The sequence below is a fragment of the Chloroflexota bacterium genome, assembly GCA_020850535.1.
Classification (GTDB): Bacteria; Chloroflexota; UBA6077; order UBA6077; family JACCZL01; genus JADZEM01.
The window spans coordinates 173015-218587 of record JADZEM010000187.1; the positions used below are offsets into that span (position 1 = coordinate 173015).

43 protein-coding genes and 1 pseudogene (1 of these 44 running past the window's edge) are annotated in these 45573 nt (G+C 68.8%); 16 read left to right on the plus strand and 28 right to left on the minus strand.

The genetic code is table 11. The features are described from left to right. The 6 genes in view from trpD to IT306_26995 are tightly spaced (at most 49 nt apart) and all read left to right on the plus strand, a layout consistent with a single transcriptional unit that may run on beyond the window. Positions 1 to 721 carry the 3' portion of an anthranilate phosphoribosyltransferase gene (gene trpD / locus IT306_26970; protein MCC7372088.1) on the plus strand. Its footprint begins 311 nt before the window's first position, so only the last 721 of its 1032 coding nucleotides appear in the window; its start codon lies beyond the left edge, outside the window; its stop codon occupies positions 719 to 721. Then, on the plus strand, positions 721 to 1524 hold the full coding sequence (gene trpC / locus IT306_26975) for an indole-3-glycerol phosphate synthase TrpC (protein ID MCC7372089.1): 804 nt from the start codon (positions 721 to 723) through the stop codon (positions 1522 to 1524). The genes trpD and trpC overlap by 1 nt, the downstream gene beginning before the upstream one ends. Beyond that, entirely contained in the window at positions 1521 to 2183 is a 663-nt protein-coding gene (locus IT306_26980; GenBank protein ID MCC7372090.1) for a phosphoribosylanthranilate isomerase, read from the plus strand. Before trpC ends, IT306_26980 begins: the two co-directional genes overlap by 4 nt. Beyond that, positions 2149 to 3381, plus strand: coding sequence for a tryptophan synthase subunit beta (gene trpB, locus IT306_26985; protein ID MCC7372091.1), 1233 nt, complete (start codon positions 2149 to 2151; stop codon positions 3379 to 3381). The genes IT306_26980 and trpB overlap by 35 nt, the downstream gene beginning before the upstream one ends. After that, positions 3378 to 4199, plus strand: a complete 822-nt coding sequence (locus IT306_26990; protein MCC7372092.1) for a tryptophan synthase subunit alpha — start codon at positions 3378 to 3380, stop codon at positions 4197 to 4199. The genes trpB and IT306_26990 overlap by 4 nt, the downstream gene beginning before the upstream one ends. 49 nt (positions 4200 to 4248) lie before the next feature. Next, the gene (locus IT306_26995) at positions 4249 to 5040 is read left to right on the plus strand and encodes a segregation/condensation protein A (GenBank protein ID MCC7372093.1); all 792 of its coding nucleotides are present in this window, start codon (positions 4249 to 4251) and stop codon (positions 5038 to 5040) included. Here the strand turns inward: IT306_26995 and IT306_27000 are convergent. The 16 genes and pseudogenes from IT306_27000 to IT306_27075 form a co-directional block, all read right to left on the minus strand. Continuing rightward, entirely contained in the window at positions 4939 to 5859 is a 921-nt protein-coding gene (locus IT306_27000; GenBank protein MCC7372094.1) for a site-specific integrase, read from the minus strand. The two genes, IT306_26995 and IT306_27000, sit on opposite strands and share 102 nt — an antisense overlap. Positions 5860 to 6191: 332 nt before the next feature. Continuing rightward, on the minus strand, positions 6192 to 7607 hold the full coding sequence (locus IT306_27005; protein MCC7372095.1) for a DUF512 domain-containing protein: 1416 nt from the start codon (positions 7605 to 7607) through the stop codon (positions 6192 to 6194). Next, the gene (locus tag IT306_27010; protein ID MCC7372096.1) at positions 7604 to 8299 is read right to left on the minus strand and encodes a (d)CMP kinase; all 696 of its coding nucleotides are present in this window, start codon (positions 8297 to 8299) and stop codon (positions 7604 to 7606) included. Before IT306_27010 ends, IT306_27005 begins: the two co-directional genes overlap by 4 nt. An 8-nt stretch (positions 8300 to 8307) precedes the next feature. Then, on the minus strand, positions 8308 to 9030 hold the full coding sequence (locus IT306_27015) for an rRNA pseudouridine synthase (protein MCC7372097.1): 723 nt from the start codon (positions 9028 to 9030) through the stop codon (positions 8308 to 8310). 19 nt (positions 9031 to 9049) lie between these two features. Then, positions 9050 to 10006 (minus strand): D-alanyl-D-alanine carboxypeptidase, encoded by a 957-nt coding sequence (locus IT306_27020; GenBank protein ID MCC7372098.1) that lies wholly within the window; start codon positions 10004 to 10006, stop codon positions 9050 to 9052. Between the two features lie 56 nt (positions 10007 to 10062). Continuing rightward, positions 10063 to 10425: a YraN family protein gene (locus tag IT306_27025; protein ID MCC7372099.1), complete on the minus strand. Its 363-nt coding sequence runs from the start codon at positions 10423 to 10425 to the stop codon at positions 10063 to 10065. 15 nt (positions 10426 to 10440) lie between these two features. Then, positions 10441 to 11106, minus strand: a complete 666-nt coding sequence (locus tag IT306_27030) for a ribonuclease HII (GenBank protein MCC7372100.1) — start codon at positions 11104 to 11106, stop codon at positions 10441 to 10443. A gap of 13 nt (positions 11107 to 11119) precedes the next feature. Then, positions 11120 to 11491 (minus strand): 50S ribosomal protein L19, encoded by a 372-nt coding sequence (gene rplS, locus IT306_27035; protein ID MCC7372101.1) that lies wholly within the window; start codon positions 11489 to 11491, stop codon positions 11120 to 11122. A 66-nt stretch (positions 11492 to 11557) separates the two neighbouring features. Beyond that, complete coding sequence (locus IT306_27040; GenBank protein MCC7372102.1) at positions 11558 to 13474, minus strand: helicase-associated domain-containing protein; 1917 nt, start codon at positions 13472 to 13474, stop codon at positions 11558 to 11560. A gap of 67 nt (positions 13475 to 13541) precedes the next feature. Then, positions 13542 to 15776: an amylo-alpha-1,6-glucosidase gene (locus IT306_27045; GenBank protein ID MCC7372103.1), complete on the minus strand. Its 2235-nt coding sequence runs from the start codon at positions 15774 to 15776 to the stop codon at positions 13542 to 13544. A gap of 72 nt (positions 15777 to 15848) precedes the next feature. Beyond that, complete coding sequence (locus IT306_27050) at positions 15849 to 17132, minus strand: adenylosuccinate synthase (GenBank protein MCC7372104.1); 1284 nt, start codon at positions 17130 to 17132, stop codon at positions 15849 to 15851. Between the two features lie 136 nt (positions 17133 to 17268). Beyond that, the gene (gene rfbB, locus IT306_27055; GenBank protein MCC7372105.1) at positions 17269 to 18282 is read right to left on the minus strand and encodes a dTDP-glucose 4,6-dehydratase; all 1014 of its coding nucleotides are present in this window, start codon (positions 18280 to 18282) and stop codon (positions 17269 to 17271) included. Next, positions 18279 to 19046 (minus strand): NTP transferase domain-containing protein, encoded by a 768-nt coding sequence (locus IT306_27060; GenBank protein MCC7372106.1) that lies wholly within the window; start codon positions 19044 to 19046, stop codon positions 18279 to 18281. Before IT306_27060 ends, rfbB begins: the two co-directional genes overlap by 4 nt. A gap of 38 nt (positions 19047 to 19084) precedes the next feature. Then, the gene (locus IT306_27065; protein ID MCC7372107.1) at positions 19085 to 19774 is read right to left on the minus strand and encodes a CpsD/CapB family tyrosine-protein kinase; all 690 of its coding nucleotides are present in this window, start codon (positions 19772 to 19774) and stop codon (positions 19085 to 19087) included. Between the two features lie 551 nt (positions 19775 to 20325). Then, positions 20326 to 20484, minus strand: a pseudogene (locus IT306_27070) (lipopolysaccharide biosynthesis protein). 98 nt (positions 20485 to 20582) lie between these two features. Next, positions 20583 to 22409: a S9 family peptidase gene (locus tag IT306_27075; GenBank protein MCC7372108.1), complete on the minus strand. Its 1827-nt coding sequence runs from the start codon at positions 22407 to 22409 to the stop codon at positions 20583 to 20585. Between the two features lie 250 nt (positions 22410 to 22659). Between IT306_27075 and IT306_27080 the strand changes: the two genes are divergently transcribed. Both IT306_27080 and IT306_27085 read left to right on the plus strand, forming a co-directional pair. Next, positions 22660 to 22908: a CsbD family protein gene (locus IT306_27080; protein MCC7372109.1), complete on the plus strand. Its 249-nt coding sequence runs from the start codon at positions 22660 to 22662 to the stop codon at positions 22906 to 22908. Between the two features lie 124 nt (positions 22909 to 23032). Next, on the plus strand, positions 23033 to 23443 hold the full coding sequence (locus IT306_27085; GenBank protein MCC7372110.1) for a hypothetical protein: 411 nt from the start codon (positions 23033 to 23035) through the stop codon (positions 23441 to 23443). Positions 23444 to 23505: 62 nt separating this feature from the next. Here IT306_27085 and IT306_27090 read toward each other — a convergent pair whose 3' ends face one another. The 4 genes from IT306_27090 to IT306_27105 all read right to left on the minus strand — a co-directional run bounded on the left by IT306_27090 (position 23506) and on the right by IT306_27105 (position 27252). Further along, positions 23506 to 23865, minus strand: coding sequence for a diacylglycerol kinase family protein (locus IT306_27090; protein ID MCC7372111.1), 360 nt, complete (start codon positions 23863 to 23865; stop codon positions 23506 to 23508). A gap of 77 nt (positions 23866 to 23942) precedes the next feature. After that, a complete protein-coding gene (gene ybeY, locus IT306_27095) occupies positions 23943 to 24455 on the minus strand; it encodes an rRNA maturation RNase YbeY (GenBank protein MCC7372112.1) in 513 nt (170 codons plus the stop codon). Between the two features lie 13 nt (positions 24456 to 24468). Then, a complete protein-coding gene (locus tag IT306_27100; GenBank protein MCC7372113.1) occupies positions 24469 to 26640 on the minus strand; it encodes an HDIG domain-containing protein in 2172 nt (723 codons plus the stop codon). A 60-nt stretch (positions 26641 to 26700) separates the two neighbouring features. Beyond that, positions 26701 to 27252: a GatB/YqeY domain-containing protein gene (locus IT306_27105; protein MCC7372114.1), complete on the minus strand. Its 552-nt coding sequence runs from the start codon at positions 27250 to 27252 to the stop codon at positions 26701 to 26703. A gap of 246 nt (positions 27253 to 27498) precedes the next feature. On the opposite strand from IT306_27105, the gene IT306_27110 reads away from it, so the two are divergent. The 4 genes from IT306_27110 (at position 27499) to IT306_27125 (ending at position 31257) form a co-directional block, all read left to right on the plus strand. After that, complete coding sequence (locus IT306_27110) at positions 27499 to 27969, plus strand: hypothetical protein (protein ID MCC7372115.1); 471 nt, start codon at positions 27499 to 27501, stop codon at positions 27967 to 27969. A 126-nt stretch (positions 27970 to 28095) separates the two neighbouring features. Then, positions 28096 to 29166 carry an FHA domain-containing protein gene (locus IT306_27115; GenBank protein MCC7372116.1) on the plus strand — a complete coding sequence of 357 codons (1071 nt, stop codon included), beginning with the start codon at positions 28096 to 28098 and terminating at the stop codon, positions 29164 to 29166. Positions 29167 to 29170: 4 nt separating this feature from the next. After that, a complete protein-coding gene (locus IT306_27120; protein ID MCC7372117.1) occupies positions 29171 to 30229 on the plus strand; it encodes an FHA domain-containing protein in 1059 nt (352 codons plus the stop codon). A 68-nt stretch (positions 30230 to 30297) separates the two neighbouring features. Continuing rightward, entirely contained in the window at positions 30298 to 31257 is a 960-nt protein-coding gene (locus IT306_27125; GenBank protein ID MCC7372118.1) for a diguanylate cyclase, read from the plus strand. A gap of 56 nt (positions 31258 to 31313) precedes the next feature. On the opposite strand, the gene IT306_27130 is transcribed toward IT306_27125, so the two are convergent. The 3 genes from IT306_27130 to IT306_27140 all read right to left on the minus strand — a co-directional run bounded on the left by IT306_27130 (position 31314) and on the right by IT306_27140 (position 34350). Next, positions 31314 to 32522, minus strand: coding sequence for a mandelate racemase/muconate lactonizing enzyme family protein (locus IT306_27130; protein MCC7372119.1), 1209 nt, complete (start codon positions 32520 to 32522; stop codon positions 31314 to 31316). A gap of 77 nt (positions 32523 to 32599) precedes the next feature. Further along, entirely contained in the window at positions 32600 to 33478 is an 879-nt protein-coding gene (locus IT306_27135) for an amidohydrolase (GenBank protein ID MCC7372120.1), read from the minus strand. 101 nt (positions 33479 to 33579) lie between these two features. Continuing rightward, positions 33580 to 34350 carry an SDR family oxidoreductase gene (locus IT306_27140; protein MCC7372121.1) on the minus strand — a complete coding sequence of 257 codons (771 nt, stop codon included), beginning with the start codon at positions 34348 to 34350 and terminating at the stop codon, positions 33580 to 33582. A 155-nt stretch (positions 34351 to 34505) separates the two neighbouring features. Here IT306_27140 and IT306_27145 point away from each other — a divergent pair, with 155 nt between their 5' ends. The 3 genes from IT306_27145 to IT306_27155 all read left to right on the plus strand — a co-directional run bounded on the left by IT306_27145 (position 34506) and on the right by IT306_27155 (position 38397). Further along, positions 34506 to 34742 (plus strand): NAD(P)-dependent oxidoreductase, encoded by a 237-nt coding sequence (locus IT306_27145; protein ID MCC7372122.1) that lies wholly within the window; start codon positions 34506 to 34508, stop codon positions 34740 to 34742. A 181-nt stretch (positions 34743 to 34923) separates the two neighbouring features. Then, on the plus strand, positions 34924 to 35811 hold the full coding sequence (locus IT306_27150; GenBank protein ID MCC7372123.1) for an NAD(P)-dependent oxidoreductase: 888 nt from the start codon (positions 34924 to 34926) through the stop codon (positions 35809 to 35811). 384 nt (positions 35812 to 36195) lie between these two features. Next, positions 36196 to 38397, plus strand: a complete 2202-nt coding sequence (locus IT306_27155; GenBank protein ID MCC7372124.1) for a glycosyltransferase family 39 protein — start codon at positions 36196 to 36198, stop codon at positions 38395 to 38397. Positions 38398 to 38475: 78 nt separating this feature from the next. Here the strand turns inward: IT306_27155 and IT306_27160 are convergent, their stop codons facing one another. The 5 genes from IT306_27160 to IT306_27180 all read right to left on the minus strand — a co-directional run bounded on the left by IT306_27160 (position 38476) and on the right by IT306_27180 (position 43300). Beyond that, positions 38476 to 38904 carry a HEPN domain-containing protein gene (locus IT306_27160; GenBank protein MCC7372125.1) on the minus strand — a complete coding sequence of 143 codons (429 nt, stop codon included), beginning with the start codon at positions 38902 to 38904 and terminating at the stop codon, positions 38476 to 38478. Beyond that, positions 38897 to 39235 (minus strand): hypothetical protein, encoded by a 339-nt coding sequence (locus IT306_27165; GenBank protein MCC7372126.1) that lies wholly within the window; start codon positions 39233 to 39235, stop codon positions 38897 to 38899. The genes IT306_27160 and IT306_27165 overlap by 8 nt, the downstream gene beginning before the upstream one ends. A gap of 329 nt (positions 39236 to 39564) precedes the next feature. After that, a complete protein-coding gene (locus IT306_27170; GenBank protein MCC7372127.1) occupies positions 39565 to 40617 on the minus strand; it encodes an NHL repeat-containing protein in 1053 nt (350 codons plus the stop codon). Positions 40618 to 40630: 13 nt separating this feature from the next. Then, positions 40631 to 41803 (minus strand): DUF1501 domain-containing protein, encoded by a 1173-nt coding sequence (locus IT306_27175; GenBank protein ID MCC7372128.1) that lies wholly within the window; start codon positions 41801 to 41803, stop codon positions 40631 to 40633. Between the two features lie 90 nt (positions 41804 to 41893). Further along, positions 41894 to 43300 carry a DUF1800 domain-containing protein gene (locus IT306_27180; protein ID MCC7372129.1) on the minus strand — a complete coding sequence of 469 codons (1407 nt, stop codon included), beginning with the start codon at positions 43298 to 43300 and terminating at the stop codon, positions 41894 to 41896. 556 nt (positions 43301 to 43856) lie between these two features. Here IT306_27180 and IT306_27185 point away from each other — a divergent pair. Next, on the plus strand, positions 43857 to 45573 hold a 1717-nt coding region (locus IT306_27185; GenBank protein MCC7372130.1), incomplete at its 3' end, for an ABC transporter substrate-binding protein.

Sequence of the window (45573 nt, forward strand, 5' to 3'; positions counted from 1 at the left end):
GAAGGTCGCCAAGCACGGCAACCGTGGCATCACCAGCAAGTGCGGCGCGGCGGACATCCTCGAAGCGCTCGGGGTGGCGTTCGATCTGCCGCCAGACGGCGTCGCCGAGTGCGTGCGCCGGACCGGCTTCGGCTTCATGTTCGCGCCGCTGTACCATCCGGCCATGCGTCACGCCGTGGTGCCGCGCCGCGAGATCGGCGTGCGGACGGCGTTCAACCTGCTCGGCCCGATCACCAACCCGGCCGGCGTCACGTCCCAGGTGACGGGCGTGGCCGTTGGCCCGGTCGCGCCGATCATCGCCGAGGTGCTGCGGCTGCTCGGGTCGCGGCGGGCGCTGGTCGTCCACGGCAGCGACGGCCTGGACGAGCTGTCGATCTCGGCGCCGACGAAGGTCTACGACGTGGCCGATGGCGTCGTCAGCGACTACGAGATCACCCCCGAGCGGATCGGGTTGCAGTCGCACCCGAGCGAGGCGATCCGGGGCGGCACCGTCGAGGCGAACCTGCGCTACGCCCAGTCGATCCTGGCCGGCGAGCGCGGGGCGGCCCGCGACGCCGTCCTGCTGAACGCCGCCGCCGGCATGGTGGTGGCCGGCCTCTCGGAGGACATGCGGCGCGGGGCGCTGCGAGCGGCCGAGGCCATCGACAGCGGCGCGGCCAGGGCCAAGCTCGACGAGGTGCGCGAGGTCTCGCAGTCGCTGAAGGGGGCGGTGCCAGCCTGATGATCCTCGACGACATCCTCGCCAACAAACGCAACGAGGTTGCCGAGCGGCTGGCCCGCGTCCCGCAGGCGGAGCAGGCCGCCCGGGCGGCCGCCGCCGCGCCGGCCCGCGACTTCCTGGGGGCGCTGCGCCGGCCCGGCGTCTCGATCATCTCGGAGATCAAGCGGCAGTCGCCGGCCAAGGGCGCGCTGCGGCTCGACATGGACGCCCCGACGATGGCCCGGACCTACGCGGCGGCCGGCACATCCTGCATCTCGGTCCTCACCGACGAGAAGTACTTCAAAGGCTCGGACGCCGACCTCACCGCCGTGCGCGAGCGGGTCACCGTCCCGGTCCTGCGCAAGGACTTTGTCGTCTCGCCGTACCAGGTCTACGAGGCGCGGGCCATCGGCGCAGACTGCGTGCTCTTGATCGTCCTGGCGCTCACCCCCGACGAGATCGTCAGCACGAGCGCGCTGGCAACGTCGCTCGGGATGGCCGCGCTGGTGGAGGTCCACACCGAGGACGAGTTGCGGATCGCCCTGGACTGCGGCTCGGAGCTGATCGGCATCAACAACCGCGATCTGACCCGCATGGTCACCGACGTAGCGACCACCGCGAAGCTGCGACCGCTGGTCCCGGCCGGCGTCACCCTCGTCAGCGAGAGTGGCATCCGGACCGCCGAGGACATCGCCATGCTGCGCGATCTCGGCGTTGATGCCGCCCTGATCGGCGAGTCGCTGGTCACGGCCCCGGACGCTGGCGACCTGCTGCGGAGCTTTCTGGCAGCCGGCGCACCGCTTCCCACCCGGACGCCCGCATGAGCCGGACCCGCGTCAAGATCTGCGGCATCAAGACGGTCGAGCAGGCCGCCATGGCGCTGGAGGCTGGAGCCGACTTCCTCGGCTTCATTTTCTACCCGCCGAGCCATCGGTACGTCGCGCCGCGGACGGTGGGGGAGATCGTGGCGGCGGCGCGGTCGCGCTTCGGCGGGCCAGACCGCTGGCAGGCGGTCGGCGTCTTCGTCGACGAGCCGCTGGAGGTCGTCCAGTCAACCGTGCGAACGGCCGGGCTGGACTTCGCGCAGTTGTGCGGAGCAGAAGTTGCCGCCTACGCGGCTGCCGTCGGCTCACCGGTGATCCGCGTGGTGCACGTCGATGGCAGCGGCCAGCCGCAAGCCTCGACCGTCGCCGCCGACCACGGGGCTGCCCGCCTGCTGCTCGACGCCAAGGCCGACGGCCAGTACGGCGGCACCGGCACGACCTATCCCTGGCCGGCCGTACGAGCCGCCGCCGCCGAGGCGTTCCTGGCCGGCGGCCTGACGCCCGGCAACGTGGCCGAGGCGATCGAGGCGACGCGCCCCTGGGCCGTGGACGTCAGCAGCGGCGTGGAGTCGTGCCGGGTGAAAGACCCGGACCTGATTCGCGCGTTCATCTCGGAGGTCAGACGTGTCGATCTCGCAATCGACAGCCATCGCCGCTGAACAGGTCGCGGAGGCCCAGCCGCAACGGCCGGGCTACTTCGGACCGTACGGCGGCCAGTTCGTCCCAGAAGTCTTGATGCCGGCCCTGCGCGAGCTGGAAGTCGCGTACGCCGAGGCCCGCGACGATCCCGAGTTCCAGGCCGCATTGGCGCGCCAGTTGCGCGACTACGTCGGTCGCCAGACACCGCTCTACCACGCCCCACGTCTGAGCGAGGCGGTCGGGTGCCGGGTCTACCTCAAGCGCGAGGATCTGGCCCACACCGGCGCCCACAAGATCAACAACGCCCTCGGGCAGGCGCTACTGGCGAAGAAGATGGGCAAACAGCGGATCATCGCCGAGACCGGCGCCGGCCAGCACGGCGTCGCCACGGCCACGGTCTGCGCCAAGCTCGGGCTTGCGTGTGTCGTGTACATGGGCGTCGAGGACGTGCGGCGGCAGTCGGTCAACGTCTTCCGCATGCAACTGCTCGGCGCAGAAGTCCGTCCGGTCGAGAGCGGCACCAAGACGCTCAAGGACGCCATCAACGAGGCGATCCGCGACTGGGTCACCAACGTCCGTTCGACGTTCTACATCATCGGCTCGGCCATCGGGCCGCACCCCTACCCGACGATGGTCCGCGACTTTCAGTCGGTCATCGGACGGGAGTCGCGCGAGCAGGTGCTGGAGCAGGCAGAACGGCTGCCGGACGCCGTCGTCGCCTGTGTGGGCGGCGGCAGCAACTCCATCGGCATGTTTGCCGGCTTCGTGGACGATCCCGGCGTCCGGCTGATCGGCGTCGAGCCGGGCGGCGTCGGGATGGGGCCGAACGAGAACGCGGCCACCCTGGTCTCGGGCAAGATCGGCGTGCTGCACGGCACGCGCACCCTGATCCTCCAAGACGACGACGGCCAGATCCTCGGGACGCACTCGGTCTCGGCGGGCCTGGACTACCCGGGCGTCGGGCCGGAGCACAGCTATCTCCAGTCCATCGGCCGCGCATCGTACGTTGCTATCTCCGACCAGGACGCACTGGACGGCTTCCGGCTGCTCTGCCGCACGGAGGGGATCATCCCGGCCTTGGAACCGGCCCACGCCATCGCCTACCTGCGCGACCTTGGCCGCGAGCTGGGGCCAGATGGCACGGTCGTGGTGTGCCTGTCGGGTCGCGGTGACAAGGACATCGACAGCTTCCGCGAGGCGACCGGAGGACTGGCATGAGCGCCCAGAATCGGATCGACCGGGCCTTTGCCGGCCTCAAGCAGGAGGGGCGCATCGGGCTGTTCCCCTACCTGACGGCCGGCTACCCGGACCGGGCCGCCTGCGTGCGGCTGCTGCGGGTCATGGCCGACGCCGGCGCGGACGCGTTCGAGCTTGGCATCCCGTTCTCGGACCCGCTGGCCGACGGCGTCACGATGCAGATCACCAGCGCGAAGTCGCTGGCGCAGGGGACCACCCTGGCGGACGCCTTCGACATCGTGGCCGAGTTCCGGCAGACGCACGACACGCCCATTGTGATGATGAGTTACGTCAATCCATTGATGGCCTACGGCTTCGAACGGCTCTGTGCGGACGCCGCGCGCATCGGCGTGGACGGATTCATCGTCCCCGATATGCCGCTGGAGGAGGCCGCCGAGCTGGCCGACGCCGCCCGGCAGCACGGCCTGCACTACGTCTACTTCCTGGCCCCGACCAGCGACGCCGGCCGGATCGAGGCGGTCGGCGGGCAGTCGAGCGGCTTCATCTACTGCGTGGCGCTCGTCGGCACCACCGGCGCTCGCTCGGAGCTGTCGGCGGAGCTGCCCGACTTCCTGGCTCGCGCCCGCGCCGCGACTGCGACGCCGCTGGTGGTCGGCTTCGGCATCTCGACGCCGGCCCACGTCGCGCGGCTGGTCGGGATGGCGGACGGGGCCATCGTGTCGAGCGCCATCGCCAACCTGATCGAAGCCACGCCACCCGAGCAGGTTGAGGCTGCCGTCGACGAATTCGTGCGCCAGCTGCGGGCCGCCACGGCCGGCACGACGGCGGCCACACGTTGACTCGCACCTGCGAGGAGGCCCTCACGCCCAGGCCGGCGAGTGCAAGACGGTGACCGTCAGCCGCCGACCGGCCCCGCCCGTCCTCCAGCTCGGCGAGTTCTCCGGGCCGCTCGACCTGCTGCTGACGCTGGTCGAGCGGCGGCGGCTGCCCATCGCCGAGCTGAGCCTGGTGGCCGTCGCGGATCAGTATCTCGCGCAGGTGCGCTCGCTCAACGAGGTCGACCCGGACCTGCTCTCGGAGTTCCTGGCGATTGCCGCCCGCCTGCTCCTGCTAAAGTCGCGGTCGCTGCTGCCGGCCATCGAGCCGCCGGCCCCGCCCGAGCTGGCCGAGGAGACAGACGGCGCGGAGCTGGTGCGTCGGCTGGAGGCATACCGCTCGTTCAGGGCGCTGGCCGAGGCGCTCGGACGGCTCGACGCAGCCGGCCTCTCGTCGTACGGGCACGGCGCACACAAGCTTGATCTGCCGCCGGAGTCAGTCGCACTCCAGGCGATTGCCCCAGAGATTCTCCGCTCGCTCTACCTCGCCATCGAGAAGCGGCGCAATCCCGGCACGGCTGACGAGGAGACCATCCGCCCGCGTATCAGCGTGGCCGAGCGGCTGTTCCTGCTGCGCGGCCTGCTCACCACCGAGAAGCGCATCAACTGGCAGGCCGTCTGCGGCGAGACGGTTGACGAGATCGTGGCGACGCTGCTGGCGGTGCTGGAGCTGGTCCGGCGCGGCGAGATAGTGATCGTACAGTCAGCCCTGTTCGGGCCGATCACGCTCGAAGCCGGCGACCAGCCGTCGATACCGGTCGGGGACGACGCTCTCCCCAGCGAGTCCGAGCTCGCGGGTCAGTAGGGTGTCATGCTCCTGGCGTAGGGCGCGAACGGCGCTCGGGCGCGCGCCATCGATGGCCGCCTGCCGTTCCCGCGCGAGAAACGTGCGGATGCGGTCGCATCCATACGCATCGCGGAGCATCTTCGGCGTCACCTTGCCGCTCGGTCGCACGCTCGCCTTTCGACCGCACGTCTCCACGATGAAGTCAACGCCGCGCGCACTCACGCCGAAGACGGCCTCACGACCGGCCACGCTGGCGTCGGCAAGCTGCTCGCGAAGGGCGGCGGCCAGCCGCACGGTCAGGGCCAGCGTCCGCTGCCGCACGCGCCCGGTTTGCCGCCGATGCCGGATATGCAGCCGTCCTGGGGACTCCACACCGTCCACAAACTCGACATCCTCGCAGCGGAGGGCCACGGCCTCGTCGCGCTTGAGGCCGGCGTCGATCAGGCACAGTACCAGCGCCTGCCAACTCGCCGTGTGGGCCGCCGCCACCACCTGCTCGACCTCCGCGGGCGTCAGCACCGACAGCTCGGGCGCGACGAAGCTCGGATACAGCAGCTCGGCTGACGGGTCGTGCTCCAGGTCGCCGGCGGCGTGCAACTGCCGAAAGAAGCCCTTGACGGTCGCCGTCTTCCGCCGCAAGGACGACGTGCTGTTCCCCTGCTGCCGCCCGAGCCACGCGAAGAAGCCGCGCAGATCGTCGGCGGTCACGCTGCCCAGCGTCAGCCGCCCGAGATACCGCGCCAGCTGCTGGAGATCGAGGCGGGTGCTGGCGACGGTATGCGCCGTCTTGCCGGCCTCGGTCAGGCTGTCAAGATAGGTTGTCAGAGCGTCGTGCAACGTCCACCGCGCAAGAGCGTACCTGGGAACAGCGCCTGCATCCCTTGCGTCCCTCCCATCATTCCGAGCGGAGTGGGCCTGCGAACGCAGTCGAGGGATCTTCCCCTTCGATTCGCTCATCTTTGTCTGAGGAAGATCCCTCCACGTCGCTCGTGCCTCGCTTCGGTCGGGATGACAATGGCAGGCGCTCGTGCCTCGCTTCGGTCGGGATGACAACGGCACGCACTCGTGCCTCGCCGCGGTCGGGATGACAACGGCACGCACTCGTGCCTCGCTTCGGTCGGGATGACGCACCAGGGATCGTACGCGCGCCCCAGGCAGCGCCACAACCGCTACGCTGTGCTGCCCAGGCTCAGGCTGGCGAGGTCGGACGCCGTCCGACCCAGCGCGATCCGCACGCCCGTCTGCTCCTCGATCCCCTCCACGCTCCACTCGTCCAGCGTGCGGTTCCCCTCGAAGCCGAAGGCGTTGCGCGGCAGAATCGCCAGATCGGCCGGCGACTCCCGCAGCACCCGCACGATGTCCACGCCGCTCATCAGGCCTGACACGGTGATCGACGCGCCGAACAGGGTGTTTTCGACCACGCACACCCGGACGGACAGCCCATCGACGGCGCTCATCTCCTCGCCGATCTGGCGCAACGCCGGCGCTGCCGCCCGACCGCACAACCACGCCACCGTCCGCGCCGGCTCGACGCTGGCCGGCAGGCGGCGACGGGATCGACGCCAGTCCGCCAGCATCACGCGAGTCAGCCCGACGCCATTCTGAATCTGCGGGAAATCCTCGTAGTAGGCCGCCCCCGGCAGCTTGCGCCCGGCCAGCAGGAACAGCTCATCGCTCGGGAAGATCAGGCCGCTGCCGTGTTCGCGCTTGAAGCGCCGACGCAGCCGCGCGATCCGGTCCAGCGTGTCGGCGGCGTCGGCTGGGGTGACAGGCCGCAGCGTGCGGACCCGCAGATGATCGCTGATGCCGACCGGTACGACGGCCATGGACGCCACCACGCCGTCGAGGGCGGCAAGCTCCGTGGCCGTCTGCTCCAGCACCTCACCATCGTTCAGGCCCGGGCAGAGCACGATCTGGACGTGGACCTGGATGCCGGCCCTCCCAAGCCACTGCAATTGGGGAAGGATCGGGGCAGCCCCGGGATGCTCCAACAGCCGGGCGCGCAGGTCCGGGTCCGTGGCATGGACCGACACGCGCAACGGCGTCAATCGCTGGAACGCGATCCGGTGCCAATCCTCCTCGGCGAGGTTGGTCAGCGTGACGAAGCTGCCGAACAGAAACGAGTAGCGGTAGTCGTCGTCGCGGACGTACAGCGAGCGCCGCAGCCCCTTCGGCAGGCCCCGAATGAAGCAGAACTCGCAGTTGTTGATGCACTGCCGCAGGCCGTCGAAGGTCGGCTGCTCGAAGTCCACGCCCAGGTCGAGGTCGTCCTCGTCCAGACGGACCCGCTTGACCAGCGGCACGCCATCCCGCTCCAGGTCGAGCACCACCCGCGCACTGTCCTGCACGGCGATCCGCACGTCGGTCAGGTCGCGCGGCACGACGCCGTCGATGGCGATCAGACGATCCCCCGCCTGCACGCCAGCGCGGCCAGCCGGGCCGTCCGGCCGCACACTGACGATGACCGCGCCCACGGCGTTGACCGGCCGGCGCTGGTCGCGGTCGATGATGACGCCGAACGCCAGGCGCGACGGCGACGCCGCCGCGCCGTCGCCCTCCCCGAGCAGCGGGATCGGCAGGCTCACCGCCCGGCCTCAGCCGCCCGCGGCGTCGCGACGCGCTCGGTCAGCAGCTCGCGGATCAGCCTCACCACCTGCTCGATGCTCTTGCCGTCCGAGTCGATCTCCACGGCATCGTCGGCCTTGACCATCGGCGCGATGGCCCGCGAGGCGTCCTTGCGGTCGCGCTCGACGATGGCAGCCTCCATCTCGCCCAGTCGATCGGGCGCACCGCCGACCTGGACCAGCCGCCGGTGGGCGCGCTCGGCCGGGCTGGCCGTCAGGTAGATCTTGAGATCGGCATCGGGGCAGACCACGGTGCCGATGTCGCGGCCGGCCAGGATTGTGCCGACGCCCTGCACCTGTCGTCGCTGAAGATCGATCAGCCCGGCCCGCACGGCTGGCGAGGCCGCCACCCGCGACACGACGGCATCGACCTCCGGAGTCCGAATGGCGTGGCTGATGTCCCGCCCGTGCAGCAGCACGTCGATCTGGCGTCCGTCCTCGACGCTGGCTGGCCGCACCTGGATGTCGATCTCGCCCACCAGCTGCCCCAGCCGCGTCTCGTCAGAGAGATCGACGCCCTCCTCCAGGCACCGCACGGACACGGCCCGGTACAGCGCGCCGGTGTCGAAGTAGAAGTAGCCAAGCTCGTTCGCCAGCAACTCGGCCACGGTGCTCTTGCCGGCCCCAGCCGGGCCGTCGATGGCCAGCACGATTGGTCTGTTCAAACGCCGTTCCTCTGGAGCGCCGCCACTTCGGCTGGGCGCAAGTCTCGCCAGGCGCCGGTTGGCAGGTCGCCCAGCAAGAGTGTGCCGATTCTGACACGGATCAGGCGAATCACGTCCAGGCCGACCTCGGCCGCCATCCGCCGGATCTGCCGGTTCCGCCCCTCGTGCAGCACGACCCGCAGCCACGTTCCAGCCTCGCGACGCTCCTCAACGGTGAATCGTGCCGGGGCCGTACGCCGGCCGTCCAGCTCCACCCCGCGCGCCAACTGCCCGAGCAGCCGGTCTGGCACGTCGCCGCGCACGAACGCCCGGTACTCCTTCTCGACGTCGTGGCGCGGGTGGGTCAGCATCATGGCAAGATCGCCGTCGTCGGTCAGGATCAGCAGCCCTTCGGAATCGTAGTCGAGGCGGCCGACCGGGTAGAGCCGGCGGTCGAGGTCCGAGACGAGGTCGATCACCGTCCGGCGACCCTGCGGATCGCTGGCCGTCGAGACGACGCCGGTCGGCTTGTTCAGCGCCAGGTAGGTGTGGGCGGTCGGCGGCATCACTCGCCGGCCGTCCACTTCGACCCGGTCCTGGTCAGGATCGACCGACGTCCCCAGCTCCGAGACGACGACCCCGTTCACCCAGACGCGGCCCGCGACGATGATCGCCTCGCTGGCCCGCCGCGAGGCCACGCCGCAGCGGGCAAGGTACTTCTGAAGCCGCTCGCGGCTCACGGGGACGCCTGCCTGCCATTCACGGGGATGTCCGTTGCGCCGTGGCCGTCAGCGCCAGCCGCCCCGCCTGTCCGAGCGAGGCGGGCGCACCGTCGACGCCGAGGTCGGCGCGCAGCATCGAGATGCGCGCCGCAGACGGGGACTGTGCCCTCTGGCGGACTGCAGGCCCGTCAGCCGCTCCGCCACGCCGACCCCACCGCTCATCCGCGAAGGCGTAGTCCAGCAATGCCGCGGCCTCGTCGCCGTAGGCCGGGCTGTTCATCACCACCGCGATGGCCCGTCGGCCGTCGCGCTCGGCCGTCGCCACGAGGCAGCGCCCGGCGTTGTCGTCGAAGCCGGTCTTGATGCCGTCCACTCCCTCGTAGGTGCCAAGCAGCGGGTTGGTGCTGCGGAACACCCAGCGAGGCGGCCCTTCGACCACGTACCGTCCATGCCCGACGACCTCTCGGAGGGCCGGCTGCCGCATCAGGGTCCGCCCGATGATCGCCATGTCGTACGCGGACGACAGGTGCCCGTCCTGATCGAGTCCGTGCGGGTTCTTGAACGTCGTGTGCTCGAGACCCAGCCGCCGGGCGAGGTCGTTCATCCAGCCGACGAAGCGCTCGGTCGAGCCGTCGCCGGCCGTCTCGGCGATGGCGAGGGCGGCGTCGTTGCCGGAGTTGAGCAGCAGCCCGTAGAGGGCGTCGCCCAGCGCCAGCGAGTCGCCCGGCTCCAGCCCGATGACGACGGGCGTGACGTTGTAGGCGTGGCTCGGCCGCACCGGCCTGTCGAGCGGCGCGCGCTCGACGGCCACCAGGGCGGTCGCCATCTTGGTCAAACTGGCGGGCGCGAGGGGCGTCCGGGCGTCCCGCTCGTAGAGCACCGCCCCGGTCTCGGCGTCCACCACGATGGCCGCTCGCGCCCGGGACGCCGGGGCCGGCCGCTCCTGGGCAGCGGCCGGCAGCACGGAGGCGCACGCCAGCATCAGAGTAACCACGGCGGCAAGCACTGCCCGGAGGCTCTCACCCCCCGCCCCCCTCCGCTGCGCGGCCATCACAGGTACGCCCCGCGCACGTGCGCCAGCCGCACGATCTGCCCGCTGCGCGCCAGCACAATCGCCACCACGTCCACCCGCCAGGGCTGTTCCGGCTGTCCGACGCTGTCGGCGTACTGCTGCGCGAGGCGATCCAGGCGGCTCAGCTTGGCCGGCGTCACGGCCTCATCGGGAGTGGTCTCGTCGTCGCCGACGCGGGTCTTGACCTCGACCACCACCACCTCGCCGCCGTCCCGCGCAACGATGTCGATCTCGCCGGCCGGCAGCCGCACGTTCCGCGCGACGATCTCCAGCCCCGCCGCCGCAAGGTGCCGGGCCGCCAGCTCCTCACCGCGCATGCCGACGCCCCGTCGCTCATTCATGGCTCCGATTATGGCTTACGGACGGCCCATCAGTGTGCGAAGCGGCGCGTACGAAAGCCGGTGAATCGGGCAGGGGCCGACGCGATCCAGGGCCTCCTGGTGGATCGCCACGCCGTACCCGACGTGCTGGTTGAAGCCGTACTCCGGGTACTCGTCGGCGTAGCGGGCCATCCAGCGGTCCCGGGTCACCTTGGCGACAATCGACGCGGCGGCGATGGACAGGCTCCTGGCATCGCCCTCGATCAACGCGCGCTGCGGGAGCAGAACCGACCTCAGCACGAACGCATCGACCAGCAGCGCCTGGGGCTGAACCGGGAGCGCCCGCACGGCCCTGGCCATCGCCAGCTCGTTGGCGGCGGTCAACCCGAGCAGGTCGATCTCAGCGGGGGCCACCGAGCCAACGCCGACGGCCAGCGCTGACGCCTGGATCAGCTCGAAGGCGGCAGCGCGCTGCTCGGGTGAGAGCAGCTTCGAGTCGCGCACGCCGGCCCAGCGGCCCGCCAGATCGTCGGGATCGATCTGGCCGACGATGACGGCGCCGGCCACCAGCGGTCCGGCCCAGGCACCCCGGCCGGCCTCGTCGACGCCGGCGACAAGAGAAAAGCCGCCCTGCTGGAGGGCGGCTTCCTCATCGAGGTGGGGTCGTCTGCCGGGGCCAGCGCCCCGCTGAGACGCCGTCACGCCAGGATGCGCCTCAGGCGCGGTTCTTCGTTGACACGGGCCGCCGCTCCTTGATGCGGGCAGCCTTCCCGGTCAGCTCGCGGAGGTAGTACAGCTTGGCGCGGCGAACGATACCGCGACGCGCAACCTCGACCTTGTCCACGCGCGGCGAGTTGTACATGAACGTACGCTCGACCCCGACGCTGTGGCTGGCGATGCGCCGCACCGTGAAGGTGCCTTCTGGTGACTTCGGCCGGTGCGTGGCGATCACGACGCCCTCGAAGACCTGAAGCCGCTCGCGGCTGCCTTCGACGACGCGGACGGATACGCGGACAGTGTCTCCCTCGGAGAAATCGGGCAGCGACTCCGCTCGCGGAGTCGCCATAAGCTGGGCTACATCGGGCATGCTCATCCACCTGGCGTGTTAGCTCTCGATCCGAACAACGGAGCAGTATACCCAGAATGCGCGCAGTCAGACCACGCGACGGCGCGTTCTGGCCTTCTTGCGGTCCGCCGCCGTCGCCAGAATCGAAGTGACGCGTCGTCCGAGCGCCTCCAGACGGGCGACGCTGAGGACCGCTTCGAGTTGTAGCCGCGTGGCCGTCAGATCGCGCTGCCCGTCCACGACCTCGGGAGCGACTCGCCGCGCGATCTCCAGGCCCATCCAGGCTGCCTCGGCGGCACTCCCAGAGAGCGCCGCTGCTCGCCCAGGCTGAGCCGGCTCGGCGCGAATGCCCGGATCGATGTCCACCGGCAGGCCAGCCGCCGCCAGCTCGGCCAGGAGCGACGGCAGCGCCGCACCAGCAACTCGCGCCTGAGTGGGTGAGAGCAGCTCAGCCACGCCATCGGCGGCGGCGGGCACACCCAGCGCCTCGGCCAGAAGCGCCGGGTCGCCGGCCGACAGGATCAGCCCGGCCGTCAAGCGCAACCGCCCCTCGTCGCGCGTCCAGCGGTCGATGCTCACTCCCCAGGAGGTGGGGACGGCGTCCCCCGTGAGATTCGCCAGCAATTGGAGCAGAACCTCGCTGCTGCCGCCAGCCCGCTCGGCGCGCTCCAATGACGGCGGCGTCAAACGGTAGCGTCGCCCGCCCTCGTCTGCTCCGACATAGTGCAGGTACGGCTCGACGCGGTACAGCGCCGCGAGATCAGCGCCCGGCGGGGCGGTCAGCGCCAGGTCATCGGTCGCCAGACAGGGGCGGGGCGCAATGGGTGTCTCGCCCTCCGGCCGACCGGACACCAGCCCGCGCAGCTCCGGAGTCGGCTGCACGAGCGTCCACGGCTCTGCGGTGCGTCCCCAGGTCACCAGCCCCAGCCAGAACCAGCGGCCGGCCAGCCATCGCGCGACCGTCCGTCTGACCTGATCTGGTCGGAGCGGACGCGCGCCGCCAGCGTCCGGACGGTCTGCAAGCTGCGCGGCCAGCCAGTCTGCCAGCGAGGCGGCCTCGACCCAGGCGTCGGCCGGCTGCTCGCTCAGCAGTTGGAGGGCATCGGCCTGGAGTCGGCGCGAACGATGTGCAGCGTCAGCCGGGGCCGATGCCCCTCCCTCTGGACGCGCCGGGCCAGCCGACAGCGCGCGGGCGGGGAGAACGGCAGCGTCGCGCAACAGCCGGTCCACAAGGTCGTCGTGTGGGCGGGGAAACGCGTCCCGGCTGATCCAGCCGGCCCGCTGGGCCAGCCAGAGCAGGAATCGCCACCGCTGTACGGGCTGGCCGGGACCGGCTCCTGATCGCGCTCGCAGCCGCCCCAGGATCTGCCCGACGCTGCGTGGCGGCTGCCCGGCCAGCACGCGCGACGGTGCGTTCCAGACCTCGCGGCGCAGCGCGCTCGCCAGCACGAAGAGATCGTCCGCCACCCGGCAGCGGGCGACGGCTGCTGGTTGCGCCGCGCCTGACTCGACGCCGGCCACACGGGGATCGTCGGCCAGCACCTGGGCGCCCGCGCGCAGCTCCTCCGGCAGCACGAGGTACACGCCCTGGCGCTGCTCATCCGCCTCGAACTGGCGGTACAGCAGGCCTCCCTCCACGAGCGTCGTGACGGTCGCGTGAAAGGCCCGCATCGCCGCATCGTAGGCGTCGCCGGCCGGCCGGGTGATCAGCCGGCGCGCCAGCAGGTCAAGCTCGTGGCGACCACCCGCGCGCACCAGTGCGCCCAGGATCCTGCGCTCGCCCGGCGGACGGGACTGCCAGAACAACGGCTCGGAGACTGCCGCCTCCAGGCGCGCCGCGATCAGCTCGACCAGCTCGCGCCGAAGCGTCCCGGCCTCGATCTCCAGGCTCCAGGCCGCGGCGATCCGCGCCAATTGACCGCTGGAACACCCCTGGAGCACCTGACGCAGCCGCATGCCGTGAGCGTACCAGAGCGCCGCCCCGAGAAATCGACAATCCGCCATTCTGTCAAAATGTCGATGCTGTCAGCGGGGGTATCCCGCCCGCGCCGCACTCGGCGGCCGTTCCCGCCTACTCGAAGCGGGCCTCCAGGCTCGGCGGCTCGACCACGACCGCCACCGGGGCGGCCTGGGTCACGTCCACGCGCACCTCGTTGCCCTCGCGGTGAACGTCGAGGTCGATCTGGTGCGAGCCGACCGTCAACCGCCGCATCGACAGATGGGTGACGGCCTTCGGCAACGTCGGCCGGAGCGTCACGCGCCCGGCCGCCGCGTCCACCCGCAGGCCCAGCAGCGACTGCACGATCAGGAACACGCTGCCGGCCGCCCACGCCTGCGGACTGCACGAGACCGGATACTGCGCCGGCATCGAGTAGTAGCGGCGGTCCCGGGCGAAGCCGCAGTACAGCTCCGGCAGCCGATACAGCGGGAAGCGAACGGCGGCATCCAGCATCTCCTGCGAGACCCGGACGGCGCGCTCGTCCATGCCGTACCGCTTCAGGCCAGCCACCAGGATCGAGTTGTCGTGCGGCCAGACCGAGCCGTTGTGGTAGCTCATCGGGTTGAACGAGCGTTCCTTGCTGCTCAGGGTCCGCACGCCCCAGCCGCAGAGCATGTCGTCCTGCACCAGGCGATCCGAGACCGCCCAGGCCGGCCCCTGATCCAGCAGGCCGGTCCACAGGCAGTGACCGACGTTTGAAGTGACGGTCAGCAGCGGGCGCTTGCTGGAGTCGAGCGCCGCCGCGAAGTACTGGTCCGACGCCGACCACCAGCGCTCCTGGAACCGGGCGCGCAGATCGTCCGCTCGGGCCTGGCAGTGGGCCGCCCGTTCGTCGTCGCCGAGCGCACGATACAGCACGCCGGCATCGATCAGGGCCGCGTAGACGTACCCTTGCACCTCGACCAGCGCGATGGGCGGCTCGGCCTGCGAACCGTCGCGGTGGCGGGTCGAGTCTGCCGAGTCCTTCCAGCCCTGGTTCCGGATGCCGCGCGTCGAGCGGCAGAGGTACTCGACAAAGCCATCGCCGTCGAGATCCCCGAACTGCTCGATCCACCCCAGCGCGGCGTCGAGGTTCGGGCGCAGTTGTTGGAGCAGCGCCAGGTCGTTCGTCCAGCGCCAATACGCGCCCAGTGTCATGATCCAGAGGGGCGTCGCATCCACGCTGCCGTAGTACGGCGTGTGCGGCACCTGCCCGAGCGCCGCCAGCTCCCCCAGGCGGATCTCGTGGAGGATCTTGCCGGGCTGCTCGTCGCGGAAGTCGTTGACCTGCTTGCCCTGGTGCTCGGCCAGGAAGATCAGCGAGGCCCGCGCGATGTCCGGCTGCAAGCTGAGTGTCTGGAGGGCGGTAATCAGGCTGTCCCGCCCGAACGGCACGCTGAACCAGGGGATGCCCGCCGAGGGCAGGTATCCGTCGTCCACGCGGTCGCTGAGCAGCCGCAGGTCATGCAGCGACCGTTTGAGGACGGCGTTCAGCACCTCGTCGTCGGTCACGATCTCGGTGCAGGTCGACTCCCACTCGTCGTAGGAGCCGCGCATCTGGGTGAACGCCGTGTCGAGCGCGGCCGGCCCACCGTTCTGCGGCAACAGATCGCCCTGACTCACGCGGACCTCAGAGGTCAGGCTGACGAACTGCCCGGACGGCACGTCCAGCTCGAAAACGGCGGCAGCGGTCGGCGGGCGGATCGGGGCCTCGGCGCGCGGGTCGCCGGCCCCACTGATGCCAGGGATCAGCTCCAGAGCGCCAGCCGGCAGCGGGTCTGGCTCTTGCACCTCGACGCGCACAGGCGGCCGGTCGAAGCGGACCCTCGTCTCGCGCCGCAACTGATCCAGCCCCACGTACCCGAGGACGACCTCGTTGCCCTCGACGCGCGGCTGGTCGATGTCCCCGTGCTTGGAGCGACGTGCATACCCCCGGATGTCGAACATGTCGCGGAAGTCCGAGCCAAAGCGCAGCGTCAGGGTCAAGGTGACGGGGAAGGCGTTGTAGTTGAAGATCCCGATGCGCTCGTGCAGGGCCGCGTGCAGAAAGCGGTTCCGCCGAATGCTGAGCGAGCGGGCCGGCACGTCCAGGCCGTCCGCCGTCTGAAACGCCTGATTGGCGAACTGCAGCGTCATCATGAAGTTGTGCTCGCCTGATGACGACAGCAGCTGCGGCGACCCGGTGTTCAGCTCCAGGTCGAAGACGCTCAGGAAGCGTGTATCGTGCCAGTACAGGCCGCTGCCGTCCTGGTTGTGCGCGGCGATGTTGCCATTGCCGTCGCACACCAGGAACATCTGGTGCTCTTTCAGCACGATTCGGTCGAGCACGAGCCGCGCCTCCCGCCAAACGGTGTGTGGACAGCATAGCGCGTGCCGGCTCGCAGCGGGTGAGGTCGCTCCCTACGGCAGCGCCCCCGTGAAGATCGTCTTCTCGCGTTCCTGACCGACGCCGATCAGCCCGGCCGGCGCCCCCACACAATCCTCGATCAGCTTCACGTACGCCTGTGCCTGCCCCGGCAGATCTTTCCAGGTCTGCGCGTCGCCGGTCGGCGTGCCCCACCCGGAGACGCCCTCGTAGACCGGTGTACAGTACGCCAGATCCTCGATCTGACTCGGGATGTGCTCGACGCGCTGGCCGTTCATCTCGTACGCCACACAGACCCGCAGCTCGTCCAGCTCGTCCAGGATGTCGATGCGCGTCAGCGCGATAGTGTGGAACCCGTTCACGTTCATCGAGTGGCGCGCGGCGACGGCATCGAACCAGCCCACTCGACGCGGCCGGCCGGTCGTCGTGCCGTACTCGTGACCGCGCTCGCGAATGTAGTCCCCGGTCGCATCGGCCAGCTCGGACGGCATCGCACCGGCCCCGACGCGGGACTGGTACGCCTTGAACACCCCGATGGCGTTGGTCAGGTGCTTCGGGCCGATGCCGGCCCCGTTGAGCAGCCCGCCCACCGTGCACGACGTGGTCGTGACGTACGGATACGTCCCATGATCGAGGTCGAGCAGCGTCCCGTGCCCGCCCTCCAGCAGGATGGTCCGGCCGTCCTTGATCGCCTGTTCGAGGATCGGCTCGGACTCGGCGATGTACTTCCCGAGACGTTCGGCGTGCCCGCGATACCGCTCGATGATGGCATCGGCGTCAACCGGGTCCGCGCCGTAGATCTTCTCGAGCAGCACGTTCTTGCGGGAGACGTTCGTCCGGACCTTCTGGGCCAGCCGATCCAGGTGCAGCAGATCGCCCGCCACGATCCCGCCGCGCGCCACCTTGTCAGCGTAGGTCGGCCCGATGCCCTTGCCGGTCGTCCCGATAGCGCCCTGACCACGGGCCTGCTCTTCGAGTCGGTCGAACAGCGGGTGATACGGCATCACGAGGTGCGCGCGGGCGCTGATGACGAGGTTGTCTGTCACCACGCCCCGGCGCGCCAGCTCGTCCATCTCGGAGAGGAGCGTTTCGGGATTCAGCGCGACGCCCGGGCCGATCAGGCAGCGGGTCTGCTCGTTGAAGATCCCGGCGGGCACGAGGTGCAGGGCGAACTTGCCGCGCGGGTTGACGACGGTATGGCCGGCGTTGTCGCCGCCCTGGGCCCTGACGACGACGTGGGCACGTCCCGCCAGCAGATCGATGATCTTCCCCTTGCCCTCGTCACCCCACTGGCCACCAACAACGGCGAGAACCGGCATCGCTCGGCTCCTTACGGTGATGCGCCGCCGGCGAATCCGGCCGCGCTCGCGCGTAGAGTCGCGCCGTTGCGTGAGTATAGCAGGGAGCGCGAAGCCGTCAGTGGTCAGCCAATGGCAAGCGACGCCTGACCGCTCGCTAGATCAGCGCGGCCCGGTTGCCGTAGTTCTTCTTGTAGTACTCGAGGTACTCGCCCGACTTCAGCGGTCGCCACCATGCCTCGTTGTCGACGTACCAGTCCACCGTGGCATTCAGTGAGGTCTCGAACGTGTAGTCCGGCTCCCAGCCCAACGCCTTCAGCTTCGAGCAGTCGACGCTGTAGCGGCGGTCGTGGCCCGGCCGGTCTGGCACGAAGGTCATCAAGCTCTCGGACTTGCCCAGCCGCGCGAGGATCGCCTTCGCCAGCACGATGGTGTTGATCTCGTTGCCGCCGCCCACGTTGTAGATCTCGCCGGGCGTGCCCTTCCGCAGGACCGTGTCGATGCCGGCGCAGTGGTCGGTCACGAAGATGTAGTCGCGCAGCGCGCCGCCGTCGCCGTAGATCGGCAGGGCAATGTCGTCGATGGCGTTCGTCACGAAGACGGGTACCACCTTCTCGGGGAACTGGTACGGCCCGACGTTGTTCGAGCCCCGCGTGATCAGGACCGGCAGGTCGTACGTCGTCTTGTAGGCCAGCACCATCAGGTCGCCGCCGGCCTTGCTGGCAGCGTACGGGCTGCGCGGCTCCAGCTGATCAGTCTCCTTCGAGTGACCGGTGGGGACGCTGCCGTAGACCTCGTCCGTGCTGACCTGGAGGAACCGCCCCAGCCTCGCCTTGCGGGCCGCTTCGAGCAGGATCCAGGTGCCGCGCACGTCCGTCTCGATGAACGCGCCGGCGTCCAGGATCGAGCGGTCCACGTGGGTCTCGGCCGCGAAGTTGACCACGGCGTCCACCGAGGCCACCAGCGGCTCGACCACCGCCGCATCGGCGATGTCGCCCTGGACGAAGCTGAACCGGGCGTTGCCGCGCAGATCCGCGAAGTTTTGCGGGTTGCCCGCATAGGTCAGCTTATCCAGCACGACGATCTGGTCGTCGGGATACCGGCTCAGCACGTACCGCGCGAAGTTGCTGCCGATGAACCCAGCCCCGCCGGTCACGAGCAACTTCATCAGGAGACCCCCGCCCCGCCGGTGACGGTCTTCTTGTTGACGCCGTGCGCCCTGACGTAGTCGATCACGTCGTAGTACACGTCAATCGACTCGCCGGCGTCGCCCCAGAAGCCGTTGATGACGTCGTACTCCATCTCGCCACGGTTGATGTAGGCGTTGTTGACGTCTGTGATCTCCAGCTCGCCGCGCGCCGATGGCTGCACCGCCGCCACGATGTCGAAGACCGAGGCGTCGTACATGTAGATGCCGATCACCGCGTACTGCGACGGCGGATCCTGCGGCTTCTCCTTGACGTAGGCGATCTTGCCGTTCTCGATCTTCGGGACGCCGAGGTGGCGCAGGTGCTGCGGGTCGCTCATCTCCTTGAGCAGCACGCGCCCGCCCCTCTCCTGCTTGCGGAAGTTCTCCACGTACGGCTCGATGGACTCTTCGAGGATGTTGTCTCCGAGCATCACGACGAACTTGTCGCCGTCGACGAAGTTCTCGGTCAACCCGAGCGCCTCGGCGATGCCGCCGGCCTTCTCCTGGTACGCGTAGCTGAGATGCTTCAGCCCAAACTCGCTGCCGTTGCCCAGCAAACGCAGGAACTCGCCCGCGTGGTTGCCGCCCGTCACCACCATGATGTCGTTGATGCCGGCGTTCACCAGCGTCTCGATGGGGTAGTAGATCATCGGCTTGGTGTAGACCGGCAGCAGGTGCTTGTTGGTGATGCGCGTCATCGGGTGGAGCCGGGTGCCCGTGCCGCCCGCCAGAATCACGCCCTTCATCGCGTCGTTCTCCTCCGCTTCGTGCGAACCAGGAAAGTCTACTTCGAGACGCTGAGGTAGTCGTTCTGGCCCTTCTCGGCCTTCACGTTTGTGAGCACGACGCCCAGCAGCCGTGCGCCAACCCGTTCGAGCTGTTCCCGCGCTCGGCGGGCCGGATCGCGGCGAGTGCGGCCAGAATCGACCACCAGCAGCACGCCGTCCACGCGGGCCGCCAGAATCGCGGCATCCGAGACACTCGTCACGGGCGCGGCATCCAGCAGGATGACGTCACCCTGCGCGGCAATGGTATCAAGCGCCCGCCCAAACCGCGCGGACGCGAGCAGTTCTGACGGGTTCGGGGGCGGCGGACCGGCCGCCACGACGCTCACGCCGCTCAGCCCCGTCGCCTGAAGCGGCGGCGCGAGGCCCTCGTCCAGCACCATCGAGGTCAGGCCGGGCGTGTCCGTGAGCCCGAACAGCCCGTGCAACGTCGGCCGCCGCAGGTCGCAATCCACCGCCACGATGCGCCGCCCACTCTCGGCCATCGCCGCTGCAAGGTTCGCCAGCACCACCGTCTTGCCCTCGTTGGGCGCCACGCTGGTGACCAGCAGGGTTTTCACGTCCTGATCGAGGCTGGAGAACCTGATGTTCGTGCTGAGGGATCGATACGCCTCGGCGGCTGCCGAGCGCGGAGCCTGGATCATCACCAGGCCGGTGCCGCTCTTCGCGGTATCCGAGACGCCACTCATCGAGCTTGCTCCGTCGCTCGTCCGACCACCGACGGCGTGTCTGCCGGCGTGCTGGCGCGGGCATCGGCGCGGGGAATCCGTCCGAGCACGACGGTCCCGAGCGCCTTCTCCACATCAGCGGCGGTCTTGAGCGTGTCATCAAGATAGTCGACGATCAGGGCCAGGAGCGCCCCGACCAGCAGCCCGAGCAGCAGCGCCACTCCGGCGATCGCACGAGTTTGCGGCCAGACCAGCCGCGCAGGCGACGGCCGGTCGAGGATCGAGACGATGGCGCGGTCGCCGGTCGGGATGCCCTGGTTGCGGGCCGCGTGCTGCTCCTCGAAGACCTGCGCCGTCGCCAGCACGATGGTCTCGACGCGGCCGGGGTTCACGTCATCTGCTTCGATCTGGATCTGCCCGCTCGGCACAATCGCCTCGGCGCGCAGCTTGTCGAGGACGGCCTGCGCGCCCAGGTCGAGCCGCTGCCGCTGATCGACCTCGCGGGCAACATCTGTCGTGCGGACACGCTGCGCGAGCTGCGGCAGCTGCCGTTCGAGCGCGAGCTGCTGGCCGTTGTCGAAGCGCGCGCTGACTTCGAGTCGGATCGACGACCGGTAGATCGGCGTCTGCATCCGTGCGTAGACCATAGCCACGGCTGTGGCGCTGATGGCGACCAACAGTATCACCCACCAGCGCCGGCGCAGAATTCCGAGCGAGTCCCTCAGGTCCAGAACAAACCTCGACCACCTGGCGACGACCCGGCCGTGTCGTCACGGCGCGGGATTATGCGGACGCCTTTTGCATGCTGTCAAGATATGCGAGCCGTCGTTCAGCCCGGCTGCGCTCCGAGTGCGCGCTCCAGAAAGTCCGCGATCTTCGGGTAGGCGTCGAGCTTGTTCGGCAGCTTCGCCAATCCGTGACCCTCGTTCTCGTAGCGGTGGTACTCGACCGGCCGGCCCAGCTCCGTCAGCTTCGCGACCAGTTGCTCGGCCTCGTGGATCGGGACGCGTGGATCGTTGGCCCCGTGCACCACGAACAGCGGCGCGACGATCCTGTCCGCCTTGTGGATCGGCGAGATCGAGACCAGGAAGTCGTAGTGGTGCTCCAGAGAGCCATACTCAGCCTCCCGGAGACGCCGCCGCCAGGGGCCGGTCCGCTCCATGAATGTGACGAAGTTGGCGATGCCGACGATGTCCACGCCCGCCGCCCAGAGCTCCGGGTGCTCGGTCAGGGCGGCCAGCACCATGAAGCCGCCGTAGCTGCCGCCCATCACGCCGATGCGCTTCGGATGCGCCAGCCCGGCCTGGACTGCCCAGGCCGCGCCGGCCGCCAGATCCTTGACCGAGTCCATGCGCTTCTCGACATCGTCCAGCTTGAGGTAGGTCTTGCCGTAGCCAGAGCTGCCGCGCACGTTCGGCGCGATCACCGTGAGCCCACGATTCGCCAGGAACTGGATCACCGGGTTGAAGACGGCCCGCGTCTGTGACTCCGGCCCGCCGTGCACGAAGAAGACAGCAGCCCCAGTACCATCCCGAGGCGCGTCGGGCGGCGAGAAGACGAAGGCCGGGATCGTCCGCCCGTCGAAGGTCGGGTACTCGATCAGCTCAGCAGGAGCCAGCTCGGCGACAGCCAGGCCAGCGCGCCAGGCGCTCGTCACCTGCGAGGCACGCGCCGTGGCGACGGACACGCTGAAGATGTCCGGCGGACAGGTCGGCTCGCTGAACGCGAACAGCGCCGCGCTGGAGTCCGGCAGCCACGAGAAGGTCGGCACCCAGCGGTAGCCGTCGTGCGCCTGCCCGGCCGGCAGGTCGATCTTGCGGTCTCCGCCGTCAGCAAGCTCGCGCAGGCGGACCTCGGAGATCCCGCCGCGATTGAGCGTGTAGATCAGTTGCTCGCCGTTGGGCGAGAGCGCGAACGCGTCCACATCGCAGGCCGGCGTGAGCCGGGGCACCAGTTGCCCCGTCTCCGCGTCGAAGGCCACCAGCGCCAGGAACTCACGGCCGACGTCAGAGATCGCCAGGATCTGCCGGCCGTCCTCGGTCCAGGTCAGATTCTCGTAGACGGCCGGGGTGCCGCCCGGCGTGAGACGGGTCACCCCGCCCGTCTGCACGTCCAGGATGAAGACGGTCTGTTCGGACGGCGTGTCCAGGCGGCGCACCAGCAGCCGCTGCCCGTCTGGCGAGAACTGACTGGCGTAGCTGCTCCCGTCGGTCTGCCAGAGCACGCGCCGCGCTCCGGTCTCGACGTTCAACAGCTCCACGTCGAAGCAGCGTGGATCGCGACGATTCGTCGAGAGCGCAATCGTCTTGTTGTCCGGGTGCCAGCTTCCGAACAGATGGATCGTCTCGGGATCGTCAGTCAGCGGGACGGGCAGCTCGCCCGGGCGGTCCAGCAGAAACAGCTGCGTACGCTCGGCCCCACCCACGTCCGCCGCGACGATCAGCCGGCCCGGCAGCCGCGATGGGTACGCCGCCTGGGCCCGGTCGAGATTCACCACCAGCGGCTCGGGCCATGCGCCTTCCTCGCCCAGGGGCAGCGACCAGAGGGCCGGCACGCCTGTCAGGTCAGACAGGAAATACAGGCGGCGACCGCTGCCGTCGACCGTCGGACCGTACACTGACCGGGCGTTCAGAAACTGCTCGAACCGATACGTCATCCCGTGGTCCTCGCCTCACCGTCGCACTCGGCAGCGGCGGTCATCCACGTCGACCGCGTCAACCGCGCGCCTGGCGTCAACTCCCGGGCGTTCGGATACCGCCCAGACGCTCGCCAGACGGGAATGATACCGTGCGCGCCGCACTCAGTCGGCACGCATCCTGCTTTACCACCTCGCGAGCGGCCAAGGCCGCCGGGGTGCAGGGCGCTTTGGCCCTGCTCACGATACTCGGACTGAGGAGCAAGACACCATGGCTGGACGCAAGGATGAGATCGTTGGCGGCGTGAAGAAGGGTCTCGGCAAGCTGACCGGCGACCGTGCGCTTGAAGCCGAAGGCACGGCGCAGCAGGCCCACGGCGAGGCCGAGCGCAAGATGAGCGGCGCGGCCCAGGAGGTCAAGGGCAACATCAAGAAGGCGGCAGGGTCGGTCCTCGGGTCGCCGACGCTGAAGGCTGAGGGCGAGGCCGACAAGATCGCGGGGCGCGTCGAGCGCGCCTGATCCACGCCATCACCTTGAGAGCCTGTTGCAGCCGCCACCCTCGTCGGAATCTCACCGCGAGGGTGGCGGCAATTGTTACGGCCCGCATATAGTGCGCGCACATCGAACGACAGGTGGAGCGCAGGTGGCGCCGTCTATCGTCTGGGGCATCGGTATCGGCCTCGTGATCGGGCTGGCGGACTCGATCACGGTCTTCCTCGAGGCGCATGCGATGGCGCCCGAATTGCCGATCTCTGAAGTCAACCTTCTGCTGAATATCGGGCTGTACTCGCTGATCGGCTTTCGGGTCGGCCGGGCGATGGGTCTCGTGCGCGACGCTGCCGAGGGCGGCGTCCTGGCCGGCTTCGTGGTCGCCCTGATCGACATCGGCTTCCTGCTGCTGCTCAAGCCAACGGTCGGGAGCCTCGCCGTCAGCTCGTGGATCGACGCCGTAGCGATCCTGGCGCAAAACGTTGCGATGGGCGGCGTCATCGGGATCGTCACCGGGTGGTTCGGCAGCCGGGACGAGGAGAGTAACTCGGCGTCGCGCCTGTAACGGCGTGATCCCGCCAGGCCGCCGGATCAGGCCACTCTGACCGATCCGAGAGCGCCGCCCGATCAGGGAGCGATCACCGCGTAGACCCGTGGTCCGAGGATCACCGCGCCGGTCGTCGCCGCCGCCATCGCCGCCAGCAGCACCCCGCCGGCCGCCACGTCCTTCGCCACCTTTGCCAGCGGATGGACGACCGGCGTCGTCAGGTCAACCACGGCCTCGATGGCCGTGTTGACGGCCTCGCCCACCATCACGAGCCCGATTGCCAGCACGAGCACCCCGAACTCGGCCGCCGTGACGCCGACGCCGACGGCCACAGCCAGCACGGCGGCCATCGCCGTCAGATGGACCCGGAAGTTGGGCTGCGTGCGGGCGAGATAGCCGATCCCCTCCCAGGCGTACCCAAAGCTGCGAAGAGTTCGCATCCAGGCCGCTCGCGACGGGACTGGTCGTTCCGGTCGTTCGATGAGCGGGAGCCTCTCGTCAGCGGTCACGACCACGCTCAGGCGTCGCGCGTCAGTCCGGCGACGAGCAGCGCCGCCTCTTCGCGCGCACGCATCGTCGCCTGCTCGTCGGGCGCCTCGTGGTCGTGCCCCATAATGTGCAGCACGCCGTGCACGATCAGGTAGGCCAGCTCCCGCTCCACGGAGTGGCCGTACTCCTCGGCCTGCTCCACGGCGCGCGGATACGAGACGATCACGTCGCCAAGCTCGCGCGGCACATCTGGCGGCAGCAGAAACCGCCCGTCCGCCTCGTCGTCGGCCTCCAACAGCGGAAACGAGAGCACGTCCGTGGCCTTGTCGATGCCGCGATGCTGCTGGTTGATCTGCCGGATCTCCTCGTCGTCCACCAGCGTGACGGTGAGCACGACCGGACCCGAGACCCCCTCGCCTCGCAGGGCCGCCTCGCAGACGGCCCGGATGCGCCGGCGGTCCGGCTTCGCCCCGCTCTTGCGGCGGACGTGAAAGCGCAGGTCGAGATTCAGGGTCGGCGTCTGGGGAGCGTCGAGCGTCATCGTGGGTCAGTCCCTAGCGGCCCGGCTCGCCAGCCGGCGCGACCAGCTCGCCGGCAACGGCCGGCGGCGCGACCACCACCGGGGCCGGTGCGCGCTCCGGGTACTCGATGCGCGGATGGTACATGCCGATCAGGATGGCCCGGAAGGCGTCCTTGATCCGTTGCACGTCCCGCAGCGTCAGGTCGCAGTCGTCAAGCTGCCCCTCGGACACGCGCCCCATCACCAGCTTCTCGACCAGGTTCGTGATCGCCTCAGCAGAGTGGTCGCGGCTGGCGCGGGCCGCCGCCTCGACCGAGTCCGCCATCATCAAAATCGCGCCTTCCTTGGTCTGCGGGCGCGGACCCGGGTATTTGAAGCGCTGTGGGTCTGGCGGGTGCTGCCCGGTCGAGGCCGCCGCATCGACCGCCTGGTCGTAGAAGAAGCTCACCAGGCGGGTGCCGTGGTGCTGCGGGATCAGCTCGCGGACGGCCGGCGGCACCCCATACTGCTCGCACAGCTCGACGCCGTCCCGCACGTGCGCCCGCACGATGTCGGCGCTGACTTCCGGCTCCAGCGTCTCGTGGACGTTCTCGCCACCGGCCTGATTCTCGACGAAGAAGTACGGTCGGCGCAGCTTCCCGATGTCGTGGTAGTACGCTCCGACGCGAACCAGGAGCGGGTCGGCCCCGACTTCCTCGGCGGCGCGCTCGGCGAGATTGCCGACCATGATGCTGTGGTGGTAGGTGCCGGGCGCTTCCATGAGCAGGCGGCGCAGCAGCGGCTGGGTCGGATTTGCCAGCTCCAGGAGCTGCATGGTCGTCGTGATGCCGAACAGGCGGCCCAGCACATAGGTCGCGCCGAGGGCCAGCGTGGACGAGACCACGCCGTTCACGCCGCAGAACGCGGCGATCCGCGCAAGCGTCCAGACATCCTCACCGCGCTGGGCGAGCTGGAACGCGACGACCACGGCGATCTGGGTGAGCGCCACCAGGAGTCCGGCGACGAAGAAGACGTGCAGGCGTTCCCGCCGCCAGACCGCCCCCGCCGCCACCACACTGGTCGCGAGCGCCAGGGTCGCGGCCTCCAGCGACGTGCCCGCCACGAAGCCAACCAGCACCCCGAGCAGCGCGCCGATCACAATGGCGAGGCGGCCGTCGATGAGCGTCGCGATGAGCATCGCGACGGCCGGCAGCGGGAAGGCGTAGATGAGGATCGGGAACGACGGGAGCACGAACTTCGCCGACACCACCGTCACAATCACCAGCAGCGCGATCAGGCCGAGGCTCCGATCCTGGGTGGCGAGGTTCTGGTGGAACGCCACGATGTAGGCCGCGATCATCGACATCGTCAGCACCGCGAATGCCGCCGCCGCCCCGACCTTCCGCCAGTCGGTCGTCGGGTTGCGTAGACCCAGCAGGTCGAGCTTCTCGATGTCCGCCGCCCCGACCACCTGGCCTTCGCGCAGCACCGTCTCATCCCGCTCGACGGTGACCTGCACCGGCGCGACGGCCTCTTCCGCCTCCTTACGCAGCCGCTGCGTCGCTTCCTTGTTCGGGACAAGGTTCCCACCGACGAACCGGCTGGCAAGATCGACCGCCAGCAATCGCTCGGACTCGGTCAACTGGTCGCTGACCCGCAGCGGCAGCTCCCGGACCACCTCCGAGACGCGCCATTCTGGCAGCTTGTCCTTGAGCGCTTCCCAGAGCAGGCGTTGCGCCTCGCTGGAGACCGAGTACCAGCGGGCATCGTCAAGGGCGGCCAGGGCTGTGATCGACGGCTCCTCAAGTGGCGGCTGCCCGAGGCGCGACAACTGGCCTTTCCGCTGGTCGATGCTCTGCCCCGGGGCGTTCCGCGCCGCCGAGATGCTCTGCAGCAGGCTGTTCAGACCGGCCCGCTGACGCTGCACCATCGACGGGTCGATCTCGACGACTTCCTGGACCCGCTCGGCCGCCTTCTCACGCTCGGCCTTGGTGAGGACCGGGCTGGTATAGGTCAGCTTGCGCGGCGAAGAGATGTTGCGAAGGCTGACTTCGCCCTCGCGGACCTCGACGGCCAACGGCACGATGTTGACGCTCAGCAGGCCCCAGACCACCAGCGAGAGCAGCCCGAACACGCCGGCAATACGCAACGCGCTGCGAGGCGCCTCCTGGCGAGCGCGCGTGCGCGAGCGGCGCTGGCGCGGCAGCGAGCCACTGACAGAACTCATCGCGACACTCCAACCACGCCGGGACTGGCCGTTCCGCCCTGCGCGGGCGTGGCGGGCAGGCTATCCAGCTGCACCCGTCAGGATGTTGCGGACGATCTCGCTGACGATCTTCATGTCAGCCTTGCCGCGCAGCTTCGGAGAGAGCGCCGCCATGGCCGCGCCCTGGGCCTTGAGTCCAGTGCTGAGGTCCATGCCGGCCAGCGTCTCGCGCACCACGACCTCGACCTGCTCGCGCGGCATCAGCTGCGGCAGGTACTTCTCGATCACCGCGAGCTGAGCCTCCTCGCGGGCGGCGAGGTCAGCCCGGTTGCCCTTGCGGAACTGGTCAATCGACTCGCGGTGCTGCTTCACCTGGCGGTTGACGACCCGCACGGCGTCATCGTCGGTCAACGTGTACGGTGCTCCCAGGTTCAGGACGCTGACGTCCACCGAGTTGAGGTTCGGGTAGCCGGCCTTCTTGGCGGCCGCGAGCACCTGCTGCTGCTGAAGGTCCAGCTCCTCCTTCTTGAGGGCAGCCCGCAACATCCGGACCGCGTCGCGGCGCACTTCATCGCCCGACCGCATGGCATCCTTCAGTTCATCCGTTAGCTTCTGCTCGATCTCGGTGGCCACAGCTCGCTCTCACCAGGAGTCGGTCTCTCGGGATCGAGTATACACCCGTCCCGCGCCGCGCACGCGCATTGCGCGGGCAGGGCAATCGCATGTTCGTTGGCGTTCCCAGAACGTGGTGAGACGCGCTCAACATGCACGCCCATTGTGCGGCATTCGGGCAACCACCGGCCCGACGCGGACTGCGGGGTCTGGCCCCCTGCGTCCGAGATTGCCTTTGCACCTGGAACGGTCTACCATCAGCACGCGATGGAGATCCTGGAACGGCTTCTGCCCTCGTACTGGTGGACCGATCCCTCGGACGCGATTGGCGGGCCGCTGTGGGCGGCTTTCGCAGCGCTGCTCGGGCTGATGCTGGTGGCCGGAGTTGCCGCGTGGCTGTTGGCCCCACGCCTCGCGCCACACCACAGCCTGCACCGACGCCTGATCGTGCGGGCTGCGAAGTGGGTCGTGGGGTTTGCCGTCTGCGGGCTGTTCCTGCTGCTCTTCCGCTGGCAGCAGACGCCGTTCCTGTCCAGGCGGCTCTGGCTGTTCGTCTGGCTGGGGGCGGTGGTCGCCGCTGGCGTGTTCGCCCAACGCTACCGCACGCGGACCTACCCGGAGGCGCTGGCCGCCTGGAACGACGAGGACCGCATCCGCCGGTACCTGCCGAAGCGCAGCCAGAGCGGCGGGCACCGGGGCGGCCACGCTCACCGCCCCAAGGGCCGCCGTCGCCGTTAGGACGAGCACCCCGTCCGGAGGCCCCGGATGTGGCGGGAGAATCAGGGTTGGCATCGTTCCAAGAACGGGTCCGAAACCGGACAGACGCTGCTACAATCATCGAGACGTAGGCGCGGTCGAGGAGAGATGTCGATGGACCCGATGGGCGGCCAATCAGGGTATGCACCTGCGGGTCAGCAGGGAGGCGACGGCAGCGGCGCCTGTGGCACGTGCGGACGCCCGCTCCCGGCCCCTGACCTTGAGGCGGTCGCATCCGGCATCGACCAGACGCTGAGCGTCGAGACCGGCAAGATGGTGGCCCGCACAGCCTGGGCCGGGCGCGCCCCTGACGGCATGATGGATTCGCTGCTCTCGTTCATGCCGGGCGTCAAGGCGCGCCGGCAGCTCTGGGAGCGCGGTCAGGCCCTCTGGACCGAGCGGATGACCCAGGCGATCTCCGGGCCGTGCGACGCCTGCCTGGGCGTCTCGCAGGGAGCGGCCAACCCCGGCCTCTCGGCGTCACCGTACGGCGGGCAGCAGCCGTACCAGCCCACCTACCAGCCCCAGGAGTATCAGCCCCAGGGCGCCGGCGCGCCGCCTGACACGCCGTATGGCGCAACATCGGTCATGCCGGGGTACGGCGCACCGGCCGGCCAGCCTCCGCTGGACGACGACAGCAGCAAGACGGCGATGGTCTCGCCGTACACGCCGTCGCCGCCAGCCACCGAAGACGAGGACAATGCCACGTCGGCGGTCCCGGCGTTCTTGAGCCACGCCGCCCAGTCGCCGGCGGCCCCGGCGAACCCGAACGTGGCATCGCAGCCGCCGGCCAGCGCGCCACCTCCACCGCCAGCGTACGAGGGGGACGAGCACGAGTCACACACGGTCATGCTGACCGTTCCACCCAACCTCAATCTCCGAGGCGGCCCCCGTCTGGTGGTGCTGGAAGGGCCGGTTCACGGTCGGCAGTTCACGCTCGGCCGCCAGTTGACCACCATCGGGCGCAGCATCGGGTGTCACGTGACGGTGGAGGCGGACATCGTCGGCTACGATCACGCCCGCGTGGTGCGCGGCGACGGCGGCTGGCACGTCGAGCCGATTGGCGGCGCGGGTGAGACCTACGTCAACGACGATCTGGTGACGGCCCCACGGTCGCTGCGGAACGGCGACGTGATCCGCATCGGTCCCGCGCGCATGCGCTTCGAATCGGCGGGTTGACCCGATGATGATGCAGCCGCCCCGCTGCCCCACCTGCGGCAACGAGAACCCGCCGGAGTACCCGCCCGAAGAGTATCCGTTCTGCATCGAATGTGGGGCGCAGCTTGGCCCGTTTCGACCGCAAGCGCCGCAGGATCCGTACAACCGGCCGCAGCTCGACCAGTACGGCCGGCCGCAGCCCGGCGGCCCGCCGTACGACCCCTACGGGCAGCAGCAAGGGCCGTACGGCGGCCAGCAGGGTGGCTATGGACAGGGCAATCCCGGCTACGGTCCGGGCCCCGGACCTACGCCGTACGGCGGCCAGGACCAACAACCGTATGGCGGTGGGCAGCAAAGTCCGTATGGAAACCCGTATGGCGGCGGTGGGCAGCAGCAGGGTGGCTATGGGCCGCCCGGACCGGCGCCGTACGGAGGCCAGGACCAGCAGCCGTACAGCGCACCGGCACCGGCCGCCGCTCGGCTCGTCCTCGAGAGTGGCGTCGGCAAGGTCGAGTACCCGCTTGACGCGCCCGTTGTGACGATTGGCCGCTCACGCTCGAACGATATCAGCCTTGAGGATGCGCGGGTCTCCCGACATCACGCGCGCGTCGTGCGGCAGGATCGTGGGTACGCCGTCGAAGACCTCAACAGCCGCAACGGCACCCGCGTGGACGACCGCTCGGTGCGAGACAGCGTGCCGCTGGCCGAGGGGTCGGTCATCAAGATCGGGGACGCGGTCTTCCGGTTCACCCAGGCCGCGGCAGCAGCAGGCGGCGGGCAGCTTGGCGGCCGCCCATCGCCGGCGCCGTGGGGCAGCCCGATCCCCGGCCCGGGTGCGCCGGTCCCGCAGGCGGCTCCGGTGGTCTACATGTCAGCCTGGAGCCCGGTGCAGTGCCCCAACTGCCAGGGCATGCGTACGATGGTGCAGATCGTCTACGGGCCGGCGGCACAGACGCCGGGGGCGCAGGCCGCTGCGCGGCAGGGCCAGATCGTCCTGGGCGAAGGTCCGGGCCATCCAGAAGGGCCGAACGCGGAGTGCAGAGCCTGCGGCACGCGCGTTCGGATCGTGCAGTCCGGATCGTAGGCTGGCTGGCGGCGCGATGATCACCCTGGCACTTCAGACGCCATCCTCATGAGCGAGCGAGCGCCGGCATGCTCGTCTTGATCGCGGACCCCGAACCCTCGGCGCGCGCTGCCCTCCGCGCTGCGCTCGACCGCTTCGGCTACCGCTGCCAGGAGGTCGCAGACGGCGCGACCGCCTGGACCCACCTTGCCGACGGCTCGCCGGATGTGGTGCTGGTGTCCGCCGACCTCGCAGACGTGAGCATCCTGGAGCTGGCGACTCGCCTGCGCGCGCTCAAGCGCACCCCGGCCCCGTACTTCGTCGCCCTGGTCAACGCGGACGATCCCGAGATGCTCCTCAGGGCGATGGGCAGCGGCGCAGACGACTTCCTGGCCCGCCCGTTTCACGACGAGCAGTTGCACGCCCGGATTCAGGTGGCAGAACGACTCCTGCTCCTGACGCGCCGGCTGCTGGATCAGGAGACGCAGCTCGAGCGCGCCCGCTACGCGCTGCGGGCGAGCGCGCGCACGGACGCGCTCACCAACCTCTGGAACCGCGTCCAGCTCACGGACGACCTGGAGCTGTTCCAGGGCCAGCTGCAGCGGTACGGCCACCGCTACGCCGCGATGCTCGTCAACCTCGACCGTTTCCGCGCCTACAACGAGGCGAACGGCCAGCTTGCCGGCGATGAGGTGCTGCGACTCATCGCGCAGACCGTCTCCGAGACGCTCAGGACCGGCGACCGCGCCTATCGCTACGCTGGCGACGAGATCGTGGTGCTGCTCCCGGAGCAGACGGCAGAGTCAGCCTGCATCGCCGCCGAGCGCATCCGCTCCGCCATCGAGCAGCTTCAGTTGCCCCACCAGGGAAATCAGCCCGCCGGCGTGGTCACGGTCAGCGCCGGCGTGGGCGCATTCCAGGCAGAGGGCACGCTCACATATGACGCGCTGCTCGGGTGGACCGAAGCGGCGCTGTTGCGGGCGCAGGCGAACGGCGGCAACCGCGTCGAGCTGAGCGACCCGGCGACTGACGCCGCCGCGACGCCATAGCCGCTGCCGCCGGCCGGATGCCCTCACCCCTGAGCCGGGGTGAGGGCACGGCGCTTCTAGCTCGCGCGCGTGATCCGGACGTTTGCGTCGGCGCGCGAGATCAGGTCAGGCAGGAGCTTCGTGCCGAGTCCCGGGCCTTCCAACGGACGGATCGTACCATCGACCACCGGCGGCAGCTCGGTGACAAGGTTCGGGTAGACGCCGTGCAGGTACGCCCGCACCACCTCCTGGATGAAGACGTTCGGCACGGCGTAGTCGAGGTGAACGGCCGCCACCAGGGTGATCGGGCCGACGCAGTCGTGCGGCGCGATCGGCAACTGGTACGCCTCAGCCATCGTGGCGATCTTCCGCGCCTCGGACAAGCCGCCGACCCAGCCGATATCGAACATCACCACCGACAGCGCGCCCTTCTCGAACGCCTCGCGGAACTGCCACCGCGTGGACATCGTCTCGGAGGCCGTCGTCGGGATGCGCGTGCTCTGGCGGAACTGGAGCAAGGCGTCCAGATTGTCCATGCGGACCGGGTCCTCAAACCAGAGCGGATCGTACTGCTCGACCGCCCGAGCGATGCGCTGCGCGGCCGGCAGCCCGAACACCGAGTGCATCTCCAGCGCGATCTCGATCTTGTTGCCGACGGCCTTGCGGATCTTCTCGAACGGCTCGCAGCCCTTCACGATGTCTTCGGCTGAGATCTGGTGGCCGTTCGTGGCCGGCCCGAACTGATCGAACGGCCAGATCTTCATGGCCCGATACCCCTCGGAGAGGAGATCGTGCGCCAGTTCGTCGGCCCGGTTCAGGAAGGCGTCGAGATCCTCGTACGGTCCCTCGCTGCGGCCATCCACGTAGTTAGCCGTCGAGCCGGCCGGCTTCTTTCCACCGTAGCGATAGCCAGCGCAGGTGTTGTAGACCCGCAGCGACTCGCGCGTCGGCCCGCCCATCAGCCGGTAGAGCGGCAAGTTCATGGCCTGGCCCGCGATGTCCCAGAGGGCCACGTCGATGCCCGAAAGCCCGCGCATCTCGGCGCTTCGCATCGAGAGCCCGCCGCGCACGGTGCTGGCGAACAGGCTGCTCCAGAGCGCCTCGATGGCGAGCGGATCCTTGCCGAGCAGGAACGGCGCGGCCACCTCGTGGACGTAGGTCTGGACGGACGCGGACCCGAAGAACGTATCGCCCAGCCCGATCAGCCCCTCGTCGGTGTGAATCCGCACAAACGTGATCTGCGGATAGGCTTCGATATTGACGGTTTCGAGTGCAGTGATCTTCACCAGTGTTCTCCCTTGGTCTGGTGGGTGGCGTCGGCCGACCGCCGCCCGTCCGGCCGACGCCTGCGAGTCGCGCTCACCTACTCCACGCCGAAGATCGCAGCCGCATTTCGGTAGAAGATTTTGTCCTGATCGTCCGCCGACATGCCCATCGCGTTGAAGGCATCCATCCAGGCCGTCAACTCACGGCTCATGTGGGTGACGTCGCAGTCCGAGCCCCAGACGAGCTTCTCGGGCAGGATCTCCTTGTAGATCATCTGGCGGTCGAGGATGTGACGTCGCACGACCGCACCGCCAGAGATGTCGAACGTCACGTTGCGCCGCCAGCGAGCGACGGCTGCCGCGCTGTCGTACAACCCGTAGCCCAGGTGCGCCCCGATGATCCTGAGCTTCGGGAAGGCGATCCCGATGGTGTCGAGGAAGATCGGCTGCATGCGGGCCGCGCCCTTGGTCGAGCCGCGCCCGCGCTCCTCGTGCTCGGCGGCTGTCCGCGCGGCCAGATCCTCGTCGCGGGGGTGAAACAGCAGGAAGTCGATGGGGCCGCCACGAATCCCCGTGTGGAAGAGGATCGGCATGCCCAGCTCTTCGCAGCGCTCGTACAGCGGGTAGTACGACTCGTGGTCGTAGTCGAAGCTGGGGCCGGTGATCTTCAGCCCTTTGAAGCCTCGGCCATGCAGCCGCGAGATCTGATCCGGTCCGTCTTCGTCCAGCCAGACCTGGGCCAGCGGGATGAACAGGTCGGGATGTGCCCGGTGCGCGTCGAGCGTGGTCTCCCAGTCATCGTCGCCCTTCCGCCCGAGCAGCGCCACCTTGCGGATGTTCAGCCTGCGGCAGGCGTAGGCCAGCATCTCACGATGGAACTCGGTGGACTGGTTTGCCGGGCCGCCGGGGCGCGGTCCGTAGTGGACGTGAACGTCAAAGACGCGCGGCGGCGCGTCCTTCAGGTACTCCTCGGGCATCGGCACCTCTCTCCTCAGGGGTCGTGGATCGTCGGTCGTAGATCGTGGGCGCTGGAAGCATACCCCTCCCCACGATCTACGATCCTCGACCCACGATCCGCTCACAGGGCACTGGTCGCGAGCCAGCCGCCGTCGACGAAGATCGTCTGTCCCGTCACGTAGCTGGCGAGATCCGACAGCAGGAACGCTACCACCCGCCCGACCTCCTCCGGCTCGCCCCAACGCCCGAGCGGCGTCCGTCTGTTCACGCCATCCACGCTGAAGACTCCCTGGCGAACCATCGACTCGGCCTGTTCGGTGCGGATGAAGGCCGGCCCTACGGCATTGACGCGAATGCCGCGCGCCGCCCACTCAACGGCAAGGCTGGTGGTCAGCCCGATCACCCCGGCGCGGCTGGCCGTGTACGACGCCCGGCCGGGCAGGCTGACCACCCCCATCACCGAGGTGGTGTTGACGACGGCGCCCGGCCGACCCTCGGCCAGCAGCCGCCGGCTGAACTCGCGGCAGCAGAGAAACGTGCCTTTGAGCGCCACGTCCGACACGTGGTCCCAGTCTGAGACGCCCAGGCTCTCCGTCGCGCCGATCCGCCGATTGCCGGCGCAGTTCACCAGCAGGTCGGGCGTCCCGTAGCGGTCAGTGGCAGCGTCGAATAGCCGTGCGATGCTCGCTTCGTCGGTGACGTCCACGTCCCAGGCGAACGCCTCGCCGCCCAGCGCCACGATCTGGTCGACGGTCTCCTGGCAGGCCTCACGTCGCCGCTGCGCCGCCACCACCCGGCCGCCCGCCTCCGCGATACACCGCGCGATGCCCCGGCCGATCCCCGCTCCGCCACCCGTCACGACCGCCACGCGGCCCGTCAGATCGATCTGCACGCACCCTCCCGCGCCGCATCGTAGCGCCGACCCCGGCTGTCTGTCCATCTGGGCGGGCATCGCCGCCTCTGCTACGATGAGAGCGACGTATTCGCAGATGGTGTCGCGATCTGCCGTCGCGCAGATCCGAACAGAACCAAGAGGGACGCCGACCGATGACTGCTGCCCCACGCCGGACGGTCCTGGTGACCGGCGCTACTGGCTACATCGCTTCCCAGATGCTCCCGACCTTCCGCGAGCGCTACGACGTTCGCCTGATCGACGTGCGCGACACCGATCGCGCGGGCAATCCCGTTCAGGGCGCACAGGTCGTCGATCTGCTGCACGTCGGCAAGATGGACATGGTCGATCCCGACCTGACGCCGTCGAAGTCGGACAGCTTCTACGGCTGACCTATGTAGTTAACCCCTACGAAACGAGTTTCTGAATTGGAACCTTCCGAGACCAGTCTGTTCACTAGCGCAAGCTCGATCAGAGGGCTGCCGCTCGGATACTATCGAAACAGGTCATCTTGAACTTTCTGGCCGCCGGAATCGTGAAACTGGTCGCTCCGGGGCCAATCGGAGCCAACCAATGTCCGGAGCCAAGCCGACCGTCCTTGTGACGGGCGCAACGGGGTACATCGCCTCCCAGATGCTGCCGACCTTTCGCGAACGGTACGACCTGCGCCTGATCGACATGAGGGACACCGACCGAGATGGCAACCGGGTGGAGGATGCCCAGGTCGCGAGCATGCTGGACGGCCCCGACGAGGAGATCCGACCGCTTTTCACGGGCGCAGACGCCGTCGTGCATCTTGCCTACCACCGTGGATCTCTTGGTACTGGGCCGAGCGGGGACGGGCGTGACTTCGAAGATGAAGAGCCCAACGTCGCGATGGCGAACCGAGTCTACCGGCTCGCGCTTCAAGAGGGCGTGCGCCGCGTTGTGGTCGCCAGCTCCAATCATGCCGCCGACTGGTATGAGGAGCTGCTGCACATTGGGAAGATGGACATGGTCGATCCCGACCGCACGCCTCCTCGCTCCGACAATTTCTATGGTTGGAGCAAATTGGCATATGAAAGTCTCGGGTTCTTGTACGCGAGCGGCTCTCGCGGTCGAAAGTTGGGGAATGTCCAGATCCGGATTGGCGCGCCGCGCCCGATTGTCGCCGCCCGGTTCTTTCCGAATGGCCCGACTGGCGACGGGGCGAATCCTACGGGCTATAAGCGTGACCTCGGTGCCTACATTAGCCCTCGCGACCTGACTCAGCTTTTCGTCAAGTCAATTGAGACGCCGAGCATTGAGGATGAGTACGGTATTCCGTTCCAGGTCTTCTACGGGATCTCCGGCAACGCCCGCGCCTTCTGGAGCATCGTCAACGCCCACAGGGTGATCGGCTACGCGCCCCAGGACGATGCCGAGCTCAAGTTCTCGGACGACATCCGAGCATACCTCGTGGAGCCAGCAGCCGGCCGGTAACCCTTCGACGGAGACAGGGCGATTGCATGACAAGCACGTCCTGCGACCTCGTCGGGGGCTGAAGTCCCCGCCTGCCATCATGCTGTCGCTCTGCGACGCTCCTGTCTCACGTGGCGATGGTTGATCCGGTCCTTCGTCGCGCAGCGACTGAATGACGGTAGGCGGGGACTTCAGTCCCTGACCGCCCGATTCACCGTCTTCAGGAACACCAGAGATCATGCAATCGCCCTGCCGACGGAGAGACGGCCGGGCGATCGCGCTGACCGAACCGGACGGCTGCGGCGGGTTCGATCGACGAGTTGCTATCATCAGCCCCGATGCGGGAAGACCGTTCTGGTGGCGTGTGCGCCTGCCAACATCGATCGCGAGCGGGCGGACGCGCAGATGGCAGCAACTGACAGCGCTCTCGGGCGTGCCCGCGCGGTGGCCATCCCGAGTCTGCGCCCGCTGACCGCCCGCGACGCCGTCTTCGCCGCCGGGCTGCTGCTGGCGCTGGCCGGAGCGGCCGTCGTGCAGACGCCCTGGCTGGCGGCCGGCGCGCTGGGCTGGGCGCTCGGCCTCCTGGTCATGGTGGCCAGCACCACCTATCGCCAGACAATCCGCGATCTGCTCGCCATCCGCATCGGCCGCCTGGAAGCCGTGAGCCTCGGCGTCGTGCTTGCCTGCGCCGCCGCCGCCCGCCTGTGGTCGCTGGCCGACCTGCCGCTCGGGATCCACATCGACGAGGCCGTGATGGGCCTGATCGCCCGGGACATCCTCCAGGGTCGAGGGCCGCACCCGTTCGGCTTCGCGTTCATCTCCGATCCCGCCCCGCTCATGTACGTCAAGGCGGCCGCAATGGCCCTCTTCGGCCAGGGGATGTTCCCGCAGCGGCTGGTGGCAGCCCTGGCCGGCATCGGGAGTGTGGCCGCGCTGTGGGTCTTCGCACGCCCACTCTTCGGGAGCGGCGTCGCGCTGCTCGCCACGACCCTCCTCGCCGTCACCGTGTCACACATCTTCTTCAGCCGCCTCGCCCTCACCATCATCGAGATCCCGTTCCTGGGACTGCTGGCTGTCGCGCTGATCTGGCGCGGCCTGCGAACGGAGCAGGTGGCCTGGCACACCCTCGGCGGCGTCGCGCTCGGCTTCGCACAGTACGCCAACTTCGGGGCGCGGGCGTTCGTGTTGGCAGTGGCCGCGCTCTATCTGGTCATGATGGCCACGCACTACCGCTCGTGGTGGCCGATCTTCCGTGGCGGCGTGCTGGCAGCCATCGGGATGCTGGCCGTGCTCGGGCCGCAGCTTGCCTATGTCCGCGACGATCCGTACCAGTTGTACGACCGGCTCCAGTTTCGGTCGGTCTTCCGGCGTTGGGATCAGGCGACCGAGATCCACCAGACCACCGACCCGGTTCGGGTGATGCTTGGACAGGCGATCATCAACGTGCGGGCCTTCGTCGACGTGCCGGATCGCGGCACCTTCTTCGAGTTCGCCCACGAGCCCCTGCTGTACGGGCCGGTGGCGGCGCTGCTGGTAGTGGGGGTCGCCGTGGCGCTCTGGCGCGTCGGCCAGCCCCGCTACGCCTGCCTCTTCCTGATCTCCGGCGGCGTGCTGCTGGGCGGCATCATGAGCGCCGGCGCGCCGCAGTTTCACCGCCTCGTCGCGCTGACGCCGGTGGCCTGCCTGTTTGCGGCCATCGGACTGCTGACGGTGTGCCAGGGGATCGACCGCGTCATCGGGCGATTCCGGCCCTCGCTGGTCGGCGTCGTGCCGCTGGCGATGTCGCTGCTGCTGGTCGGCGCGACAACTGCCGACACCGCCAACGCGATGCTGGTGCGCTACCCGGCCGAGCTGCCCTGGCAGCCACACTCGGCCTGGGCGCGCTGGGTGGCAGAGCAGCCAGCCGGCCGGACGGTGTATGTCGCTGGCGCACCGGAGGTGCGGGCCTGGGACGAGCGGCTGCGCTTCCTGGCGGAATCTCGCCCGCTGACCGACCTGACCAACCTCAGCGAGGCGGTCCCGGCGCTGTTGGCCGATCCGCGGCCGGCCACCATCGCGCTCAGCCCCCGGCTGGCGGACTGGCAGCCAACCCTCGAGCAGATGATCCCCGGCGCGACGTTCGGGGCGGCGCTGGGGCCAGACGGCAAGGTCGCCATCGTCACCGTGGACGTGCCGGCCGGCCCGCGCCCGGCCGCCGAGCCGCGCGGCCTGCAAGGCGTCCTGCTGATCGACGACAGCCAGGGCGAGGAAGAGCGCCATCGCCTCGACGCCGTGCTGGCCTTTCGCGAGGCGTCGGCCCTGACCGGCAACCGGCCGTTCGACGTGACCTGGACCGGCAGCCTGCTGGCGGACCGGGACGGGGCCTACCGCTTCGAATGTCTCACCGATGGCGTGGCCGAGTTGACGATTGACGGCAAACCCGTGCTCAGCGCAAAACGGGCTGCCGAGCCACGGGTCGCGCGGGGCGAGGCCCGACTGACTCCCGGCCAGCACGCCGTGACGGTCACCTACAGCTACCAGCGCGGCCCCGGCACGTTCGAGCTGCGCTGGCAGCCGCCGGACGGCGCGCGCACGCTCATCCCGCCATCGGCGTTTCGGCCGGAGTAGTGGCGCGCGGCCCCCAGACCGGCACGTAGACGCAATGTGGCCCGGCCGATGAGACGAGGACGGTCACAGGCGGGCCGCTCAGGCGTCGGGGCTGATGCCCAGCGCCGCCAACCGCTCGTCCACGAAGCGTCGGACGTCGCCGGCCACTTCCAGCGCGCGCGCCGAGTCGGTCGCTTCGTACGCATCGCCCGGGACGCCGCCGGGCAGCGTGGTAGGATAGCGCGCCCCGAGGAAGTGCTTGTCGAGCAGCACGGCCACCGTCTTGATCAGATCAAAAGACGGATCGAGCGCCAGCGCGTCCTCGCAGAGGTCGGCCAGGGCATGCCCCCAGACCCGCTCAGCCCCGCGCGCCAGCAGGTACGCGGTGACAGCTTTCTCGGCGGCCTGGTGGCTGAGGAAACAGGCCAGCGCGTGCCGGCCGCTCTCGGCCACAAAGCCCGCGTCCGCGAGATCGAGCGCCGACTGCCGGAGCCAGGCCCTGACCGGTCGCATCCTGCTGTCAGCCAAGCAGCGCCTCACCTTCGGTCATCGCGTGCTGAAGCAGCGGGTCAGACTCGGCGCACTCGTCGACCTCGTCGGGCGTGTAGACGAGGTAGCGCGTCCCGACTCGCGGTCGCAGGTGGCTCTCCCAGAACTCGCCGCGCCGCTGGAACGGCTCGTCAGTCTCTTGCACGATGACCAGCTCAAGCTCGGTTTCAGGATCGACCTGCCCGCGCGCGAACTCCCCGACGATCCAGGTGGCCATCGCACCGTAGGGCGGAGCCTCCTGGGCAAATCGGCGAGCCTCAGCCTCGAGCTGCTGCCGACGGTGATCTGAGAATCCGAACATCATCGGCACGAAGGAGACTCCAGAGAAAAAGAGTGGCCCTCACCCCACCGACTGTGGGAGTGACGGGGGACGGCCGTCCTGGGCGCTATGACCTGCCCCTCACCCCAACGACTGCGGGAGTGAGACGAAGCTGCAACAGGCTCAGCACGCAACCATGCGACGCAGCACCATTGGTCACCCTCGGCGCCAACTGTCATCCTGAGCTTGCGAAGGATCTCACCGACCGACACGACAGATCAGGTTGTGAGATCCTTCGACTCCGCTCGCAAGCTCGCCACGCTCAGGATGACAATCGAGGCCTGAGTTTGTCCTCTAGACGTACCTGGAGTTGCTCACGCCTACACGTTGTAGAGGAACGGGTGGTTCTGCTCCGGCCAGATGTCTTCCTCGGTCAGCGGATACGCTTCCTTCTTGTACACCTGGATGCGGTGCGAGCCGAAATCCGGGACGTACATCAGGTCGCCATCGATGCGGACGGAGGCCGGGCCACGGAACCGCTTCTGGATCTCCAGGGTCGTCATCTCACGACCACGGAGCACCTTCGGGTTCGCCATGATGTAGGTCCGCCCGCTCTTCGAGAGCGTCGCATCGCCGATGAACTGCTCGACATACCGCCCGGTCAGGTCGAACAGGCAGATGCGATGGTTGCCACGGTCGGCCACGTAGATGTCGCCGTGCGCGTCAACCGCGATACCGGCCGGCAGCTTCAACTCGCCGTCGCCACTGCCTTCCTTGCCGAAGCTCAGCAGGTGCGTGCCGTCCGGAGAGAACTTCTGGACCCGGTTGTTGCCCCAGTCGCTGACGTAGAGGTCGCCCTTGATATCGATGGCGATGCCCCACGGCTGGTTCAACTGGCCGGCGCCACTGCCCCGCTCGCCAAACCCCTTGATGAACGTCCCGTCCTTGGCGAACTGCTGGACGCGATGGTTCTGGGTATCGACAACCCACAGGTTCTCGTCGGCGTCGAAGGCGATGCCCGACGGGCGGTTGAGCTGGCCCGGCTCGGTGCCGAACTGGCCCCAGGTGCCCAGGTGCGTGCCGTCAGGGTTGAACGCCGTGATCGTGTGCAGCCCCTCGTCGGAGACGTACAGCGTCTCGGCCTTGTCGCGGATGAGCTGGACCGGCCACATCAGCTTGCCCGGCTCCATGCCGCCGCCGCTGATGGTCCCCAGATCCTCGTCGGCCCAGTTAGTGCGGCGGATCGTCCCGCCCTGGCCGTCCTCGCGGCAGAGCACGAACAGCCGCTGGTCGTTGCCGATCACCACGTCCATGCAGAACGTGGTGACGCGACGCATCCCGAGCGTGGTGTAGTACGGGAAGCCGGCCCGCAGCAGCGCGTACGGAAACGTCTTCGTCGCGGCCTGCTGCGCGACTGGCGAATCAATTGCCATGCTCGCTCTCCCCTCAGGCGCCCGCGGCCGTCTTGAACGGGCGAAGCTGCTCGTAGGTGCCGCCAACGATCTCGGTCGGGTCGAGGCCGAGCCACTGCTCCAACAGCGTGCCGTAGACGCCCCGGAAGTCGAAGGTGTGCCGCAGATCCTCGCCGTTCAGCCAGTCGGCCGGCTTCACGGACGGATACTCGGAGTAGAGGCCGCCCTGGATGCGGTCGCCGATCAGGAACGCGCCGCCGCCCGAGCCGTGGTCGGTGCCGCTGCCGTTGTCCTTCATGCGGCGGCCGAACTCGGTGAAGACCAGCACCGTCACGTTGTCCGAGGCGTTGTGCTCGCGCAGATCCTGCATGAACGCCCGCAGCGACTGGGTCAGCTCCGAGAGCAGGCGGAAGTGCGACGGGTTCTCCTGCGCGTGGTAGTCGTACCCGCCGTGCTGGGTGTAGAAGATCCGCGTGCCGAGGTTGGCCGTGTGGACCCGCACCACGTCGCGCAGGGACTTGCCGATGGCACAGTCGGGATACTGCACCGAGGACGTGTACAGCCTCGGGGCCTCCTTCAGCATATCTGCGCCGGCCAGCACGCCGTTGCCGGTGTGCGCGAGGTAGTCGAGCACCATACCGGTGCCGATGGCCGGGGTGTACATGCGCTTGAAGAAGGAGAGGTCTTCCTGGCGCTGCTCGGCCGTCTGAATCGAGTTCAGCAGGCCGTAGTTGTCCAGGTTGTCGACCGAGGTTGCCGTGACGCCCGGCGCGGCCAGCGCGCGCGGCAGGCCACGCCCGAAGCTGACCGCCGTCAGCGGGTTGGAGCCCTGCGGATCGATCTCACGAACGACCTTCGCCAGCCAGCCCTCGGTGGCGATCTTCAGCGGCTCGCAGGTGTGCCAGATGTCCATCGCCCGGAAGTGCGAGCGGCTGGAGTTCTCGTAGCCGATGCCCTGGATGATGGCGACATCGCCCGCGAGGTACATGTCGCGCAGCGGGGCAGCTGCCGGGTGGAAGGCGAGCGTGTCTGTGAACGGAAGCTGATCCTTCTTGGCAACGTGCACCAGCGGACGTGCGTCGTAGTACGCGCCCTCGGTGAACGGGATGACGGTGTTCATGAAGTCGTTGCCGCCCGAAAGCTGCACGACGACCAGAACCGGATCCTTCTTCTTCGCGTGGCCGTTGGTGTGGCCGCTGACTGCCATGAGGTCTGTCCCTCCTGCCGCCTGCATCGGCGGGCTGGTCGAGAACCGAGGCCTCGGGCCGTTGGCGGCCCGGGGCTGTTGTACGAACGATCAGGCGAACTGGTACTCGCGGGAGGCGACCGTCAGGCGCAGCAAGCGGCCCACGCGCTCCTCACTCTTCTGGCGCTCGTCGTCCGAGCCGAAGCGCAGCTCGCCGTCGCGGGCGGCCAGCTCGACCAGCGCCTGCCGGGTCTCCGGCTGCACCTGCAACGGCCCGGCCAGGTCGAGCACGGTGTCCACCAGCTCCTCGGGGCCGAGCGGCCGGCCGTAGTCCGCCAGCCGTCGGATGATCGACTGCGGGCCGGGTTTCTTGACGTCGCTCACCTGGCTCACGGCGAAGTTGACGCGCTCGGTGAGCGTGCCGCCGTCGATCCACTCCTTGCCGGTGTGCCAGCCCTCCACGGTGGGCGGGTCCATCAGCGTCTGGCCCATGACGCGGGTCGCGCCGTCGAACGCCACGAGGCCCGGGTCCACCCCACGATGGGTGCCGGCCAGCTTGATGACGCCGGCCACCAGCTCGATGGGGCACTTGACCCGCTGGAACTGCGCGGCCTTGAAGAAGTCGCTGTTAAACAGCACGCGCATGACCGAGCGGATGTCCGCATCCGAGTCCAGGAACGCCTTCGAGAGGGTAGCGATGGCCTCAGGGTCGCGCGGCTCCTGGACGCTCCAGGCCGGCACCTGCGCCTCATCCGCGACGAAGAAGTTGTACAGGTGGCGGCTCACGAAGCGAGCCGTCGCCGGCTGGCGGCAGATGATATCGACGATATCCTCGCCGTTGAACTTGCCGGTGTTCCCGAGGAATGTCTTCTCGCTGTTGTCGTGGTCTTCCGGCTTGAACACGAACTTCGAAGCGTAGTGCCCGTACGGGTACAGCGGGATCGGCTGCTCGAACGTCCAGCCCGTGAAGGCGCGGGCCACGTTCTTGATGTCCGTCTCGGAGTAGTTGCCGATGCCCATCGAGAACAGCTCGAGGATCTCGCGGCCGTAGTTCTCGTTGATCGACTTGGCGTGGTTCTCGTTGTTGTCCAGCCAGTAGATCATGGCCGGGTCCTTGGACAGCTCGACCAGGATCTTGCGGAAGTTGCCGAGCCCGTCGCGCCGCAGCATCTCGACGTGCTCGATCATCGTCGGCGTGTGCTCGCTCTTGGTCCAGCCCGTCGCCAGCACGTGGTGCCAGAACAGCGCCATCTTCTCTTCGAGCGGCCGCTTCGAGTTGACCATCCGCCAGACCCAGCGCCCGTTCCAGGAGTTGGGGTTGTCCTGATTCGCGCCGAGGTGCGGATAGTACCGGCGGAGCACGGACTCGTCGAGATCCGGGATCCGCTCGGGGTTGACCAGTTCCTCGACGACCTCCTCGTAGGGGCGGGCGGCGTACGCCTCCAGCTCCTCGCGGCTGGTCCCAAAACCGGCGCGCCGCAACAGGTGCGCCATCAGGGCGAGACGTTCATCGGCCATTCGTACCTCCCGTTGTCGCTGGTGCTCCGAATGCGCTGGCGCGGCTCAGCATGGGCGTTGGAGGCCTGGATCTCACGTCACCGTGACTCCGGCGGCCTTGCATCGTCGCGACCGCTATCTAAAAGCCGGTGGTCTGCACGGACGTATTGTGGCGGATCGTGTCGGCAGAGGCCAAATCGCTTTAGTAGCGTGCCGACGGTAAGAATGATTCTGACTCCGCCGCTGCGGAATGTCAAACAGTCCGGCTGCGCCAGCCGCTGTCGGCCGGTTGACGCGCGGCGAGACGACGGACAACCACTGAGCGCACCGCACTTGCGTCAGGAAATCGATTGACAGTTCCCCCATCCTCCTGGTACGTGTAGTCGGATCGGACAACCTGGGGCAGTGGAGCCCCGGCGCTCGCGCCCAGCATCAACGCTGATGCATCGGCTTGCTCACGATCGATCGCCAGGGTGGGGAGGTGACCAGCCGTTTCCCGTAGGCAGACGTGTGACGTGAGGCATCGTAGTGACGCGGCCTGTCGATGACGATGGCCGCCGGCGTTCAGGAGCACCGCATGGCAACGAAGCCCGGTCTGACGCGACGCGACTTCCTCAAGTATGGCGCGACCGGCGCCATCACCGTAGGAGGCGTGAGCCTCCTTGCCGCCTGCGCCCCGAGCGCGCCGGCCACGAAGCCAGCCGATTCGAAGCCCGCCGAAGCCAAGCCGGCGGCGCCTGCCGCCACCGCGGCCCCCGCAGCTGAGGCGAAGCCCGCCGCGCCGGCCGCCACCAGCGCTCCGGCCCCTGCCGCTGCCGCGAAACCAGCGGAGGCCGCGAAACCAGCCGAAGCCAAGCCGGCCGCCAAGAGCGAGCCGAAGCTCGGTGCGCAGCTCATCGGCAAGCTCGAAGGGCCGAGCGTCGTGACCGAGGCCGCCCAGATGCCCAAGAGCTTCAAGGAAGCGCCGGACCTCGCGGAGATGGTCAAGGCCGGCAAGCTGCCGGCCGTCGCCGAGCGCATCGGCCCCGAGCCGATCGTCGTCAAGCCGCTGGGCGAGGTCGGCAAGTACGGCGGGATCTGGCGTCACGGGTTCACCGGCCCCGGCGACCAGTGGAACGGCTTCCGCAACGTCAGCGGGCCGGATCACCTGCTGTTCTGGGACTACACCGGCGAGACCATCGTCCCGAACATCGCCAAGAGCTTCGAGCTGCAAGACGGCGGCAAGGTCACGCAGATCAAGCTGCGGCAGGGGCATCGGTGGTCGGACGGGACGCCGTTCACCGCCGACGACTTCGTCTTTGCCTGGGAGGACATCTACCAGAACAAGGAGCTCTTCCCCACCGGCTCGGCGCTGATGTCGATCAACGGCAAGCCCGGCAAGATCGAGAAGGTGGACGCCACGACCATCAAGTTCATCTTCCCGGAGCCGTACTACCTGTTCCCCGCCGTCCTGGCTGGCTCGACGGCCATCTCGGCGCACTCCTATCAGGGTGACCCATCCGGCGTGCCGATCTTCGCCCCGGCCCACTACCTGAAGCAGTTCCTGCCCAAGCACGCCGGCCAGGACAAGCTGGATGCGCTGGCCAGGCAGAACAACTTCGACAACTGGGTCAGCATGTTCAAGGATCGCAACAAGTGGCAGCTCAACCCCGAGCTGCCGGTGTTGACCCCCTGGAAGCTGGCCACCCCGATCAACACCCCAAGCTGGACCTGGGAGCGCAACCCGTACAGCATCTGGGTGGACACGGACGGCAACCAGTTGCCGTACATCGACAAGGTCCAGTTCCAGCTCGCCGAGAACCTCGAAGTGCTGAACCTGCGCGCCATCGCCGGCGAGTACGACATGCAGTCCCGCCACCTGGACATGGGGAAGCTGCCCGTCTTCCTGGAGAACCAGCAGAAGGGCAACTACCGCATGCAGCTGGATATCGCGGACAACGGCGCGGACTGCGGCCTCAAGTACAACCTCAGCTTCGACGCCGATCCCGAAGTCGCCAAGTGGATCTCGAACCCCGACTTCCGTCGAGCCGTCGGCCTCGGCATCGACCGCGACCAGGTCAACGAGACGTTCTGGCTCGGGACGGGGACGTCCGGATCGGTCGCGCCGTCCGAGTCCAACAAGTACAACCCCGGCCCCGAGTATCGCACCATGTGGGCGAAGCTCGACGTCGCCAAGTCCAACGAGATGCTGGACAAGCTCGGCCTGGACAAGAAGGACGGCGAGGGCTTCCGCCTCCGAACCGACGGCAAGGGCCGCCTGAGCCTGGTGCTCGACACCTGGGGCGGCCAGTTCA

Bases quoted from the DNA above. Each gene is read 5' to 3' on its own strand.
- IT306_27080 (MCC7372109.1), top strand. From the start codon at position 22,660: ATGGCTGGACGCAAGGATGAGATCGTTGGCGGCGTGAAGAAGGGTCTC.
- IT306_27125 (MCC7372118.1), top strand. From the start codon at position 30,298: ATGCTCGTCTTGATCGCGGACCCCGAACCCTCGGCGCGCGCTGCCCTC.
- IT306_27175 (MCC7372128.1), bottom strand. From the start codon at position 41,803: ATGGCAGTCAGCGGCCACACCAACGGCCACGCGAAGAAGAAGGATCCG.
- IT306_27090 (MCC7372111.1), bottom strand. From the start codon at position 23,865: ATGCGAACTCTTCGCAGCTTTGGGTACGCCTGGGAGGGGATCGGCTAT.
- IT306_27115 (MCC7372116.1), top strand. From the start codon at position 28,096: ATGTCGATGGACCCGATGGGCGGCCAATCAGGGTATGCACCTGCGGGT.
- IT306_27075 (MCC7372108.1), bottom strand. From the start codon at position 22,409: ATGACGTATCGGTTCGAGCAGTTTCTGAACGCCCGGTCAGTGTACGGT.
- trpC (MCC7372089.1), top strand. From the start codon at position 721: ATGATCCTCGACGACATCCTCGCCAACAAACGCAACGAGGTTGCCGAG.
- IT306_26980 (MCC7372090.1), top strand. From the start codon at position 1,521: ATGAGCCGGACCCGCGTCAAGATCTGCGGCATCAAGACGGTCGAGCAG.
- IT306_27050 (MCC7372104.1), bottom strand. From the start codon at position 17,132: ATGCCGGTTCTCGCCGTTGTTGGTGGCCAGTGGGGTGACGAGGGCAAG.
- IT306_27170 (MCC7372127.1), bottom strand. From the start codon at position 40,617: ATGGCAATTGATTCGCCAGTCGCGCAGCAGGCCGCGACGAAGACGTTT.
- IT306_27100 (MCC7372113.1), bottom strand. From the start codon at position 26,640: ATGAGTTCTGTCAGTGGCTCGCTGCCGCGCCAGCGCCGCTCGCGCACG.
- IT306_27180 (MCC7372129.1), bottom strand. From the start codon at position 43,300: ATGGCCGATGAACGTCTCGCCCTGATGGCGCACCTGTTGCGGCGCGCC.
- IT306_27150 (MCC7372123.1), top strand. From the start codon at position 34,924: ATGTCCGGAGCCAAGCCGACCGTCCTTGTGACGGGCGCAACGGGGTAC.
- IT306_27155 (MCC7372124.1), top strand. From the start codon at position 36,196: ATGGCAGCAACTGACAGCGCTCTCGGGCGTGCCCGCGCGGTGGCCATC.
- ybeY (MCC7372112.1), bottom strand. From the start codon at position 24,455: ATGACGCTCGACGCTCCCCAGACGCCGACCCTGAATCTCGACCTGCGC.
- rplS (MCC7372101.1), bottom strand. From the start codon at position 11,491: ATGCCCGATGTAGCCCAGCTTATGGCGACTCCGCGAGCGGAGTCGCTG.
- IT306_26990 (MCC7372092.1), top strand. From the start codon at position 3,378: ATGAGCGCCCAGAATCGGATCGACCGGGCCTTTGCCGGCCTCAAGCAG.
- IT306_27135 (MCC7372120.1), bottom strand. From the start codon at position 33,478: ATGCCCGAGGAGTACCTGAAGGACGCGCCGCCGCGCGTCTTTGACGTT.
- IT306_27065 (MCC7372107.1), bottom strand. From the start codon at position 19,774: ATGAGTGGCGTCTCGGATACCGCGAAGAGCGGCACCGGCCTGGTGATG.
- IT306_27110 (MCC7372115.1), top strand. From the start codon at position 27,499: ATGGAGATCCTGGAACGGCTTCTGCCCTCGTACTGGTGGACCGATCCC.
- IT306_27040 (MCC7372102.1), bottom strand. From the start codon at position 13,474: ATGGCGGATTGTCGATTTCTCGGGGCGGCGCTCTGGTACGCTCACGGC.
- IT306_27145 (MCC7372122.1), top strand. From the start codon at position 34,506: ATGACTGCTGCCCCACGCCGGACGGTCCTGGTGACCGGCGCTACTGGC.
- IT306_27025 (MCC7372099.1), bottom strand. From the start codon at position 10,425: ATGAATGAGCGACGGGGCGTCGGCATGCGCGGTGAGGAGCTGGCGGCC.
- IT306_27120 (MCC7372117.1), top strand. From the start codon at position 29,171: ATGATGATGCAGCCGCCCCGCTGCCCCACCTGCGGCAACGAGAACCCG.
- IT306_27060 (MCC7372106.1), bottom strand. From the start codon at position 19,046: ATGAAGGGCGTGATTCTGGCGGGCGGCACGGGCACCCGGCTCCACCCG.